The sequence below is a fragment of the Streptomyces sp. NPDC037126 genome (assembly GCF_055605965.1).
Window position 1 is genome coordinate 339105 of the sequence record NZ_JBVJTD010000003.1, and the last position, 57671, is coordinate 396775.

Genomic DNA, 57671 nt, shown 5'->3' on the forward strand with positions numbered 1-57671 from the left:
CCGCGATGGCGTTCCACGCGTCCAGCACGGGCAGCTTCGCCAGCAGCCGCATGGTGCGGCGGTAGGCGCCGACCGCGTCCCGCGCCGCCGACCGGCAGGTGTCCTCGTCGGCGCCGGCCTCGCGTCCGGCGAGCACGAGCGAGGTCGCGAGCCGCTTGACGTCCCACTCCCAGGGGCCGTGCACGGTCTCGTCGAAGTCGTTCAGATCGATGACGAGTCCGCCGCGCGCGTCGCCGTACAGCCCGAAGTTGGCGGCGTGCGCGTCCCCGCATATCTGGGTGCGGATCCTCGTCATGGGGGTGCGGGCCAGGTCGTGCGCCATGAGTCCGGCCGAGCCGCGCAGGAAGGCGAAGGGCGAGGCCGCCATCCGGCCGACCCGGATCGCGGTCAGTTCGGGGATCCGGCCCGCGTTGGACTCGGTGACCGCGCTCACCGCGTCGGGGCGGGCGGCGTCCAGGTCGAGGGTGCTGTGCACCCGGCGCGGCACGCTCGCCCGCAGCGCCTTGCCCTCCTCCTTGGGCGAGCCCTGCCGGGGCCACTCGGCGAATCCGCGCACCCGCGGCAGCCTGCGGTGTCCCGGCTCCGCCGCGTCAGCCACCCGCACACCCGTTCCGGTCATCGCGACCACCTCCCCCGCCACCCCGGGCGCGGCCCCGGACGGGCGCCGGCACGGGCTTCGACACGAACATCAACTCGTGGAGACCGTACAACCGGTGGCCGGAACGCGTCAGACCCCGTGGACTACTCGGCGGTTGTGGACAACTCCGGTGCCTGAGCCCCCGGGTCCGTACCGGGTGCCGCACCCTCGCGCCCACGTACCTCCCGCACCGTCAGCGGGGCGAGGGAGACGATGAGTTGGGCCGTGCCCGACACCAGCAGGGCGGTGTGCAGGCCGATCGCGCCGGCCACCGGGCCGGCCAGGGCGAGGCCGAGGGGCTGGGCGGCGTAGGAGCCGAACCACTCGTAGGCGCTGACCCGGGAGAGCACGGCGGCGGGCACGCCGGCCTGCAGGGCGGTCTCCCAGAGCGGGTTGAAGAGCATCAGCCCGGCGCCGCCGAGGAACATCGCGAGCAGCGCCGACGGCAGGGAGGCTCCCCGGGACAGCGCGAGCGGCGGTGCGGCGAACAGGGTCACCGTCAGCAGTGCCGCCCGCAGCGGGCGGCGCGGACGGACCAGGAGCGCGGCCGCGCCTCCGCACACGGCACCGGCGCCGAACCCCGCCAGGAGCAGTCCCCAGGCGCCGCGTCCGTCCGGTTCGTGTTCGGCGGCCAGGGGGCCTAGCACGGTGACGAAGCCGTAGAGCATGTTGGTCAGCGAGGCCATCACGATCACCGACCACACCCAGGTGCGGGAGCGGAACTCCCGCCAGCCTTCGCGCAGTTCGGTCAGGACGCCGCCGGGCCGGGCCGCCGGGCGGCCGGGCGTCCGCAGCCGGGCCAGGCAGAGGGCGCTGATGCCGAAGGTGGCGGCGTCGGCGGCCAGTGCCCAGCCGGTGCCCGTGGTGACGAGGAGCAGGGCCGCGGCGAGCGGTCCGGTGATCATCGCGGTGGACTGGCCGATGCCGCGCAGGGCGTTGGCGGCCTGGCGCTGCCCGGCCGGCACGGTCTCCTGGACCAGGCCGGTGACGGCCGGTGTGAACAGGGCGCTCGCGGTGCCGTGCACGGCCTGGAGCACGACGAGATGCCAGACGGCCGCGTGTCCGCCGAGCACGTCGGCGGCGGCCGTGCCCTGGCTGAGCAGCCGTGCCAGATCGGCGCCGAGCATCACCCGGTGCCGGGGCAGCCGGTCGGCCAGCACACCGCCGAGGAGCATCAGCAGTACGAGGGGCACGGTCCGCGCGGCGAGCACGAGGCCGAGGTCGGTCGGCGATCCGGAGATGTCCAGGACGGCGAAGGCCAGCGCGGGGGCGACCAGGTAGTCGCCGAAGGTGGAGGTGAACTGGGCGCCGAGAAACAGCCGGTAGGCCGGTACGCGCAGCACGGCGAACCGGCCGGGGGGCGCCTTGTGGGGGCGGGTCGTCCGCGCCTCGCGGGTCATCGGTGGGGACCTCCCGTCGACACCGTAGACACGGTGGACACGGTCGACACCGTCCGCACCGCCGTCACCGCCGACGACACCGGCGCCTCCGCCCTCCGCTCCGCCGTCTCCGCCATCCACGCCAATGTGCCCGCTGTCTCCGCCCTCCGCTCCGCCGTCTCCGCCATCCACGCCAATGCGTCCGCCGGCTCCGCCATCGACTCCGGCGCCTGCGCCGTCTCCGCCATCGACATCGGTGCCTGCGCCGTCTCCGTCTTCTCCGCCATCGGCGCCAAGGCCTCCGCCGTGCGCTCCGGTGCCTCCTCCTTCGGTGTCCCCGGCTCGCGGTCCTGGTCGTTGATCACCTGCCAGGTGCCGAGGGCGCGTGCTTCGGAGCCGCCGTGGACGGTGAGGGTCGTGATGCCCTGGGTCACGGGGCAGATGTGGGGCGGGCGCAGGGGTGTGCCGGGCGGTGCGGTGGTGGCGAGCCGGGCGCAGTCGGCCGGGGTCTGCCAGGGGTAGGGGTGCTGCTCCAGCAGCGCGTCCAGCCGGCGGCGGTCCTCCGTGCCGTGGGCCGCGACCGTGAGTGCCACGTCCTCGGGGGCGCAGGCGCCGACGGCGGCCAGGCCCGTGTCGTACAGGGCGTAGGCACCGGAGCAGAGTTCCGTGACGCCCGGCACCGACAGGGCACCGGCAGCGGTGGGGGTGCCGCCCACCGTGACCGCGGGGCAGGGCAGGTCCGCGGCGCGCAGCAGCCCGGCGGCCCGTACGACGTGGGCGGCGGTCGCCCGCCCGGTGCCGTACGCGTCCCGCGCCGCCCGTGGGGTGACGAGGGCCTGGTAGGCGGTGACGCCGTCGAGGCGCAGGGAGGGGCACGAGACCACGGTGCGGGCGAGGGCGACGACCCGGCCGTCCGGTGTCGCGGTGACGTCGAGGCCGGTGCCCAGCTGGACGCGGACGCCGACCGTGGTGCCCGCGCGGCGGGCCGCGGCGGCCAGGCCGTACACGGCGTCCTCGGTGGCCACGTGCACCGACAGGCGGCAGTGGCGGGCGAGTTCGGCGGCCGCCCGCAGGCGCCAGGGCTCGGTCCAGGGGTGGGCGACGACCACGTCCCGGATGCCTGCGGCGACGTAGGCGCGGGCCTGCGCGAGCTGGGTCACCGCGATGCCCGCGGCACCGGCCCGCAGCTGGCGCAGTGCCAGCTCGGTGGTGCGGTGCCCCTTCACATGGGCCCGCACCCGCACGCCGTGTGCGGCGGCGGCGCGGTGCAGCCGGGCGATGTTGCGGTCGGCGCGGTCCAGGTCGAGGTGCGCGCGGATGCCGGCGGTCCGGCCGTCGCCGGTGTTCACGCGGCCAGTCCGTCCCAGTCGTCGCCGGGGAAGGAGAACCCCGCGTCGCCTCCGTCGAGCATGGCCCGCTGGCGTTCGGTCTCGGCGGCGGACGGCACTCCGGCGCCGTTGACGCCGAGCAGGATCTCCTCGCGCCAGTCGATGCCGAGCCGTTCCTCGACGGCCGCGTCCCGGGTGGCGGCGGTGAAGAAGACGCCGAGGCCGAGGGCGGTGCCCACGAGGTAGGCGGTCTGGCTGAAGTGGCCCAGCTCCATGTAGAGGGTGCGGTAGGTGCGGGGCGTGCGGTACTTCCAGGCGACCCGGTCCAGCACGGACGTGTAGAAGAGGAGTACGCCCGCGCCGCCCGCGTAGCTCTGGTCGCCGCACCAGCCGACGGCGTCGCCGGGACCGGCCGGGGCGTCGCCGAGGCGCTCCAGGGCGTGGTCGGTGGGGTGGTAGTGGTAGACGCCGGAGGGCACGCCGTCGACGCGGAGCACGACCGGGTACACCTCGATCGAGTGCCGGGCGCCGCCGGACGGGCTGGTCCTGAGCATCGCGGGCCGCAGCCCGGGGGTGCTGACCCGGTGCTGGGGCGCGGCCACCCAGTGCAGCAGGGCGGACAGCTGCGCCGCGGTCATGGACCGGTGGGCGTCGAAGGCACGGGTGGTACGGCGGCCGCGCAGGACGGTGCCCAGGTCGGCGTGGCCCTGTGACCGCGGGGACACGTGGTCCCCGGCGCCCAGGCGGAGCCGGTCCACCGGGGGCAGCAAGTGGCGTTCGGCGTCCGGGTACTGCTTCGTCTCCGGTGGCTCGGGACGGTCCGGCAGGTGCCCGACGAGCCAGGCGGTGTCCTCGGCCGCGGTGCGGAACGGCTCGTCGTCGGCCGTCCGGGTGGCCAGGTGGTAGTAGGTCGCCGCCGTGCCCCACTCGGACCAGGCGCCCAGGGAGCGGGCGAGCCCGTCCTCGGGGGAGCCCTCCGCGATCAGGACGTGGGCCTGGAGCAGACGGTGGACCAGCCGCGGGTCCGGCGGGGTGCCGGACCCGGCGGCGTCGCCCGCCTCCGCCCAGTCCGCGAAGTACGGCAGCACGCGCTGGGCGGCCGGGCTCAGGGCCAGCTGCCGGCGGTGCACCGGGTCGTCGCAGACCAGCTGGCCGTTCCGCCAGGCGAAGACGACCAGCGGCGAAACACGCAGGCGCATGGTGTGGACCTCTTCTTCGGTGGGCCGGCCGCGTGCGGTCAGCGCACGGCCGTCGGGATGAGGCAGGTCTGCGGACGGCTGTACTCGTCCTCGACCAGCTCCTCGAACGCCTGGGTGGTGTCCGTCTCCTGCGGTTCGGTCATCGCCTCGTCCTCTCGATCGGTGTACGGGAAGGGATGGGACGGCGGCCGCCGGCCGGGAGCCTGGTGGGGTGCCGCCGGTCGGAACGGTAGGGGCGGGCCACGCCGTCGCCCCAGGCAGCGCGGCGGCAGCACAGGGGCCCGGCGCTTCCCCTCCCCGACCGGGTCCTGCCGGTCGCCCCGCGTGGACTGTTCCTGCCGCTCGCCCCACGCGGCAGCCACCCCGCAGCCGTCCGACAGCCACCCGACAACCCACCTGCCCGCACCGGCAGTTCCGCTGTCGTACCTCCCGCCCAGTTGCCGTCGCTCTGCCTGGAGACGGGGCCGGGGGCGGCCGGAGCATCGAGGCAGCGGCGAGAGATGTCCGCCGGTACAAGCGCCCTTGGAGAGTCCGACCATGACGCAGTCACTGCTGGAAGCCGCTCTGCCGCTGACACCACTGCAGGAGGGGATGCTCTTCCACGCCCTGTACGACGACGACGCCGTCGACGCCTACTCGATCCAGGTCTCCTTCGACCTGGCCGGGCCGCTGTCGGCGGAGGTGCTGCGGGAGTGCGTGGCGCAGCTGGTGCGCCGGCACGAGGTGCTGCGCGCCGGGTTCCAGGTGCGCAGGTCCGGGCAGCCCGTGCAGCTGATCCGGCGGACCGTGGACGTGCCCTGGGCCGAGCTGGACCTGCGGGGTCTGCCGCGCGCCGAGCAGCGGGACCGGCTGAACCGGTACCGCGCCGAGGACCGGGCCCGCGGCTTCGACCTGGGCCGCCCGCCGCTGCTGCGGCTGACCCTGGCGCGCCTCGCGGACGACCGGCACGTACTGGTGCTGACGTACCACCACATCCTGCTGGACGCCTGGTCGTTCCAGCTGGTCATGCGGGACCTGGAGCTGCTGTACACCCGCCGCGCGGACGCCTCCGGGCTGCCGGGGACGGTCCCGTTCCGGCGCTACCTGGGCTGGCTGGGCCGGCAGGACCGGGAGGCCGCCGAGGAGGCCTGGGCCCGCGCCCTGGACGGGCTGCCGGGCCCGACGCTGGTGGCCGGCGGCCGGACCGCGAGCGGCCCCCGGGCGCTGCCCCGGCTGCACGTCAGCGACGTGCCCGAGGAAGTGACCGCCGCCGTCACGGCGACCGCGCGCGCCGCGGGGCTCACCCTGAACACCGTGGTGCAGGGCGCCTGGGCGCTGCTGCTGAGCGGTCTGACCGGCCGCCCGGACGTGGTGTTCGGGCAGACCGTCTCGGGCCGCCCGCCGGAGCTGGACGGGGTCGAGGAGATCGTCGGCCCGCTGATCAACGCCGCTCCGGTCCGGGTGCGGATGCGCCCCGTCGAGCCGCTGGCGGCGCTGCTGGAGCGCGTCCAGCGGGAGCAGGCCGAGCTGGAGCCGTACCACTTCCTGGGCCTGGCCGGCATCCACCGCCGGGTCGGCATGAGCGAGCTGTACGACAGCACGGTCGCCTTCGTCAGCGCCCCGGTCACGGGGGCCGCCGAGGCGGCGGTGCCCGCGGACGGCCTGCGGATCGCCCCGCTCGCGGACGACGACGAGGGCGCCGACGCCACCGGAGCCACGCACTACCCGCTGAACCTCACCGTCGCCCCGGGGCACGGCCGGCTGCGGCTGGCGCTCAGCTACCGCGGCGACCTGTTCGAGGAGCGGACCGTCGAACGGCTCGCGGCCCGGCTGCAGTCGCTGCTGAGGACCTTCGCCACCGCCCCGGACACCCCGGTCGGCCGGATCCCGCTGCTGACGCCCGAGGAGCGCCGCCAGGTGCTGCACGAGTGGAACGCCACCGGGCGGGAGGTGCCGGACACCACGCTGCCCGACCTCTTCGAGGCGCAGGCGGCCCGCACGCCGGACGCGGTCGCGCTGGTGGCGGACGGGCGCGGGATCGGCTACGCCGAGTTCGCCGCGCGGGTCGGTCGGCTCGCCCGGGTGCTGCGCGCCCGGGGCGTGCGCGACGGCGACTTCGTGGCCGTGGCCCTGCCCCGGTCGGCGGATCTCGTCGTGGCCCTGCACGCGGTGCTCGCGGCGGGCGCCGCCTACGTCCCCGTGGACATCGACCACCCGGCCGAGCGGATCGGCTGGATGCTGGAGGACTCGGCGCCCGCCCTGCTGCTGACCACCGCGGCGGCCACCGGCCGGCTGCCGCGGAACCCGGTGCCCCGGCTGCTCCTGGACAAGCTGTCGTACGACGGGGCGGCGGGCCCGGTCGATGAGGAGGAGACGGAGGACGACGGTCCCTGGTGCGGCAGGCTGCCGGAAGGGGTGCCCGCGCGCCGGATCCACCCCGGCAGCCCGGCCTACGTCATCTTCACCTCCGGCTCCACCGGCCGCCCCAAGGGCGTGGTCGTGCCGCACTCCGCCATCGTCAACCGGTTGCTGTGGATGCAGGACCAGTACCCGATCGGCCCCGGCGACCGCGTCCTGCAGAAGACGCCCGCCGGATTCGACGTCTCCGTCTGGGAGTTCTTCTGGGCGCCGCAGACCGGCGCCACCCTCGTCGTCGCCGCCCCGGGCGTCCACAAGGACGCCGCCGGCCTCGCCCGGCTGATCCGGCGGGAGTCCGTCACCGTCTGCCACTTCGTGCCGTCGATGCTCCAGGTCTTCCTGCAGGAGCCCGGCGCCGCCGAGTGCGGCGGCCTGCGCCACGTCTTCACCAGCGGGGAGGCGCTGTCCCCCGAGACCTGCGCGCGCTTCCACGAGCGGCTGGACGCGCGGCTGCACAACCTCTACGGCCCCACCGAGGCCGCCGTGGACGTCACCTACCGGCCCTGCCCGCCCGGCGGCGCACCGACCGTGCCCATCGGGCGCCCGGTGTGGAACACCCGCGTCTACGTCCTGGACGAGGCGCTGCGCCCGGTGGCGCCGGGCGTGCCGGGCGAGCTGTACCTCGCCGGGCGGCAGCTGGCCTCCGGATACGCCCACCGGGCCGTGCTGACCGCCGAGCGGTTCGTCGCCTGCCCGTTCGGCGCCCCCGGCGAGCGGATGTACCGCACCGGCGACGTGGTGCGCTGGACGGAGGACGGCGAGCTGGAGTTCCTGGGCCGCGCCGACCACCAGGTCAAGCTGCGCGGGCAGCGGATCGAGCCGGGCGAGATCGAGTCCGTGCTGCTGCGCCACCCGGCGGTCGACCAGTGCGCGGTCGTGGTCCGCGAGGAGGCGCCCGGCGGGCAGCGGCTGGTGGCGTACGCGGTGCCCGGCGGTACGGCGCCCACGGGGGACGAGCTGCTCGCGCACGCGGCGACGGCCCTGCCCGAGTACATGGTGCCGGCGGCCGTCGTACTCCTGGACGCGCTGCCGCTCACCCCGAACGGCAAGCTGGACCGCCGCGCGCTGCCCGCGCCGGCCGCGCACCGGGCCCCGGGCGGACGCGCGCCCCGGGGGCCCGTGGAGGAGCGCCTGGCCGAGCTGTTCGCGCAGGTGCTGGGCGTGGCCGAGGTGACCGCCGACGACGGCTTCTTCGCGCTGGGCGGCGACTCGATCATGTCGATCCAGCTGGTCGCCCGGGCCCGCGCGGCCGGCCTGGAGTTCACCCCCAAGGACGTGTTCTCCCGGCGCACGGTCGCCGCGCTGGCCCGCGCCGCCCGCCCGGTGGCCACGGCGCGGGCGGTGCCCGACGAGCCCGTGGACGAGGGCGCCGGACCGGTGCCGGTCACGCCGATGGTGTGCTGGCTGCGCGAACTGGGCGACGACGAGGGCGACTTCCACCAGGCGAGCGTGCTGCGGGTACCCCCCGCGCCGGGTCCGGAGACCGTCGTCGCGGCCGTGCAGGCGCTGTTCGACCGGCACGAGGCGTTCCGGCTGCGCCGCACCGTGCACGGCGCCGGCCGGTGGTCGCTCGACGTGGCGGCCCCCGGCGCCGTACGCGCCTGGGACTGTGTGCGGACCGTGTCCGCCGCCGGGCTCGACGAGGCCGGGCTGCGCGCCGCCGTGGCCGCGGCTGCCGACCGGGCGCGCCGCGAACTGGCGCCGCAGGAGCGGCAGATGGCGCGCTTCGTCTGGTTCGACCGGGGCCCGGGACGCTCCGGGCGGCTGCTGGCCGTCGTCCACCACCTGTCCGTGGACGAGGTGTCCTGGCGGATCCTCGTGCCCGATCTGCGCACCGCCTGGGAGGCGGCGGCCCGCGGCGCGCGGCCCCGCCTCGACCCGGTGCCCGTCCCGCTGCGCGGCTGGGCCCGGCGGCTCGCCGCCCAGGCCACCGCGCCCGCACGGCTCGCCGAACTCCCGTACTGGACCAAGCTGCTGGCTCCCGCCGGACCGCCGCTGGCCGGGCGCGCCCCCGACCCCGCCCGCGATGTGTTCGGCACGGCCCGGACCCTCACCCTGGAGCTGCCCGCCGAGCACACCGGGCCCCTGCTCACCACCGTGCCGGCCGGCTACCGGGCGGGCGTCGAGGACGTCCTGCTCACCGCCCTGGCCATGGCCCTGACCGAGCGGCGGGGCCACGGCGGCGGGGTGCTCGTCGACGTGGAGCACCACGGCCGGACCGGCGACGCCGACCTGTCACGCACGGTCGGCTGGCTCACCACCCTGCACCCGGTGCGCCTCAGCCCCGGCAAGGACGCGCACCTCTCCCCCGGGGCTGGCCGGGACCGAACAGGCCGTACGCGCCGGTGACCTGGCCGCCCGCCGGGCCGGGGAACTGGCCGGCTGGCCCACCGTGGCCGAGCTGCCCAGCGACCTGGAACGGCCGGCGGTCCGGACGTTCGCCGGCACCCGCCTGCCGTTCGCCCTGACCGACGCGGCCCGGAACGGCTGCACCGCGCTCGCCGCGTCCCTCGGCGTCAGCCGCAACGCCGTCCTGCTCGCCGCGTGGGTGCTGACCGTCGCCCGGCGCACCGCGCGCGACCGGCTGATCGTGGGCATCCCGACGGTGGGCAGGTCGACGAGCGCCGCGATGCGGGTCGTGGGCGGCGCCACCGGACTCGGCCCGGTGGCCTGCGAGATACCCGCCGAGGGCACCGTCTCCGACTTCGTCCGGCGCACCGCCCGTTCCCTGCGCGAGTCGCTGCGCCACGGCAAGGTCCCCTTCGAGGACCTCGTCACGGCGCTCTGCGCCGGCGGCGACCTCTCCCGCAACCCGCTCGCGCAGATCGCCTTCGGCGCGCACAGCGAACTGGTCCCCGGCTCCCTGCCCGCGACCGGCGCCACCTTCGACATCCGCATCGGCCACACCGGCGGCACCGCCTACGACGCCATGCTGCACATCCTGCGCTGGGACCCCGAACCGGGCCTCGCCCTGGAGTACGCCACCTCGGTGCTCACCCCGGCCGACGCGATGGCCCTGGCCGCCGCCTTCGACCGGGCGCTGGCCGAGATGGCCGCCGGCCCCGACGGCCCGCTCACCGGCGTCACCACCGTCACCCCGGCCCAGCGGCGGCTGCTCGACTCCCGCGCGGACGGACCGGCGGGCGACTTCGGCCACGGCGGCCTGTGGCAGCTGATCGAGGCGGCCGCGGAGCGCGCCCCGGACACGGCCGCCCTCAGGGACGGCGACGGCCGCACCCTGACCTACCGTCAGCTCCTCGCGGCCACCGGGGCCCAGTCGGCCGCGCTGGCCGCCGCCGGGGTCGGCGAGGGCGACCGGGTGGCCATCGCCGTCCCCCGCTCCGCGCAGGAGATCGTCTCCCTCCTCGCCGCGCTGCGGCTCGGCGCCGCCTACGTCGGCATCGGCGCCGACGCCCCGCCCGCGGTCACCGCGCAGATCATGGACCGCGCGGGCGTACGCGTGGTGCTGGCCCTCGCCGGCCGGCTGCCCGACCCGGCCGCCACCGGGGACCGCACGGTCCTAGCGGCCGTCGATCCGTACGACCCCGGGACCGGCCCGGTGCCCCCGGCCGCACCCGCCGACCCGGACCGCGTCGCCTATCTCGCCTTCACCTCCGGGACGACCGGCGTCCCCAAGGGGGCCATGATCCCCTGCCGGGCCGTCGTACGGCTGGCCCACCGGCCCGCTTTCCTGCTGCCCGGCGCCGCCGACCGCTTCCTGCGCCTGGCCCCCCTCGCCTTCGACGCCTCCACACTGGAGATCTTCGCGCCGCTGCTGGCAGGCGGCACGCTGGAGGTCTTCCCCGGCCGGCACGTGGTCGCGAGCGCCCTGGCCCGGTTCGTCCGGGACCGGGAGATCACCGGGCTGTGGCTGTCGGCCGGGCTGTTCCGGCTGGTCGCCGACTTCCGGCCGGACGCCTTCCGGCGCGTGGTCCAGCTGATCACCGGCGGGGACGTGGTGCCCCCGGCGCAGGTCGCCACGGTGCTGCGGGCCTGCCCCGGGCTGCGCGTCAGCAACGGCTACGGACCCACCGAGAACACTACGTTCACCACCGTCCACCACGTCGACGACCCGGCCGAGGTGCCCACGGGCGCCCTGCCCATCGGCCGGCCGATCACGGGCACCGGCGTCCTGGTCCTGGACCCGGCGGGCCACCCGGTACCGCCCGGCGGGATCGGCGAACTGTTCACCTACGGCACCGGACTCGCCCTCGGCTACGCGGGCCTGCCCGAGGAGACCGACCGGGCCTTCGGCACCTTCGGCCGGCCCGGCGGCCCGCGCCTGTACCGCACCGGCGACCTGGTCCGCTGGGACGCCGACGGCAACCTCCGCTTCCTCGGCCGGCGCGACCGCCAGGTGAAGGTCCGCGGCTTCCGCGTCGAGCCGGACCAGGTGGCCGAGGTGCTGCGCCGCCACCCCGGCGTACGGGACGCGGCCGTACCGGTGGTCCCCCTCGGCAACGGCGACCATCAGCTGCTGGCCGCGGTCGTACCCGCGGAGGGCACCGAACTCCCGGACGGCCTCGAGGACTTCGCCGCCCGGAACCTGCCGGGGCACGCGCAGCCCGGCCTGTGGGCCGCGGTGACGGAGTTCCCGGTGACGCCCAACGGCAAGCTCGACGCGGCCCGGCTGGTCGCCGCGGCGGCCCCGGCCCACGGCACGGCACCGGCACACCCGCCCGTCCCGCCCCCGCCCCCGGCGGCGACAGCGACAGCGACAGCGACAGCGGCGGGCGACGGTCTGGAGTCCACCATCGCCGCCGCCTGGGAACAGGTCCTCGGCCACCACGACTTCACCGGCGGCGACTGGTTCTTCGACGTCGGAGGCGACTCGCTGCTGCTCATCCGGGTGCACACGATCCTCGAACGCGCCCTCCCCGAATGGGGAGTGACCATCGGCGACCTCTACACCTGCTCCGCCATCGACGACCTGGCCGCCAAGCTGCGCGCCGAGGCCGGCCGGCGCCTCGCCGGCTGACGGCCCGGCGCACCCGCAGACCGCAGAACCTCCCACCCATCAGATGAGGAGAACCACACCATGGCACAGCACGATTTCTCACTGACCCCCGAGGAGCTGGCCAAGTTCGAGCGGGACGGTTACATCGGTCCGTTCGACCTGTACGACGAGGACGAGATGGCGCAGGACCTGCGCGCCCTGCGTCCCAAGCTGCTCAACTTCAGGAAGTCCATCTACAGCGGTGAGAAGGCCGCCTCGGCCATCTCCAACTACGACCGCCACTTCGACATCGACTTCCTGGCCCAGCACATCACCCGGCCCGAGATCGTCGACCGCGTCTCCTCCGTCCTCGGCGAGGACACCCTGTGCTGGCGCTCGGAGTTCCTGCCCAAGTACCCGGGTGACGAGGGCACGGACTGGCACCAGGCCGAGGACTTCTCCAGCCTCACCGACGCCAACCTGCCGCAGATCCAGTGGCCGGCCGACTCCTCGCAGCGCGGCACCGTCACGGTGTGGACCGCCTTCAGCGAGGCCAGCATCGAGACCGGCTGCCTCCAGTTCATCCCCGGCACGCACCGGACCATGTACTACGACGAGTCCAAGGGCCTGAACTACGACTCGGACATCGTCAACAACCTGGAGAAGAACGGCACCCGCCGCGGCTTCTTCGGCTACGACTACCGCCAGCTGCAGAAGGACGCCGACTGGGCGCCGGACGAGTCCAGGGCCGTCTCCGCGGTGATGAAGCCCGGCCAGTTCATCATCTTCTGGTCCACGCTGATGCACGCCTCGCACCCCAACACCAGTGCCGACCAGGCCCGCATCGGCTACTCGGTGCGCTACCTGCCGACCAGCGCGCGCGTCTACCCCGGTCTGACCGAGCTCAAGGAGTTCGGCTCCACGATCAGCCTGGAGCGCTACGGCACGGTCCTCACCTCCGGCCAGGACGACTACGGCCACAACCGGTACCTGCAGGAGAACGTCAACGGCTACCGCTTCCCCGTCCGCAACGCACGAAAGGTTTCGGCATGACCATCCAGGAGACCACCGCCGTCCGCCCCACCACCCAGGAGGAGATCGAGAACTGGGTCGTGGAGAGCTGCCGGAGCCTCGGCCTGCCGGCCCAGGACACGACCTCCGACTTCTTCGCCATCGGCGGCACCTCGCTGGCCGCCGCCCGGCTGATCGCCGCCGCCGAGGAGCTGTTCGGCGAGGACGCGCTCCCGCCGGACGACCTGTACGAGAACAGCGGGCTGAGCGCGATCGCCGCGGCCATCCGCCGCTGCGCCACCGCCGGCGGTGCCGGGACGGCCGCCTGAGCGCCGCCCGCCCCGGGGGCGGCCGGCTCCCCGCCCGGCGCCGGAACCGGCCGCCCCCGCCGCGTCACCCACCCGCACCACCCCCACCCCGTTCCCAGAGAGGTCACCTCCCGTGAGCAGCACATCGCAGTGGCTCTTCCCCCTGCGCAAGGCGGCCGGCGAGCCCACCTCGCGGCTGCTGGTGTTCCCGTACGCCGCGGCCGGGGCCAGTTCCCTGCGCCCGCTGCTGACCGGACTGCCCGCCACCGTGGAACTCCTCGGCGTCGCCCTGCCGGGCCGGGAGCGCCGGTTCGCGGAACCGCCCCTCACCGACGGCGCGCAGTTCCTCGGCGAACTGGCCGCCGAACTCGCCGGCCGGACCGCGCTGCCCACCGCGCTCCTCGGGCACAGCATGGGCGCGAGCCTGGCGCTGGCCCTGGCCCTGACCGCGCCCGGCAGCTGCCAAGGCGTGGTGATCAGCGGCCGGGAACCGTCCGGCGTCGCCCTCGCGAAGATGCTGGACCTGAGCGACGAGGAGATCACCGGCTTCTTCGGCGCGGTCGGCCACACCTCCCCCCAGCTGCTCACCGACGCCTACTGGCGCGAGCGGCTGATCGCCCTCTTCCGCAGCGACATCCAGCTGGACCTGCGCACCAGCGCGGAGACCGAGACAAGGACCCTCGACCAGCGGCTCCTCATGCTCGGCGGCGCCGAGGACCCCTATGTCGCGGCGGCCGACCTGCCCGGCTGGTCGGCCCGCACCAGCGGTCCCTGCGAGGTCTCGGTCCACCCGGGCGACCACTTCTTCATCCTGTCCCCCGCCAACCGCGCCGCCGTCCTGGCCGCCCTGACCGGCTTCCTCGACCGGCTCCCGCGCCCGCGGCCCGTCCACGCGTCCCCCGCGTGACGGACCACTTCCCCGTCCGATCGATCCGCAGTGAGGAATCCCATGGGCTCGGTCACCCAGGCCGTCGACGCGGTCCCGCCGCTGCCGGCCGGCGCACTGCTGCTGTTCCTGCTCCAGACAGGCACGCTCCTCGGACTGGCCATGGTGCTGGGCCGGCTGGCCCGGCGGCTGGGCATGCCGGCCATCGTGGGCGAACTCGCCGCGGGCGTGCTGCTCGGGCCGTCCTTCCTGGCCCATGTCGCACCCGGCGTCTTCGCCCGGCTGCTGCCGAGGGACCCGGCGCAGATGCATCTGCTGGACGCCGTGGGCCAGCTCGGCGTCCTGCTCCTGGTGGGCTTCACCGGCATGCACATCGACCTGAAACTGGCCCGGCGCCAAGGCCGCACGGCGGCCGGCGTGAGCGCCGTGGCCCTGCTGCTGCCGCTGGCGCTCGGCGTCTGGCTGGGCTTCGCGCTGCCCCACCGGCTCGCCTCGCCGACCGCGGACACCCCGGTGTTCGCCGCGTTCATCGGCGTCGCCATGTGCGTCAGCTCCATTCCGATCATCGGCCGGGTGCTGGTCGACATGCAGCTGATCCACCGCACCGTCGGCCAGCTGATCCTGGTCGTCGCCACCGTCGACGACGCCGTGGGCTGGCTGCTGGTCTCCGTGGTGACGGCCCTGGCCACCACCGGTGTCGGCCCCCGTGAGATCGCCACCCCGCTGTGGCACATGGCGGTGCTGCTCGCCGTCACGCTCACCGCCGGCCGCTGGATCGTGCGCCGGACGATGCGCTGGGCGAGCCGGGCCGACTCCCGCGGGGCCACCGTCACCGCGACCGTGCTGCTGCTCGTCCTGTCCGGTGCGGGCGCCCAGGCCCTCGGCTTCGAGGCCCTGCTCGGCTCCTTCCTCTGCGGCATCCTCGTCGGCGGCTGCCGCACCCCGGACCAGGACCACCGCCTGGAGCCCCTCAACACCACCGTGCTGTCGTTCCTCTCCCCCCTCTTCTTCGCGCTCGCCGGGCTGCGGATCGACCTGACCTCGCTGGCCGACGGCACGACCGCGCTGTGGGCGCTGGCCGCCCTGGCCGTCGCCGTGCTCGGCAAGTTCGCGGGGGCCTTCGCCGCGGGCGCCACCGCCCGGCTCGGCCGCTGGGAGACGCTCGCGCTCGGCGCGGGCATCAACGCCCGCGGTGTCATCCAGGTGGTGATCGCGGTCGTCGGCATCCGCCTCGGCCTGCTCAGCACCGCGATGTACAGCGTCATCGTGCTGATCGCCATCCTCACGCCGATGATGGCCCCGCCGGTCCTGCGCCTCGCGATGTCCCGCGTCGCCCAGACCGACGAGGAACGCCTCCGCGCCGAACAGACCGCCCCCGCACCCCGCCCCAGCACCCCCAAGGAACAACTCCTCGCCTGAGGCGGGGGCCCGGCACCGTCAACTGCCCGGGTAACAGAGCGGCATCACTTGCGCGGAAGTGCTCGACCACGCCCGTGAGATAGCTCACCGGCGGAGCCGGCGGCGTCCGCCCCGGGGACTGTGCGATCCCTCACAAGCGCGGGTACGACGAAAGACGGGCCCCTGCGGTGACTTCCGTCACCTGCAGAGACCCGTCTCTCCGGTGTGCGCGAGGGGGGAGTTGAACCCCCACGCCCTTTCGGGCACTGGAACCTGAATCCAGCGCGTCTGCCTATTCCGCCACCCGCGCATTGGGTGTGTCTTCCGTTTCCGTCCCTTTCGGGCTGGCCCCTTCCGACATCCAGAACATTAGCACGCCGTACGGGGTGGGTTCACATCCCTTCCCGGGCCCCGGCCGCACCCCGTGACCGCCCCCACAGCGCCCGCGCATCCGCCCGCGTATCAAGGAGTCCCTGTTCACGTATCAACCTCGTACCGGTCCGCGTCATCTCTCCAAGAGGCGGGCAGGGTCCACAGCCGGGTGCGGGACACTGGTCCTCGCCCCCCTCTACGATCCATGGCGGGAAGAGTTCCCCGACGAAGGCCTCGAAGGAGTTCGAAGGGGACCGCCTGGGGGAACCGGCTGATTGCCGGGCGCGTAGATACGATCAGTACGCAGTACCAGCACGACCGGGCAAGACAGCGCACAGAGCAGGGCAACGAAACGGCAGGGACGGAGGAGGTGCCCCATGGGAGTCCTGAAGAAGTTCGAGCAGCGTCTCGAAGGCCTGGTGAACGGCACCTTCGCCAAGGTCTTCAAGTCCGAGGTCCAGCCCGTGGAGATCGCCGGCGCGCTCCAGCGCGAGTGCGACAACAACGCGACCATCTGGAACCGTGACCGGACCGTCGTACCCAACGACTTCATCGTGGAGCTGAGCGCGCCGGACCACGAGCGCCTCAGCCCCTACTCCGGGCAGCTGGGCGACGAGCTGGCCGGCATGGTGCGCGACTACGCCAAGCAGCAGCGCTACACCTTCATGGGCCCGATCAAGGTCAACCTGGAGAAGGCCGAGGACCTGGACACCGGCCTGTACCGGGTGCGCTCGCGCACCCTGGCCTCCTCCAGCAGCCAGCAGGCGCCCGCGGCACCGTCCGCCGGACGCGCGGCACAGGGCGCCCCGGCCGCCTACGCCCAGCCGGCCACGCCCGCCGGAGCGCCCCCGATGCCGTCCGCGCCGCCGCCCGGCGCCCGGCCCGGCGGCTACGGCTACCCCCAGCCCGCCACGCAGCGGCCCGCGGCCGCACCGATGAGCGGCGGGCGCACCCGCTACTGGATCGAGATCAACGGCAACCGCCACCAGATCTCCCGCCCGACGCTGGTGCTGGGTCGCAGCACCGAGGCCGACGTGCGGATCGACGACCCCGGCGTCTCCCGCCGGCACTGCGAGATCCGGACCGGAACGCCCTCGACGATCCAGGATCTCGGCTCCACCAACGGCATCGTGGTGGACGGGCAGCACACCACCCGCGCTACGCTCCGCGACGGCTCGCGGATCGTCGTGGGCAGCACCACCGTTATCTATAGGCAAGCCGAAGGGTGAAGCGGGGGCAATGTCAGAGCTGACCCTCACGGTCATGCGGCTGGGTTTCCTGGCCGTACTGTGGCTGTTCGTGATCGTGGCCGTGCAGGTCATCCGGAGCGACCTGTTCGGTACGCGCGTCACCCAGCGCGGATCGCGTAGGGAGGCCGGACGGCCGCAGACGCCACCGGCCCGGCAGCAGGCCGCGCCCCCGCCCCAGCGCGCACAGCAGGGGGGCGGCGGCCGGCGCGGCCGCAACGCCCCCAGCAAGCTGGTCGTGACCGAAGGCACACTGACCGGCACCACCGTCGCGCTCCAGGGCCAGACGATCACCCTGGGCCGGGCGCACGACTCCACGATCGTGCTGGACGACGACTACGCCTCCAGCCGCCATGCCAGGATCTATCCGGACCGCGACGGCCAGTGGATCGTCGAGGACCTGGGCTCCACGAACGGCACCTACCTGGACCGGTCCCGGCTGACGACCCCCACACCGATCCCGCTGGGCGCGCCGATCCGCATCGGCAAGACCGTCATCGAGCTGCGGAAGTAGTGCTACATCATGAGTGAGCGCGAGCGGAGCGAGCACGCAGCGGCAGGCCGCCACCCGGTCTCCGGCGCGCTCCCGACCGGAGGGTGGGCAGTGTGGCTCGACACGACCGGCTGTACCCGGAGCCGACGGGCGAGGTGCGCATGAGTCTGTCACTGCGCTTTGCCGCCGGATCGCACAAGGGCATGATCCGCGAGGGCAACGAGGACTCCGGTTACGCCGGTCCCCGCCTGCTCGCGATCGCCGACGGCATGGGCGGCCAGGCGGCCGGCGAGGTCGCCTCCTCCGAGGTGATCTCCACCCTGGTCACGCTCGACGACGACGTGCCCGGCTCCGACATCCTCACCTCCCTCGGCGCGGCCGTGCAGCGGGCCAACGACCAGCTGCGCTCCATGGTCGAGGAGGACCCCCAGCTCGAGGGCATGGGCACGACGCTCACCGCCCTGCTGTGGACCGGGCAGCGGCTCGGTCTCGTCCACGTCGGCGACTCCCGTGCCTACCTGCTGCGCGACGGGGTACTCACCCAGATCACCCAGGACCACACCTGGGTGCAGCGGCTGGTCGACGAGGGCCGGATCACCGAGGAAGAGGCCACCACCCACCCGCAGCGCTCCCTGCTGATGCGCGCCCTCGGCAGCGGCGACCACGTCGAGCCCGACCTGTCCATCCGCGAGGTCCGCGCCGGCGACCGCTACCTGATCTGCTCCGACGGCCTGTCCGGCGTGGTCTCCCACCAGACGATGGAGGAGACCCTCGCCAGCTACCAGGGCCCGCAGGAGACCGTGCAGGAGCTGATCCAGCTCGCGCTGCGCGGCGGCGGCCCGGACAACATCACCGTCATCATCGCCGACGTCCTCGACCTGGACACCGGGGACACCCTCGCGGGACAGTTCTCCGACCAGCCGGTCGTGGTCGGCGCGGTCGCCGAGAACCAGCACCACCTGCACGACAACGGCATCATGCAGACCCCGGCCGGCCGCGCCTCGCACCTCGGCCGGCAGGGCCGCGGGCACGGCGGCGGCGAGTTCGGCCCGCCCGGCTCCGGCGACACCACCGGCTACGTCCCGGCCGACAGCTTCGGCGAGTACGGCGACGACGACTTCACCAAGCCCCGCAAGCGCAGGTGGCTGAAGAGATCCCTCTACGGCGTCCTGGCCCTCGCCGTCATCGGCGGCGGACTGTACGGCGGCTACCGGTGGACGCAGACCCAGTACTACGTCGGCGCCAACGAGGAGCACGTCGCCCTGTACCGCGGCATCAGCCAGGACCTGGCATGGGTGTCGTTGTCGAAGGTGGAGACCGACCACCCCGAGATCGAACTCAAGTACCTGCCGCCCTACCAGCAGAAGCAGGTGAAGGCGACGATCGCCGAGGGCGGTCTGCAGGACGCCCGGTCCAAGGTCCAGGAGCTGGCCGTGCAGGCCTCGGCCTGCAAGAAGGAGTCCGAGCGCCAGGCCGCCGACAGCGCGCACAACTCCAAGGGCGGCAAGGCGGCGGGCGGCACCACCGGCACCCGCACCGCCTTCACCAAGACCTCCCCGACGCCCAACCCGTCTGCCTCCAAGACGTCCCCGACCTCCCCGGGGTCTTCCAAGTCCCCGTCCACGACCCCGTCCGCGAACCCCAGCCCCGGCCCCACCCTCTCGGAGGATGAGCAGAAGGTCGTCTCGCTGTGCGGTAAGCAGTAGGCAAGCCGTGAGAGGCCCTGTCACACGATGAGCAGTACGACTAACTCGCCGACGCATCACACGTCCACCATCGGCGCGATCGGCGCGCCGAGCCGCCGCAACACCGAGCTGGCCCTGCTGGTCTTCGCCGTGGTCATCCCGGTGTTCGCCTACGCCAACGTGGGCCTGGCCATCGACAACCAGGTGCCCGCCGGGCTGCTGAGCTACGGCCTGGGCCTCGGCCTGCTGGCCGGCGTCGCCCACCTGGTCGTGCGGAAGTTCGCCCCGTACGCCGACCCCCTGCTGCTGCCGCTGGCCACCCTGCTCAACGGGCTCGGCCTGGTGTGCATCTGGCGGCTGGACCAGTCCAAGCTGCTGCAGTCGATCGGCGTGGCCGGCGGCAAGGCCACCAACCAGCTGCTGTACACGGCGATGGGCATTGCGCTGTTCGTCGCGGTGCTGATCTTCCTCAAGGACCACAGAGCCCTGCAGCGCTACACCTACATCTCCATGGTGGCCGCGCTGGTCCTGCTGCTGCTTCCGCTGGTCCCGGGCCTGGGCGCCAACGTCTTCGGCGCCAAGATCTGGATCCACGTCGGCAGCTTCACCATCCAGCCGGGCGAGTTCGCCAAGATCGTGCTGGCCGTCTTCTTCGCCGGCTACCTGATGGTCAAGCGGGACGCGCTCGCGCTCGCCAGCCGCCGGGTCATGGGCCTCTACCTGCCCCGCGGCCGCGACCTGGGCCCGATCCTCGTCGTCTGGGCGATGTCGATCCTGATCCTGGTCTTCGAGACCGACCTCGGTACGTCGCTGCTGTTCTTCGGCATGTTCGTGATCATGCTGTACGTCGCCACCGAGCGGACCAGCTGGATCGTCTTCGGTCTGCTGATGTCCGCGGCCGGCGCCGTCGGCGTGGCGAGCTTCGAGCCGCACATCCAGACCCGTGTGCAGGCCTGGCTCGACCCGATGCGCGAGTTCAAGCTCAGCCGCATGGTGACCCACGACGGCATCGCCCACTCCGACCAGCTCCAGCAGGCCCTGTGGGCGTTCGGCTCCGGCGGCACCCTGGGCACCGGCTGGGGCCAGGGTCACTCCGAACTGATCCGCTTCGCCGCGAACTCCGACTTCATCCTCGCCACCTTCGGCGAGGAGCTGGGCCTGGCCGGCATCATGGCGATCCTGATGGTCTACGGCCTGATCGCGGAGCGCGGTGTGCGCACCGCGCTCGCCGCCCGCGACCCGTTCGGCAAGCTGCTCGCCGTGGGCCTGTCCGGCGCCTTCGCGCTCCAGGTGTTCGTCGTGGCCGGCGGTGTGATGGGCCTCATCCCGCTGACCGGTATGACCATGCCGTTCCTCGCGTACGGTGGTTCGTCCGTCATCGCCAACTGGGCGCTCATCGGCATCCTGATCCGTATCAGCGACACCGCCCGCCGCCCGGCTCCCGCGCCCGCCGCCAACCCCGACGCCGAGATGACCCAGGTGGTCCGCCCGTCATGAACAAGCCCCTGCGCCGGATCGCGATCTTCTGTGGCCTCCTCGTCCTGGCCCTGCTCATCCGCGACAACTACCTGCAGTACATGAAGGCCGACGCGCTGCGCACGGACCCGAACAACCGCCGGGTCGCCATCGAGCGGTACGCCTCCCCGCGCGGCGACATCATCGTCGACGGCAACCCGATAACCGGGTCGGTCGAGGCCAAGAGCGGCGACTTCAAGTACAAGCGCACCTACAAGAACGGGGCCATGTGGGCCCCCGTCACCGGCTACTCCTCGCAGGCCTTCGGCAGCACCCAGCTGGAGAAGCTCGACGACGGCATCCTCACCGGCAACGACGACCGGCTCTTCTTCCGCAACACCCTGGACATGCTCACGGGCAAGCCGAAGCAGGGCGGCAACGTCGTCACCACGCTGAACGCGGCCGCGCAGAAGGCGGCGTTCAGCGGTCTGCAGCGGCAGGGCGGCAAGGGCGCGGTCGTCGCCCTGGAGCCGTCCACCGGCAAGATCCTCGCCCTGGCCTCGTACCCGTCGTACGACCCGTCGTCCTTCGCGGGCAACTCCACGGACAAGGACTCCAAGGCCTGGACCAACCTGCAGAAGAAGAACGACCCGGCCGACCCGATGCTGAACCGGGCGCTGCGCGAGACCTACCCGCCGGGCTCCACCTTCAAGGTGGTCACCGCGGCGGCCGCACTGGAGAACGGCAAGTACACCTCGGCCGACACGCCGACCGACTCGCCGCTGCCCTACGTCATGCCCGGCACCAGGACCGAGCTGAAGAACGAGGGCAACATCCCCTGCAAGAACGCGACCATGCGGGTCGCGCTCCAGTACTCCTGCAACACCGTCTTCGGCAAGATCGGCGCCGACCTCGGCAACGACAAGATGCTGGCCGAGGCCAAGAAGTTCGGCTTCGACTCGGAGCAGTTCACCCCGGTCCGCTCCAACGCCTCGGTCTTCTCCGACAACATGAACCAGTCGCAGACCGCGCTGTCCTCCATCGGCCAGTACAACACCGCGGCCACCCCGCTGCAGATGGCCATGGTCGCCTCCGCGGTCGCCGACGACGGCAAGCTGATGAAGCCGTACATGGTCGACTCGCTGCAGTCCTCCAACCTCGACCCGGTCGTGAAGACCAAGCCCGAGGAGATGAGCCGGCCGCTGTCGCCGCAGAACGCGCAGGTACTGCAGTCGATGATGGAGACCGTCGTCAAGCAGGGCACGGGCACGCACGCCCAGATCAGCGGCGCGACCGTCGGCGGCAAGACCGGTACCGCCCAGCACGGTGTGGCGAACAGCGCGAACCCGTACGCGTGGTTCATCTCATACGCGAAGCTCCCCGACGGCAGCTCGCCGGTCGCGGTGGCCGTGGTCATCGAGGACGAGAGCGCCAACCGCGACGACATCTCCGGCGGCGGCCTGGCCGCTCCGATCGCGAAGAGCGTCATGGAGGCGGTCATCCAGTCCAAGAAGTGAGACCCCCATCACATCGCCTTCACATCGATGCACGTTGCGATACCGGTCCTGTATCGGGTTCCGGGCTTGGCCAGGTCATACAAAGCGAGCCGGGTACCGTAGGCCCGGACGGCAGCCTCGGTCGCGCATCGACGTGACGGCCGGGACCGACGGAGAGGGCTGGTAGGTAGCTATGGAAGAGCCGCGTCGCCTCGGCGGCCGGTACGAGCTGGGCCAGGTGCTCGGTCGTGGTGGCATGGCGGAGGTCTACCTCGCGCATGACACCCGCCTCGGCCGCACCGTGGCGGTGAAGACGCTGCGCGCGGACCTCGCGCGCGACCCGTCCTTCCAGGCCCGGTTCCGCCGGGAGGCCCAGTCGGCCGCCTCGCTCAACCATCCCGCGATCGTCGCGGTCTACGACACGGGCGAGGACTACATCGACGGGGTCTCCATCCCGTACATCGTGATGGAGTACGTCGACGGTTCCACCCTGCGTGAGCTGCTGCACAGCGGCCGCAAGCTCCTGCCGGAGCGCGCGATGGAGATGACCGTCGGCATCCTCCAGGGCCTGGAGTACGCCCACCGCAACGGCATCGTCCACCGCGACATCAAGCCGGCCAACGTCATGCTGACCCGCAACGGCCAGGTCAAGGTGATGGACTTCGGCATCGCCCGCGCCATGGGCGACTCCGGGATGACCATGACCCAGACCGCGGCGGTCATCGGCACGGCCCAGTACCTCTCTCCCGAGCAGGCCAAGGGCGAGCAGGTCGACGCCCGCTCGGACCTCTACTCCACGGGCTGCCTCCTCTACGAGCTGCTGACCGTCCGCCCGCCCTTCGTCGGTGACTCCCCGGTGGCCGTGGCCTACCAGCACGTCCGCGAGGAGCCCCAGCCGCCGTCCGTCTTCGACCCCGAGATCACCCCCGAGATGGACGCGATCGTCCTGAAGGCGCTGGTCAAGGACCCGAACTACCGCTACCAGTCGGCCGACGAGATGCGTGCCGACATCGAGGCGTGCCTGGACGGCCAGCCGGTCGCGGCCACCGCGGCCATGGGTTCCGTCGGCTACGGCGGCTACCCGGACGACCAGGCGACCACCGCCCTGCGCCAGGACGCGGGCGCCGGGGCGACCACGATGCTCCCGCCCATGAGCCCGGACGACGGCGGCTACGGCTACGACGACCGCCCCGACCGCAGGCGCCAGCAGCCGAAGAAGTCCAACACCTCCACGATCCTGCTGGTGGTCGCGGGCATCCTCGTGCTGGTGGGCGCGATCCTGATCGGCAAGTGGGCGTTCACCGGCCACAACGCGGGCGACAAGGTGCCGGTGCCGAACTTCGTCGGCCAGACGCTGGCGGGTGCCCGGAGCGAGGCCGACAACGTCGACCTGAAGGTGGCGGTCACCGCCCACAAGCCCTGTGAGGCCCAGCCCAAGGGCAGCGTCTGCGAGCAGGACCCGACCCCGGGGAAGAACGTCGCCAAGGGCGCCACGATCAACCTGACGGTCTCCACGGGTGCCCCCAAGGTGACCGTGCCGGACGTCCGCGGCATCCAGTTCGACCAGGCGGAGAGCCAGCTCACGGACAAGGGCTTCAAGGTCGAGCGCAAGGACGTGGTGTCCACCCAGACCGCGGGTGTCGTCACCGACCAGACCCCGGAGGGCGGCACGAGCCGGCAGAAGGGGACCACGATCACCCTCACCGTCGCCAAGGCCGCGGAGAAGGTCACCGTCCCCAACGACGTCATCGGCAAGTCCTGCGACGACGCCAAGGCCGAACTGACCCAGCTGGGCCTGACGCCGACCTGCAACGACACGCCGACCAACAACCCGGACGACGACGGCAAGGTCCTCTCGACCAACCCGCCGGCGGGCCAGCAGGTCGCGAAGAACACGCCCGTCGCGGTCAACGTCGGCAAGGTCCAGAACAGCCAGGTCCAGGTGCCGGCCATCCAGGGCCACAAGCTCAAGGACGTCAAGCAGATGCTGGCGCAGGCGAACCTGCAGGTCGGCAACATCCAGGGCTCGCAGGACGACAACGCGGTCGTCATCTCGTCCAACCCGCCCCCCGGCAGCACCGTCAACGCGGGCCAGACGATCGACCTGGTCACGTTCGGCGGCGGCAACGACAACGGGAACAACGGCGGACCCAGCAGCTTCCTCGGCGGACCCAACGGCTGACGCCCCGCGCACACATGAGCGGGCCCCTGCCGGAATCTCCCGGCAGGGGCCCGCTCATGTCCTCGGCCTCGTGCCCTCAGCCCAGTTCCGCCGGAGGGGTTCGGTTGCTGTCGACCTTCTCCACCCGGACCAGTTCGCCCCAGACGATGTAGCGGTAGAGGGAGGTGTAGACGGGGGTGCAGGTCGTCAGGGTGATGTAGTGGCCGGGCTTCTTCACGCCCGACTCCTTGGGGACCGAGGTGAGCACCTTGACGTTGAACTTCGAGGTCTCGGGGAGGATCGAGAAGACCTTGTAGACGTACCAGGCGTCCCGGGTCTCGAAGACGATCGGGTCACCCTTCTTGATCTTGTCGATGTTGTGGAACTTCGCGCCGTGGCCGTCGCGGTGGGCGGCGAGGGCGAAGTTGCCGTCCTTGCCGGTCATGGGAAGCGTGGCCTTGACCGGGTCGGTGTAGTAGCCGGCCACACCGTTGTTGAGGACGTCCGTGCCCGTGCCCTTCTCGACCAGCACGGTGCCGTTCTTCATCGACGGCACGTGCAGGAAGCCGATGCCGTCCTTCGTGTCCAGCGCGCCGGGACCGGAGTCCGTGGCCTGCGCCCAGTGCCGGCGGACCTTGTCGGCCTCGTCGTCCGCCTTGCGGTCCGCTATCACGTTCGTCCACCACAGGGAGTAGACGACGAAGAGGCCCAGCAACACACCCGCGGTGATGAGGAGTTCGCCGAACACGCTCACCGCCGTCGCGATCCTGCCCGGACGCCGGCGGGTCCCGGCCGGCTCCGGCTCGGACGCGCCGGTGTGTTCTTCGGTCTCGTCGGCGGTCGCTGCCACGTTTTCTCTGCCCTTACTCGATGAGCGCGTCCGGCTTGCCCTTGCTGCGCGGGCGTTCCTCCACCATCTTGCCCCAGACGATCAGCCGGTACTTGCTGGTGAACTCCGGTGTGCAGGTGGTCAGGGTGATGTACCGGCCGGGCCGGGTGAAACCCGAGCCCCTGGGGATGGGGTCCAGCACGCTGGTGTTGGACGGCGAGGTGACCGGCAGCATCGAGGTCACCTTGTACACGAAGTACGTGTCCTGCGTCTCGACCACGACGGCGTCGCCGGCCGTGAGCCTGTTGATGTACCGGAACGGCTCACCATGGGTGTTGCGGTGCGCCGCGAGACCGAAGTTGCCGGTCCTGGCGTCGGGCATCGCCGTCTTCAGCGCACCCTCGCCGTAGTGCCCGACCATGCCCTTGTCGAGCACCTTGGCGTTGCTGACGCCCTCCGCGATCGGCGCCACCACGTCGAGCTTGGGGATGTGCAGGATGGCGAAGCCCTGACCCGGCGCGAAGACACCCGGGTTGCGCTTGCCGTTCGCCCAGTCGTCCTGGAGCTGATGGGTCTCGCTGCCCGCCTGCGCGTGCGCGCGGACGTTGGTCCACCACAGCTGGTAGGTGACGAACAGCAGCATGAGCACACCGGTGGTGATGAACACCTCGCCGATGGCGCGGCTCGCCAGCACCGCCGGGCTCGGTCTCGCCAGCCGCGCCTGGCGCCGGGCCTCCACCCGGGACAGCGGCCGCTGCGGGTCGCGCCGCACCGGTGAGCCGGTCGTCTCCCGCCCCCCGCCATGACGCCCGCCGCGGCGCTTGGCCGCCTTTCTGCGGGCCGCCCGGCCGCCGGACGCGGGTCCGGTGGCTGCGGAGGCTGACGGGGCCCCAGAGGCCCGTGTGGCGCCGCTCTCCGGGCCCGCCGCCGGGTCGGGAATCCGCAGCGCCATCGTCTCGTCGTCGACGGGCGGCAGCGGCGCGGTCATGTCGGCCGCCCGCGAAGGCCCGCCACCGTCGTAGGGCGCACCGGCGTGGGACTCGTACGGGCTCTCGCCGCCGTACAAGTCCTCGCGCTCGGGGCGCAGGGCGGTCACGCCGTGGACCTGCCCACCACCGGGGCGAGCCCCGCCGACCTCGCCACGGCACCCTGGTCGCCGCACTCCACCAGCCAGTTGGCGAGCATCCGGTGCCCGTGCTCCGTCAGCACCGACTCCGGGTGGAACTGCACGCCCTCGACCGGGAGTTCGCGGTGCCGCAGGCCCATGATGATGCCGTCGTGCGTGCGGGCGGTCACCTCCAGCTCGGCCGGGACCGTCGCCGGCTCGGCGGCCAGGGAGTGGTAGCGGGTCGCCGTGAAGGGGGAGGGCAGACCGGCGAAGACGCCCCGGCCCTCGTGCTCGACGGGCGAGGTCTTGCCGTGCAGCAGCTCGGGCGCCCGGTCCACCACACCGCCGTACGCCACCTGCATGGACTGCATGCCCAGGCAGACGCCGAAGACCGGCACCCCGGTGGCCGCGCAGTGGCGGACCATGTCCACGCAGACGCCCGCCTCCTCCGGCGTCCCCGGCCCGGGCGAGAGCAGCACGCCGTCGAATCCGTCCTGGGCGTGCGCGGTCGACACCTCGTCGTTGCGCAGCACCTCGCACTCGGCACCCAGCTGGTACAGGTACTGGACGAGGTTGAAGACGAAGCTGTCGTAGTTGTCGACGACGAGAATCCGCGCACTCACTGGTTGTCCACCGTCACATCGTTGAAGGGCAGCAGCGGTTCGGCCCACGGGAAGACGTACTGGAAGAGGATGTAGATCACGGCCAGGACCAGGACGAGGGAGACCAGCGCCTTCATCCATACGTTTCCCGGCAGATGCCGCCAGATCCAGCCGTACATGCCGTCCCTTCCGTATCCCTACGGCACCAGACCCACGCCGTACGTCACCAGACTAACGGCGCAGAGCCCCCGGTTCGCCTGCCTCCACAGGCTGTGTGGAATCCAGATGCGCCCAGACGATCAGCCGGTGACTGTGCCCCCATTCCGGATCGCACGTGGTCAGCGTCAGATACCGGCCCGGGCGCGCGTACCCGGACTTACGTGGCACAGCGTCGATCACCTCAACGTCGGTCGGAACTGTTTTGTAAGGCCCTTTGTCGATCCGATACGTGAACCATGTCGTTCCGTCCGTGAGCACGACCGCGTCACCCGGCCGCAGCTTCGGGAAGTCCTTGAACGGGTCGCCGTACGTCCGCCGGTGCCCGGCCACCGCGAAATTGCCCTCCTGGCCGAGCTGCGCGGTGCCCGCGTAGTGGGCGAGGCCCTTCGCCAGCACGTCCCGGCCGGTGCCCTCCAGCACGGGCTTGTTCCACGTGAAACCGAGCCGCGGGATGTACATGATCGCGAAGGGGCCGCCGTAGTGGTACGGCGACGGCTTCGCGACGGTGGCCGAGGCACCGCGCGGGCCCGCCGCGGTCGGCACGCTTCCCGTGGACCACTGCCGGTGCAGCTGGTCGATCTGGTCGCTCATCGCGCCGTCGGCCCGTACACCCGTCCAGAACAGCAGGTAGCCGACGAAGAGCACGATCAGGCTGCCCACGGTGATGCACAGTTCGCTGACGGTCCTGACGATCAGGCGCACCGGCGGCTCCTGGACGGACGGCTACTGCACGGGCTTCGCGTAGTGCAGATCCACTGTGCCCGAGTAGCCGGGAAGAGTCACCGTCCCGTCGTCGGTGACTTTCCAGCCCAGGCCGTAGACGTTCACGTAGACCATGTAGGTCTGGATCGCCTTGCTCGCCGCGAGCGCCTGCTGGAGCCGGTCCGGGTCCCCGATCGCCGTGATCTTGTACGGCGGTGAGTAGACGCGGCCCTGGAGGATCAGGGTGTTGCCCACGCAGCGCACCGCGCTGGTGGAGATCAGCCGCTGGTCCATGACCTTGATCCCCTTGGCGCCGCCCTGCCACAGGGCGTTCACCACGGCCTGCAGGTCCTGCTGGTGGATGACCAGGTAGTCGGGCTGCGGCTCGGGGTAGCCGGGGAGCTTGGCGGTGGCGTTGGGCGGGGCGTCGTTCAGGGTGACCGTGACGGCCCTGCCGGTGAGGCGCTGGGTGCCCGCGCTGCTCTCCAGCCCGGTCAGCCGCCGGTCCTGGGCCTTGGTGCTGCCGTCGTCGCTCTCCGCCAGGGACTCGACGCCGTCGCGCAAGGAGGCGTTGGACTCGTCCAGGTCCTTGTTCTTGCGGCTGCGCTGCTGGATCAGGTCGGACAGCTTCAGCAGGGAGCCGTCCTGGCGGATGTCGGTGCCCTTCGCCGTGTCGAAGCTGGTGAAGAAGATGAGCCCCGCGAGGGCGAAGACGGCGGCGGTGAGGATCCGCACCGGCCGGAAGCGCAGCCTACGGCCGGGGCCGGAGCCCGTTGCTCCCGTCCCGGGGGAGTCGGCAGAATTGCTCAACGTACCCTTATCTCCTTCGGCGCCACGGAAGCACTACGCTAACGGACGCCCGGGGGAGCACACAGAGACGTCATGCCGGCCCCTTGTACGCTGCCCGAGCCCGACCCAGTTACCTGCGCGGCCACGCAGCGCATCGACAGGAGAGACCCTCGTGCCGAAGTCACGTATCCGCAAGAAGGCCGACTTCACGCCGCCCCCGGCGAAGCAGGCACAGGCGATCAAGCTGAACAGCCGTTCCTGGGTGGCGCCCGTCATGCTGGCCATGTTCGTCATCGGCCTGGCCTGGATCGTCGTCTTTTATGTGACCGACGGCTCGCTGCCCATCGACGCGCTCGACAACTGGAACATCGTGGTCGGTTTCGGCTTCATCGCCGCCGGGTTCGGTGTCTCCACGCAGTGGAAGTAAGGCGTCCGGCCGTAGCTCTGCCCACGGCTCTCCGCTGAGTTATCCACAGGCTTGAGGTCTTTCCACACCTCCCTGGGGAAAACACTACGATCTGTGGATAACTCATCGAGTGTTGACGCCGGTGTGACTGCCCTACCGGACCTCACACACCCGTTCGCCCCCTGCCCGACCTGCGAAAACACATCCGAGCGGCGGGGGGCACACGTGAGGCTGCACAGTGTGCACAAGATCCGCCACCCGCTGTGGAAAACGGAGCGGAATCAGGTGAGCTGAGTGGTCCTGACCAGGACGAGAACGGCCACCGCCACCAGCACGACCGCACAGGTGCCGTACTGGACGAGGGCCCGCCTGCGGCGCGGGGCGTGCACCATGGCGTACCCCGTGACGACACCCGCGACCAGGCCGCCGATGTGGGCCTCCCAGGCGATGTTGAAGCCCGGCGCGAAGGTGATGATCAGGTTCACCACCAGCAGCGCGATGAGCGGGCGCAGGTCGTAGTTGAGCCGGCGCATGAGCACCCCGGTCGCGCCGAAGAGGCCGAAGATCGCTCCGGAGGCGCCGAGCGAGGGCAGGTTCGGCTCGGCGATCAAGTAGGTCAGCGCGCTGCCCGCAAGCCCCGAGACGAAGTACAGGGTGAGATAGCGGGCCCGGCCGAGCGCCGCTTCCAGGGGGCCGCCGATCCACCACAGGCTGAGCATGTTGAACAGGATGTGGGTGTAGTTGGCGGGGGCGTGCAGGAACATCGCCGTGAAGAGGCGGTAGTACTGGCCCGCCGCCACACCCTGCACCCCGTGCAGCAGTGGGGTGTAGGCCTGTCCGATCAGCTCGAAGCGGTCGGTGAAGCGGTCGCCGACGGAGAGCTGGAGCAGGAAGACGGCGAGGTTGACGCCGATGAGCACCTTGGTGAGCAGCCGGGGGTCGGCCGTCATGGTGCCGCCGGCGACCGTGCGCGGCCGGGTCGCCCGGGGAGCGGGTCCGGAGCCGGAGCCGGAGGCGCCCCGGACGCAGTCGGGGCACTGGAAGCCGACGGAGGCGCTGACCATGCACTCGGGGCAGATGGGGCGTTCGCAGCGGGTGCAGCGCACGCCGGTCTCGCGGTCCGGGTGCCGGTAGCACACGGGCAGGCTCCGGGCGTCCTGCGCGCTGCTTGCGGCCTGCTCCATCAGATCCCCTTGGTCGTCGTGGCACTCCCCCGGCAAATACCCCGCCCCGCTCATCCTTACGGACCAGCGGGGCGTTTGGTTCCCGACGGGACGTTCCGGCGGAGCCGGTCTCCCGCGGACGGCCCATCGGGCGGCGGTCTCAGCCCTGGCGGGTCTCGACGACGACCGACTCGATGACGACGTCCTTGGCCGGGCGGTCGTTGCGGCCGGTGGCCACGCCCGCGATGGCGTCGACGACCTTCTGGCTGGCCGGGTCGGTGACCTCGCCGAAGATGGTGTGCTTGCGGGTCAGCCAGGTCGTGGGGGAGACGGTGATGAAGAACTGCGAGCCGTTGGTGCCCGGGCCGGCGTTGGCCATGGCCAGCAGGTAGGGCTTGCTGAAGGACAGGTCCGGGTGGAACTCGTCCTCGAACTTGTAGCCCGGGCCGCCGATGCCGGTGCCCAGCGGGTCGCCGCCCTGGATCATGAAGCCGCTGATGACGCGGTGGAAGACCGTGCCGTCGTAGAGCCGGTTGGTGCTCTTCTCACCCGTGCCGGGGTGCGTCCACTCGCGCTCGCCCTGAGCCAGCTCGACGAAGTTCTTGACCGTGACAGGCGCGTGGTTCGGGAACAGCTGAACCTCGATGTCGCCGTGGTTGGTCTTCAGGGTGGCGTAAAGCTGCTCAGCCACGATGTGCCTTCCGTTGTCTTCCTGTGATTCTCCGATCCTCGCACGGACGGCCCCCCGCGGAGCCCGTCGGCATGAGTTCCGCCTGGAGGGCAGCGCGGGGCGGCGATTCGTGGCAGTGTCGTCGACAAGCTCCTGTTGCCCGGAATCGAGCGGGAAGAGCGATCGGCACCCATATGCCCGCCCTCGCATGCCGAGCAGGCCGTCGGCAGGCATGATCCGTAAAAGGGTGGAAAGTCGAATTACCGTACGCCACCGAGGAGGAGGAACCCGTGACCCGCATCGACAGCGTGCGCGCCGCGACCGGCTCGGCGAAGGACAGCGTGCTGCACGCCGCGGAAGTGGTGGCGCCCTACGCCGACACGGCCAAGGAGCGTGCCGCGTACTACGCGCAAGAGGCACGCGTACGGCTGGCGCCCGTCGTGTCGCAGGCCGCTGAGCAGGCCCGTGTGCAGTACGACGCCCGGCTCGCCCCGCGCCTGGAACAGGCCCGCACCCATGTGCCGCCGATGGTGGACGAGGCCGCCGTCCGCACGCGCAAGGCTGCCCGGCAGGCGGCCGAGTATTCGCGTCCGAGGATCGAGCAGGCGGTGGCCGCGGCCGCCCCGGTGGCGGACGAGGCCACCGCGCGGGGCGCCGCCGCCCTGGCCGCGCTGCGCGGCAATGTCTCGGCGAAGGACATTCAGAAGCTGGCCCGGAGGAATCAGCGCAGGTGCCGCGCCGGCCGGGCCGCGAAGTTGCTCGCGTTCGCGACCTTGCTGGCGGGCGGTGCCTTCGCGGCCTGGAAGTGGTGGGACAAGCAGGCCAACCCCGACTGGCTGGTCGAGCCGCCGGCCGCGACGGAGGTTCCCGAGACGGGCCGGCTGGGTTCGGTGGACGGCAGTGGCACCTCGGTGCTGGACCCGGAGGTCCAGGCGAAGCAGGCCGAGGAGGACTCCGTCGACCGGGACGAGGAGGAGTGAGGCGGTCCTGTTCCGCACAGGCGCCGAACGGGCCGTGGACCGGGTGGGTGGGTATCCCCCGGCCCGCGGCCCGTTTCACGTGAAACCTCGTCCGGAGCACCGGCGGGCCTCCCGGGAACTCAGCTCACCGCCTTCCTCACGAGCGCGGCGATCCTCGCCTCCTCGGTGGCCGTCAGCTCCTTGAGGGCGTAGGAGGCGGGCCACATGCCGCCCTCGTCGAGGTTCGCCCGGTCGCTGAAGCCGAGCGTCGCGTAGCGCGAGCCGAACTTCTGCGCGCTCTGGAAGAAGCAGACGATCTTTCCGTCCTCGGCGTAGGCCGGCATGCCGTACCAGAGCTTGGGGGCGAGGTCCGGCGCGCTCGCCCTGATCACGGCGTGCAGCCGTTCGGCCATGGCCCGGTCCAGGTCCCGCATCCCGGCGATCTTCTCCAGCACGGCGGCCTCGTCCTGCGCCGCCTTGCCGGCGCGCTCCTCGGCCGTGAACCCCCCGTCCTGCGGGCCGGCGGCCAGGCCGGTCCCGGCGGTCCCGTGCGCGTCCTTCACCGTGGGTCTCCTCCCGGTTTCTGCGGATGTCGTCGGTTGCGGCGCCGGTCAGCCCCAGGCGCCGGCGATCTGCCGGGTCGTGGCGTTGAGACGGTTGAACAGGTTGGTGACGCCGATCATCAGGACGATCGCGGCCAGCTCCTTCTCGTCGAAGTAGGTGGCGGCGGTGTCCCAGACCTCGTCGGTCACGGGGTCGGGACGGTCGGCCAGCCGTGTCGCGGCCTCGGCCAGTGCGAGGGCCGCCCGCTCCTCGTCGGTGAAGTACGGGGTCTCCCTCCAGGCGGCGACGGTGGCCAGCCGCTCGTCGTTCACGCCCGCCTTGCGGGCCGTCTTGGCCCCGGCGTCGACGCAGGCGCTGCAGCCGTTGATCTGGCTGACCCGCAGATGCACCAGCTCCAGCGTCTGCTCGTCCACCCCGGCGGAGTGCACGGCCTTGAAGAGCTGCTGGACGGGCTGCATCGCGTCGGACAGGACGACGGCGGGGTTCTGCATACGTGACTGCATGTCGGTCGGCTCCTCTTGTGGGTCGGTGCCCCGTTTCCCCCGGGGCGTGACTCCATGACAGCCCGGCACGCCCGTGGCGGCCACGGCGATGGGACACCGTGGGACACCTGAACATGCCTTGACCAGTGGTGAGTTGGGTCGGAAGACTTCTGCCGGAGCGGGACGGGGAAGGCGGGGGAACGGTGGACGGACAGACAGGAACGGCGAAGAACGCGCCGCAGGACGAGCTGGCCGCCCGGCTGCGGCTGCTGCAGGAGCTGTCCGGGCTCGGTGTACGGGCCCTGGCGCGGGACGCCGGCCTCAGCTCCTCGTCGCTCTCGCGCTACCTCAACGGGCAGACCGTGCCGCCCTGGCCCGCGGTGATCGCCCTCTGCCGCCTCGTCAAGCGCGACCCGCGCCCCCTGCGGCCCCTGTGGGAACGGGCCTCGGACCCGTTGCCCGCGCCCCCGAAGAGCAGCCGTCAGGGACGGCCGCTGCCCCGCAACGACCTGCCGCGGGACGTGCCCGACTTCACCGGGCGCGAGGAGCGGCTCGCCGCCGTGTTCGCCGCGCTCGACAGCCACCGGGCGGTCTCGGTCGACGGCATGGCGGGCGTCGGCAAGACCTGTCTGGCGGTGCACGCGGCGCACCGGCTCGCCCCCGGCTTCCCGGACGGCCGGCTCTATGTGGACCTGCACGGGTTCACGGAGGGCCGGCCACCGCTCGACCCGGACTCCGCGCTGCGGATGCTGCTCGCCGCGCTCGACGTCCCCTCCGAACGGGTCCCGCAGGAGGGCCTGGAGCAGCTGGCCGCCTGCTGGCGGTCGGAGCTGGCCCACCGGCGGGTGGTCGTGGTCCTCGACAACGCCGCCGACGCCGAGCAGGTGCGCCCGCTGCTGCCCGGCGCCGGCCCCTCCGTCGCCCTGGTCACCAGTCGCACCCGGCTGCTCGGCCTGGACGAGGTGCCCCCGGTCTCGCTCGACGTGCTGAGCGAGGAGGAGAGCGCCGAGCTGCTGGCCCGTGCCAGCGGCGACCCGGGCGGCCCCGGCGGCAGGCTGGCCCGCGATCCGGGGTCGGCCGCCGAGGTGCTGCGGCTGTGCGGTCGTCTGCCGCTGGCCCTGCGGCTGGCCGGGGCGCGGCTGCGGCACCGGCCGGGCTGGACGGTGGGCATCCTGGCCGAGCGGATGGCACAGGGCACGAACGAGTTCGACGCCGCGTTCGGAGCGGCGTTCGCGATGTCGGTCCGGCAGCTGAACCGGTCCCAGGCCCGCCTGTTCCGGATGCTCGGCCTGCTGCCCGGGGCGACCTTCGACGAGTACGTGGTGGCGGCGCTGGCCGAGGTGCCGCTGGACAGCGCCCGGGCGATGCTGGAGGACCTCCTCGACGCCCACCTCGTGCAGCAGCCGACGGCGGACCGCTACCGGCTGCACGACCTGGTGCACCAGCACGCCCGGCGGGCGGGGGCCGAGCAGGACCCGGCGGCGGAGCGGGAGCGGGCCCTGGGCCGCGTGCTCGACTACTACGTGCACGCCGCGGCCGCCGCCGACGCCGCGATGCCGTTCCTGTCGCCCGGCCGTCCCGCCTCCGCGGGCCCCGCCCCGGCCGCGCTGCCGCCCTTCCCGGACAAGAACGCGGCCTTCGCCTGGTTCGTCGCGGAGTACGCGAACCTGATGGCGGCCTTCGAGACGGCGGCCGCCCTGGGCGCCGATGCGCACGTGTGCGAGCTGCCGCGGTTCCTGCGGGCCTACTTCGCGCGGCGGTGCGGTACGACCCACCTCAACTTCCTCTTCGAGCGGTCGCTGGCCGCCGCCGAGCGCCTGGGCGATCCCGTGCAGCTGGCCGAGGCGCACAGCGACCTGGGCTTCGCGCGCTACAACGCGGGCCGGACGGCGGAGGCCGCCGCCGCGTACGAGGCGGCCGGGGCCCGGCTGTCCCGGGCAAAGGACACGCGGGCGGAGGCCGAGCTGGCCCTGCGCCGCGGCTATCTGAGCTGGGACGCGGGGCACTCCGAGGAACCCCTCGCACTCTTCCGGCTGGCCGGGAAGCTGTACGAGCGGGCCGGCTGCCCCGCGGGCACGGCCCACGCGACCGCGTCGGAGGCCTGGACGATGCTCCAGCTGGGACACCGGCAGGAGGCGGCGCGGCGGGCCCGGGAGGTGCTGGACCTTCCGCACACCGACCCGGCGTGGCCGCCCGGTCTGACGGCCCGGATCACGCTCGGCCTGGCCCTCGCCCGGGAGGAGTCCGACGAGGCGGCCGGGCAGCTGCGCCGGGCCCTGGAGCTGGCCCGCGACGACGGGCACCTGAACAACCAGGCGTGGTGCCTGAACTGCCTGGGCGTCGCGCTGCGGCAGATGGGCCGTTACGAGGAGGCGCTGGAGAGCCATCGGGAGGCGTTCGCGCTTCTCGACGAGCTGTTCGAGGAGCACTGGAAGATCCATTTCCTCAACGGCTATGCCGGGACCTGCCTGCTCGCGGGCCTGCCGGAAGATGCCCTGCGGCTGCACCGGGAGGCGCTGGAGCTGGCCCCGAGGCTGGGCAACCGGCACCAGGAGGCGCTGGCCCACGAGGGAATCGCGACCGTGCTGGACGGGACGGACCCGGCCGGGGCCGCCCGGCACCGCGCGGCGGCCCGCGCCGTCCTGCCCGAACCCGGGCCCGTGGCCCCCTGACCGGTGGCGCGGGAGGGCCGTAGCGCGAAAAAGACCCCTCCCACCGCGTTTCCGCAGGTCGGAGGGGTCTGTTCTGTGGAGCCTAGGGGAGTCGAACCCCTGACATCCGCCATGCAAAGACGGCGCTCTACCAACTGAGCTAAGGCCCCAAAGGGGAACGTCCGGCCGGAGGAACCACGTCCCGGCGGGCGCCGCAGACCAGAGTACCGGGTCACCCCCCGTATCCCGCAAAAAGATTGGGGGTCCCCGCGGATGACCACTCTCCGTAAGATGCTCGACGTGGTTCGCTACAGCGAACCGCGGTATTTCAGGGGAAGCGATGGGGAGACGCAATGGACGCCGCACAGCAGGAAGCCACCGCGAGAGCGCGGGAGCTGCAGCGGAACTGGTACGGGGAGCCGTTGGGGGCGCTCTTCCGTAAGCTCATCGACGATCTCGGGCTCAACCAGGCCCGTCTCGCGGCGGTCCTGGGGCTGTCCGCTCCGATGCTCTCGCAGCTGATGAGCGGCCAGCGGGCGAAGATCGGCAATCCCGCGGTGGTCCAGCGGGTGCAGCTGCTGCAGGAGCTGGCGGCCCTGGTCGCGGACGGCAGCGTCAGCGCCGCCGAGGCGACCGAGCGCATGGACGAGATCAAGAAGTCGCAGGGGGGCTCCGTGCTCAGCAACACCACGCACACGACGAACAGTTCGGGCGCGCCCACGGTCAAGCGGGTGGTCCGCGAGATCCAGTCCCTGCTGCGCTCGGTGGCCGCGGCGGGCGACATCATCGAGGCCGCGGACAGCCTCGCCCCGTCCCACCCCGAACTGGCCGAGTTCCTCCGGGTCTACGGCGCCGGCCGCACCTCCGACGCGGTGGCGCACTACCAGTCCCACCAGAGCTGACCCGCCCGCACGACCCGGCCCAGGGGGGTGGGTGGGGTCGTGCCGCCCCTCGCGGGGAAGCACCAGGGGACAAGGTGGGTACGGAGGGACCGGCGGGGCACGGGGGGTCGTGAAGTGGTCGCGCCGCCCGGGGCCCAGGGGAGGAGCTGCGGCAGCCATGGGTGAGGTGTTCGCCGGCCGGTACGAGCTGGCCGACCCGATCGGACGCGGTGGCGTGGGCGCCGTATGGCGCGCGTGGGACCACCGGCGGCGGCGCTACGTGGCCGCCAAGGTGCTCCAGCAGAGCGACGCCCACTCCCTGCTGCGCTTCGTACGGGAGCAGGCCCTGCGGATCGACCACCCTCATGTCCTCGCCCCGGCCAGCTGGGCCGCCGACGACGACAAGGTGCTGTTCACCATGGACCTGGTGGGCGGCGGCTCCCTCGTCCACCTCGTCGGCGACTACGGCCCCCTGCCACCGGTGTTCGTGTGCACCCTGCTCGACCAGCTCCTGTCCGGTCTCGCCGCCGTGCACGCCGAAGGCGTCGTCCACCGGGACATCAAGCCCGCCAACGTGCTGCTGGAGGCGACCGGTACGGGCCGGCCGCGGCTCAGGCTCTCCGACTTCGGCATCGCCATGCGCTTCGGCGAACCGCGCCTGACGGAGACCAACCTCGTGGTGGGGACGCCCGGTTACCTCGCCCCCGAGCAACTGCTCGGCTCCGAACCGGACTTCCCCGCGGACCTGTTCGCCGTGGGCCTGGTCGCCCTGTATCTCCTGGAGGGCGCCAAACCCGACGCCAAGGCGCTCGTGCAGTACTTCGTGGAGCACGGGACGCCGGGCGCGCCCAAGGGCGTACCGGAACCGCTCTGGCAGGTGGTGGCCGGTCTGCTCCAGCCCGACCCGGCGGCCCGGTTCCGCACCGCCACGGGGGCGCGGAAGGCGCTCGCCTCGGCCGTGGAACTGCTGCCGGAACCCGGCCTCGACGACGAGCCGATCGAGATCTTCGACCAACTCGGCCCGCTGCCGCCGGGGTTCGCTCTCGAAGGTCCCCTGCGGGGCCCGCTGAGGACCGCCCTGAGGGCGGACCCGCGAGCGGCGGGCACGCCGGGCCCGGGGACGGAGGCACGAGAGGACACCGGTTCGGCTTCACCGGAGCCGGAGCAGGACCGGGACCGGGACCGGGACCAGCACCCCGGTACGGGTGGACGGGACACGACCGGTTCCGCGCCGAGCCCGGCCGCGGACCCGAGGAGGAGCCGTTCGGGCGCACAGGGCGGCGCACCCACCGGCGATCCGCGCCGGGACGGCGACTCCCTCTCGGACACCGGAAGCTTCCGCCTCCCGCCTCCCCAGGCGGCCGAAGCCACTCCGCCGGCGTTCACCCGCACCCCGCGGCCGGCGGCGCCTCCCCCCTACGCCCCGCAGCCCGTCGCCTGGCACACCCCACCGCCCGCACCCTGGGCCGCGTCTCCGCTCCCCGGGGCGGGACAGCCCGGGGACAGCACCACCGCCGCGTACACCACCCGGGCCCCGCAGGCCCCTCCCGCCGTCCCCAGGGCTCCGCGCGCGCACGGCCGCCGGGCCCGCCGCCCGGAGCGCCGGCCCGGCCCTCCGGCCAAGGCCGCGATCCCGATCCTGCTGCTGGCGCTGGCCTGCTACGCGCTGGGTTTCTGGGCGCTGACCCGGGTCTGAGCACGCCGGGCCGCCAGCGTCCATCCGCCCAGCACCAGCAGCAGCGCGGTTCCGAGGCCGATCCCGCCGGCCGCGAGCAGCTTCATCGCGAGGCCGCCCCCGTCCCCGGGGTCCCCGGTCAGCGCCGCCGCCCGGTCCTGGGCCGTGACCGTGAAGACCCCGTCCGGCACGGAACGCCCCGCGTACCCCGGAGCGGCGTGCGCCCGTCCGTCCACCCGGACCCGCAGCGTCACGCCGAAGGGTCCCGGCCCGAAGGTGGCGGCCATCTGCTCGCTGAGGTGCAGGACCAGGTAGTAGTCGCCGGCGAACCGCATGGCGGTCACCCCGGAGGGCACGGCGTAGCGGTTGGTGTACTCCACCGGCGGCAGCGGGGCCAGTGCGACGGGCCTGCGGACGCCGGTGTAGCCGAGCGAGGCGTCGTCGACATGGCCGCGGACGGGGTTGTACAGGGCGAGGTTCAGGGCGCCGCCGACGTACCCGTGCCCCGGGGAGGCGTCCGGCTCGGCGGAGGCCTGCACCCGGCGGCCCCAGTCGAGCGGCACCTTGTAGAACAGGGTCTGGCCGGGCGCGAGTTCGGTCCGCCAGACCCCCTGGCCCAGCGGGCGGGCCGTGGCGAAGCCGGGGCCGCCGGACCGGCCCCGGGGCTCGCCGGCGAGCGGCTCGGGAGTGGCGGAGTCCCAGGCCCCGGGGGTGCTGCCGGCGGTCTGTGCCAGGCGGGGCTCGGTGACCGGCGCGATCTCCAGGTCCCAGCGCGGTGACCCCGTCGCGGCGGGGTCACCGGAGTCGAGGCGTTCGACGAGCACGGTGTACGTCCCCGCGCCCTGGCACAGGGCCTTGCCCGCGTCGCGCTCCCCGAGGGCGGTGACCGGGCGCGGACTGAGCCCGGCGCCGAAGCGGGCGGAGTCGTAGGTGCAGGCCGTGCCGTGGGCGTCCCGCACCGACACCCGGATGCCGTCGGTGGCCGAGACGGTGGCGTTCGCGGGCGGTACGGCGGTGACGGGGACGTACGCCGTGGCCGTGGCGTCGGTGAGGTCGAGGCGGTAGTAGAGCCTGCCGTTCCTCGGCAGGGAGCTGCGGTACGTCCGGCCGGGATCGAGCCGCGGGGCGTCCGCGGCGCCGGCCGTGCCCTCGACCGTACGGGAGCCAGGGGTGAAGTCGTACGTCTCCGGCCCGGCACCGGCGGCGGCCGCGGTGCCGGCCGGGAGCGCGCCCGCGGCGCCGAGTGCCAGTACGAGGGCGACGGCACCCACGGCACCCCGCCCCCGCGCGGCGGCCGGGCCGCGGACGGCCCCGGGACCGGACCACGCTGTACGACCACGCCCAGCCGTACGCCCACGCCGCCGCACGTGCCACCCCCTGTCGCTCCGCGGTCCCCGCCCTGTGCGGCGGCCGCACCGGACCGTGGCCCATACTGCCCCGGGCGCCGCTCGGCCATCCGGGCAATGCGTGCGGCCGTCCGAAACACCCGGCATCGCGTCCGCCGGTCCGGCAACGCCTACAACGGCCGGCGGGACCCCGCAACCGGAAGCAACACAAAACCCCGACCGCAAGGGCGGCCGGGGTCTGTTCAGATTCTGGTTTCGGTACTCACGAACCCGTGGGCACGGAGTCGGTGGCCTCCGTCCACAGGTCCTGCTCGGCGCGATCCGCCTGAATCTGGCGGTACACGAGGAGCCCGCCGATGGCGGCCAGTGCGACCAGGAGCAGCTTCTTCACCGCGCGACCTCGTCTTTCCTTGACGTAGGGGACCTCTGGCGCCCGACTATACACACCGACCGATATCGATCGGTGACCTGATCGAGGCCCCAACTCCCGCCCCCGGACACGCGATGAGCCAGGTGGGAAGCCCTTCCGATCGGAGGGTGATCACACCTCCACAGAGGGTCACTTTGCTCCCCCTTCGCTCGCCCTCACCAGGTTTTGGGGGTTTTCCGACCCTCTTACCGCCATCCGGGTGGTGTTCATCTGAACATCGCCGCGCCACGGGCGTCGGTCCACCACTTCGGGACGCACATACACATCATGAGGAAAGTACGCAAATCGCCCGACCCGAAAGTGAGGGGCCATGACCCAGAACAAGGTCATGAAGCTGTGGACCGCCATCGTCACCGCATTCCTTGCACTGTGCACCGCGCTCGGACTCGCCACCGCCGCCAACGCCGCCACCGAGACGGCCGCCCCGCGGACCGAGAGCCCCCGTACCGACACCGCGCAGCGCACGGTCCCGACGATCCCAGCACCCCGCCACTGGACCTGGTCCCATGCCAGGGCCCTGCCCCCCACGATGAAGCAGCGGATCCGGGCCGAGGCCCACGGGAAGTCCCCCAGCTGCCGGCACCGGCCCCTCACCGAGACGTACGAGACAGAGCCCGAGAGCACGGACGACATGACCTCCGCAGCGCTCGACTGCTGACTCTTCCCGCTCAGTACCGCAACGTCTCGACACCAGGCGACTTGCGTACGCACCAGAGTCGAAACGGAAAGACCCCCGGCCGGGATCGGCCGGGGGTCTCGCGCTTTCCGGGCCTGAGAGCATGACGGCAGCCCCTCCGGAAAGGTGGTGAGTGCTGCCGTGAACCGGCGCGTCACCGTTGTCACCGCTGTCCACGCCCCGTCGGCCCGGTTCCTGCCGGACGCGTGGGCGTCCCTGCGCGAGCAGGAGCTGCCCGGCGGCTGGGAGTGGGAATGGGTCGTCCAGGAGGACGGCGCCACGGACGAGGTCCGCCCCCGTGTCCCCGAGGACGAACGGGTGATCTTCCGCCAGGGCAGACGGGGCGGTCCCGGGACCGCCCGGACGATGGCGCTGGCGCACGCCCGGGGCGCGTACGTGAAGGTCCTGGACGCCGACGACCGGCTCACGCCCGGCACACTGGCCCGCGACCTGGCCGTACTGGAAGCCGACCGCGCCCTCGGCTGGACCACCTCCCGCGCCCTGGACCTGCTGCCCGACGGCTCCACGGTCGGCTTTCCCGGTGACCCGGACGAGGGCCCGGTCGAACGCGGCGCCGTGCTCGACTCCTGGAAGCGCAACGACTTCCGGCTCCCGGTCCATCCGGCGACCCTCTGCGTCCGCCGGGACCTGCTGGACGCCCTCGGCGGCTGGATGGCCCTGCCCGCCTCCGAGGACACGGGCCTGCTGCTGGCACTGAACGCGGTGAGCCGCGGCTGGTTCACCGCGGAGACCGGCCTGCTGTACCGCAAGTGGGAGGGCCAGGTCACGGGCCAGGCGTCGCACGTCGACCCCGCCGAACGCGAGGCCCGCCTGTCGGTCGCGGAGGCCAGGGCGCGCGCGCTCGCGGACCTGGGATGGACCTATCCGGCCGCGGCCCCCGCCCCGCGGGCTACTCCGTGACCACGATCGCCTGCGAAGGGCACTTCTCGGCCGCCTCCCGGACCCCCGGGGCGTCGGCGGACTCCTCCCGGCCGGGCCGTACGACGCCGTAGCCGTCCTCGAACGCGAACACGGCCGGCACCCGGTACGCGCACTCGGCAGAGCCGTAGCACAGGGCGCGGTCGACGGTGACCTTCATACGTCCTCCAGCCGCAGGCGATGACTTCGACCTTCCAGGACGTCACTGCCCGGCGGACCGGGCGCCGAACCGGCGGTACCCGGCCGGGCCCCGCCGGCCGCGCTACCGGCCCCCGCCCGCGACGGAGAGCCAGTGGGCCACCCGGCGGGCCGTGGGCTCGTCGAGCCGGTCGGCCAGCACCCGGAGCGCCTCGCCGTCCTCGGGGCCGAGGTCGTAGAGGCCCGCCTTGTCCAGTCCGGCCACGAGCACCTGGTGGCGGCGGCCCGTCATCCGTTCCGCGAGCTTCCCCGGCTCACCGGTGTCCCGCGCGGGCCGCTCCGGCGCGGGGGGCGCGGCCGCCCTGGCGACCGGGGTGTCGAAGAGGTGCCAGGCGCCGTCCCGGGGTCCCCACAGGGCGACCGCCGGCTCCTCCCCGCGGGCCCGTACGGTCCGGGTCATGTCCCCGACGGCGTACAGCACCGGGCCCCGGTGCGGGGACTCGGCTCCCACCGTCCAGGAGTCCGACGCGGGCTGGTGGAACATCGCGACCCAGCGCGGAGCGCCGGGCGGCCGCGGGCACCGGGAAGGCTTCTGCATGGCACTCACCCCTTCGGAACTGCCGACACCGCGACCGTAACTGACGGGCCGTCAGATGAACAGGCCGCATTCCGCCGCGCGCGCATGCGCGGCCTCCTCTGCCCGCCGCCCGGTTCCCCGCGCCTGCTTCTGGTCTGTTCGAGGCCGGCGTGGCACCCTGCCCGCGCCCGGACCCGGGCGGGCCGGACGTCCGGGCGGCGGGCAGAGGAGGCCGAGGATGAGCGAACAGCGGGAGACGGCGGCCGCGTCCGAGGGGCGGCGGGAGACGGCGGCCGAGGGCACCGGGGAGCGGGAGGCGCTGCGCGGGCGGCACGGGCGCCGGGCGCGCAGCGCCTACGAGCGGGCCGTCGCCGCGTGCCGCTACGCCGGTGTCGGCGAGGACGCGGCCGAGATCGTGCCGAAGGACCCGGTCGGCAGGGCCGCGAGTGCGCTGCGACTGTCGGCCGGGTCCCTCGCCGCCCTGGCCGGGAGTGCCCCGGACCCCGCGGCGGACGCCCGCTGCGCCCGCAACACCGCGGCCACCGCAGCCCTGGCGGCCCAGCTGGCCGCGGCACGGCACGCCGGAGAGGCCGGCGCGGCGGCCCTGCGCGCGGCCCTGGCGGCCTCCCGGGCGGCGGCCGCCGCGGCCGGGGGCAGCGCGCGGGGGCGGGACGCGTCCCTGAACGACGCCGCCGAACGGGCCGAGCGCGGGGCGGTCGCCGCGGCCCGCGCGGCGGGCTGGCTGGACGTGGACGCGGTGGCCCCTGGATCCCGGTGAGTGTCCGCTGCCCGTCCGGCACCGGTCCCTCCCCTCGTGGGGACCGGTGCCGGACGGTGCAGGGGTGTCGGCCCGTGCCTCGTCGGCGTACCGGCGCGGGCCGAAGCGGGGAGCGGAGAGGGGGGCGCGGACTCACCTGACGGCGTGGTCGCCGTTCGCCGCATCCGACACATTCGACAGAGGTTGACCGAAACCGTTCGACGCCATGGGGTGTCTCTCCGAGCGCTGGGCCTTTGGCCTGTCCGGACGGTGTGTGACGCTTCCGCCACCGGGGTTGCGATCCTGCCACCTGTCGCCCCCGCCGAGGAGATTCCGGTCTCCGGTCCAGGCCTTATCCGCAGGTCAGGCGTATAAGGTGAGTTTTCCGGTCCGGACGTCCAGATGCGGGGGGAAGTAAAGGGGTGGGACCTTGGGTTCCGACTCAGGGACACGCACAGCTTTCGCCGAGCGCCTCGCGCTGCTCTACAAGGAAGCCGGGAACCCGCCCCTCAAGAGCGTCGCGGAGGCCGTCGTACGCCTCCAGCGGGTGGACGAGCGCGGCCGGCCGGTACGGGTGTCGGCGCAGCGGATCAGCGACTGGCGCCGGGCCAAGAACGTGCCCGCCCAGTTCACCGCGCTCGCGGCGGTCCTGCAGATCCTGATCCCCGAGGCGCGGCGCGCACGGCCCGCGCCCGTCTCCACGGGCCTGTACGACCTCGCCCACTGGCAGCGGCTGTGGGAGCGTGCGCTGGCCGACCCGGTCGGCGACCGGCCCCCGCCGCCCGCCGAGGAGGACCGGCGGCCACCGGCCCAGGCCCCGCCCGTCGCCGGCGGTGTGTGCCCCTACCGGGGGCTGGCGCCGTACCGGCAGGAGGACGCGCGCTGGTTCTTCGGCCGGGAGCGGAGCACGAGTGCGCTGATCGGCCAGCTCCGCGCCGCGGAGCGCACCGGCGGCCTGGTGATGCTGGTCGGCGCCTCCGGAGCGGGCAAGTCGTCCCTCCTGAACGCCGGCCTGGTCCCCGCGGTCTGCGGCGGCGCCCTGCTCGAGGACCGGCCGGGCGCGACGGCCGACGGGCTGCCCCCGGCCGGCAGGACCGAGGGGACGCCGCTGCCGCACGCGGCCGACGGCACGCACCTGTCCCCGAAGACCGTCGGGATCTCGCCGCCCGCCGTCCCGGCGGCCCACCGGCCCGACGGAAAGCACCCGGCCCCGAGGGCCGACCGACCGGGCCCGCCGTCCAGGACCGACCGGCCGGGCCCGCCCCCGAAGACCGTCGCGGTCCCCCGGTCCCAGAAGGACGAACCCTGTCCCACGCCCGTCCTCCAGTTCGTCCCCGGCGCCGATCCGCTGGCCGAACTGGTCCGCCGCGTCCCCGACCTCGCCGCCGTCGCGGCCGACGCGCGCGAGGCCGAGCAGGAGGCGGCGCGGAACCCGGCCGCCCCCGGCGGCGACGCCCCGCACATCGCCCGGGCCGCGCGGGAGGCCGTCACGGCGTGGGCCCGCCGCGAGGCGCCCACGCGCCCCCGGCCGGTCCTGATCGTGGACCAGTTCGAGGAGGCGTTCACCCTCTGCGCCGACGAGGTGGACCGGCGCACCTTCATCCAGCTCCTGCACGCCTGCTGCACCCCGCCCGCCGGCCCGGCCGGGCCCGCCCCCGTCCTGGTCGTCCTCGGCGTCCGCGCCGACTTCTACGAGCAGTGCCTGCGCTACCCCGAGCTGGCCGACGCGCTCCAGCACCGGCACATGGTGCTCGGCCCGCTGACCAGCGGCGAGCTGCGCGAGGCGGTGACCGGCCCCGCCAGGGCGGTGGGGCTGGAGCTGGAGCCCGGGCTCGGCGAGCTGATCGTGCGCGAGGTGAGTGCCGACGGCCCGCGCGGGGCGCACGACGCGGGCGTGCTCCCTCTCCTCTCGCACGCCCTGCTCGCCACCTGGCAGCGCCGGAAAGCCGGCCGGCTGACGCTGGCCGGCTACCGCGCGGCGGGCGGGATCCAGGGCGCGGTCGCGGCGACCGCCGAGCGCGCCTGGTCCGGCCTGGACCCCGCCGCCCGTACCGCGGCCCGGCTGCTCCTGCTGCGGCTGGTGCGGCTCGGCGAGGACACGGTGGCCACCCGCCGGCGGGGCACCCGGCGGCAGCTGGCGCAGGAGTCGGCGGACCCCGGCAAGACGGAGGAGTCCCTCGAGGCGCTGGTACGGGCCCGGCTGGTGACGCTGGACGCGGACACCGTGGAGATCACCCACGAGGCGCTGCTGCACGCCTGGCCCCGGCTGCGGCACTGGATCGACGACAACCGCAACGACCACCTGCTGCGCCAGCGCCTGGAGGAGGACGGCCGGGCCTGGGAGGACTCGGAGCGGGACAGCTCGCTGCTGTACCGGGGTTCCCGGCTGGAGCAGGCCCGCAGCTGGGCGCGGTCGGCGGGGGACACCTTCCTGACCCGCAGCGCGGTGGAGTTCCTGGCGGCCTCGGTCCGGCTGCGCAAGCGCACGGTGTGGATCAGCCGGGCGGCGGTGGCCGCCCTGGTCGTGCTCGCCCTTCTCGCGGGCGGCTCGGCGGTGATCGCCTGGCAGCAGCGGGACGACGCCGTGTTCGAACAGGTGCTCGCCGAGGCGGACCGGGTGCAGCGCACGGACCCCTCGCTGGCCGCCCAGCTCGACCTGGTGGCCCACCATCTGCGCCCCGACGACGAGGGCACCTACAGCCGCCTGATCTCGATAGTGAACGCGCCGCTGGCCACCCCGCTGTCCGGTCACACGGGCGCCGTCTACCTCACCTCGTTCAGCCCCGACGGCCGCACCCTGGCCACGGCCAGCTACGACCGGACCGTCCGGCTGTGGAACGTCGGCGACCCGACCCGGCCCCGCCCCCTCGGCGGCCCCCTCACCGGTCACACCAGCTGGGTGAGCAGCGCGGTCTTCAGCCCGGACGGCCGCACCCTCGCCAGCGCGGGCGACGACGGCACGATCCGGCTGTGGGACGTGCGCGACCCCGCGCACCCCTCCCCGCTCGGCGCGCCCCTGACCGGGCACACCGGCACCATCTACCTGGTCGCCTTCAGCCCCGACGGGCGCACCCTGGCCTCCGCCGGCGAGGACAGCACGGTACGGCTCTGGGACGTGGCCGACCCGCACCGGCCCAGGCCGCTGGCCACACTGCGCGGGCACACCGCGGCGGTGCGCAGCGTGGCCTTCAGCCCCGACGGCCGCACCCTCGCGGCGGGCGGCGACGACGACACGATCCGGCTGTGGCACGTGGCCGACCCGCGCCGTCCCGAACCGGTCGGGACCGTGCTGCGGGGCCACACGGACATCGTGCACTCGGTGGCCTTCAGCCCCGACGGGCGCACCCTGGCCAGCGGCAGCGCGGACGACACCATCCGGCTGTGGGACGTGCGCGACCCGGCGCACCCCGGCGCGCTCGGCGCCCCCCTGACCGGGCACACCGGCCCGATCTGGTCCGTGGCGTTCAGCCCGGACGGCGGCCGGCTCGCCGCCGCGAGCGCGGACAGCACGGCGAGCCTGTGGAACGTCAGCGATCCCGCGTCCCCCTCGCAGGTCGGCGAGCCGCTCGCGGGCAGCAGCGGGGAGATGTACGCCCTCGGCTTCAGCCCCGACGGGCGGACCCTCGCCACCGGCAGCGGCGACAGCAAGGTGCGCCTGTGGTCGGTCCCCACCTCGGACATGATCGGCCGCGACGGCGCCTTCCGCCCGGACGGGCGGATCCTGGCCACGGCCGCGCGTGACGGCAGGCTGCGGCTGTGGAACGTGGCGCGCCCCGGCCGGCCCGTGCCGCTGGGCGTGCCGTTCATGCGGGCCGACGACGGCCAGCGGTCGATGGTGTTCTCGCCCGACGGCCGCACCCTGGCCGTCCTGACGGGCAACCGCACGGTGTACCTGTGGAACGTCGCCGACCCCGCCCGTCCCGTACGGGAGGGGACGCCCCTCCCCCTGCGGACCCGCTTCATGGGCCCCAACGCGCTGGCCTACAGCCCGGACGGGCGCATTCTGGCCACCGCCGACGACGACCGCACCATCCGGCTGTGGAACGTCTCCGACCCCGCCCACCCGGCCCCGCTCGGCGCCCCGCTCACCGGCCACCGCGGCTATATCAACGCCCTCGCCTTCAGCCCGGACGGCCACACCCTGGCCAGCGGCAGCGCGGACAGCACCGTCCGGCTGTGGAACCTGGCCGACCCCGCCCGTCCGGCCCCGCTCGGCGCACCCCTCGCCGAGCACTCCGGGCCGGTCAACGCCCTCGCCTACAGCCCCGACGGCCACACCCTGGCCAGCGGCAGCGACGACGACACGGTCCGCCTGTGGAACGTCACCGACCCCGCCGCGGCGAACGCCCTGGGCGCCCCGCTCACCGGCCACACCGAGGCCGTCACCTCACTGACGTTCGGCGCGGGCGGTCGCACCCTGGCCAGCGGCGGCAACGACAACACGGTCCGCCTGTGGAACGTCTCGCGGCCCGACGCGGCGACCCCGATCGGCCAGTCGATGAGCCCCAACGCCAAGACGGGCAACTTCCTTTCCTTCAGCCCCGGCAGCCGGGTCCTCGGCGTCTCCAGCGGCACCGACACGGTCCGCCTGTGGAGCCTGGACGCGGACGCGGCAATCAGCCACATCTGCTCGGACACCCGGGGCGTGCTCACCCCCCAGAAGTGGCACGAGTACCTCCCGCGCCTCTCCTACGACCCGCCGTGCGGCCGATGATCGGCCAACCTGCCTGAATCCCGGCCGACTTGGCCCCACACAACCGACAACCTTGTTACCCTTGGCCATAGCCCGATCGCTGGTGCATCCCCCGTCGCCAGCGGTCGGGCCTTTTCCGTGCCCGGTACACCGGTGTACGACGGCCCGTCACCTGCCCTTTCTCCCCCCGCCGCTCCGCCCACGGGCCACCAGGCACGCGGGTACGGCCACGGCGGCGCCCGTGTACAGCAGCGCCGGACAGCCGAGGGCGTCCACGACCGGCCCGCCGACGGCGCCGGCCAGGGACAGGCCCACGAACAGCGCGCCGTTGTTCCAGGACAGCATGGCGGTCGCCCGCTCCGGGAACGAGTCGACCAGGTGGCGCTGGTGGGCGGGGAAGAAGGCGTAGGCCGCCAGCGCGAACAGCCCGAGGCCGGTGGCCAGCGCCCAGGTGACGGGGAAGACCAGCGCCACGGCCGCCTCCAGGGCCGCGGTCAGCGCCAGTGCCGTCCTGGTGACCCGGACCGCCCCGGCACGGTCGGCGATCCTGCCGCCCACCTGCCCGCCGACGACCGCGCCGACGCCGTAGACGACCAGCAGCCAGGTCACGGCACCCGCCCGGCCGTCGGAGTGCAGCGCGACGGCGAGGAAGGTGTAGAGGCTGTACACCGAGAAGGCCCACAGAGCGGTGACCGCGACGGCACCCACCGCGACCCCACCACCGGGCCGCGCCGTCGCGCCCGGCGACACGTCGGCCGGCGCCGCATCGGCCGGTGCCGCGTCAGCCGGTGATACGGCGTCCTGCGGTGTGACGGCCCATGACACGGAGGGTGAAGGCAGGGGCCGGGCGCGCCAGACGGTCGCGTGGGGGAAGGCCAGCGCCAGCGTCCCCACGGCCAGGATGAGGAAGGCCGCCTGCCAGCCCAGGTGCCTGCCCAGCAGCGCTCCCGCCGGGGCGCCCGCAAAAGGGTTCCGAGATCGGTCAGGGAGGGCGATGCGTCAGGGGTGTGGAGCACCCCGTTCCCGTGCTCGGCGGCGTGGTCCAGGAGGAACTGGTGACCCCGCGCCGGATCGCTGCCTGCCAGCGGGAAGTCCGCCAGGAAGTGTCTGTTGACGTGAGGGCGAGAGTGAACGGGAAGCGGTCGGCCTGTTCACCGAACTTCTGGAAGATCCACTCATCGGCTGAGGCCGGCCGTAGATGCCGAAGACCCCCAACCATGATCGGTTGGGGGTCTTCGTGCTGGTGGGGCTAACAGGATTTGAACCTGTGGCCTCATCCTTATCAGGGATGCGCTCTAACCAACTGAGCTATAGCCCCGCCGCGCTCTGCGGTGTGTGTCCCGCGCGCTGACTCCTGAAGATTAGCGCACGACCACGTCAGTCCCAAAATCGGTTGTCGGGGGACCATCAGGTCAGGGCGCCGCAGGCGTCACTCGTCCTCGGCGAGGGTCAGTTCGACGCCGCCCACGAAGCCCGCGGAGAGGTTGTAGATGAACGCGCCGAGCGTCGCGAGGGCCGTGGCGAGGACCACGTCGATGGCCGCGATGATCGTCGTGAACGTCAGCACGTGGGGGAGCGACAGGAACGCCTGGAGGTCGAAGCCGTTCGACTCGTTCGCGCCGGTCGCCTCGGAGATCGTGCCGCCGACCGTCGAGAACACGCCCATCGCGTCCATGACCATCCACAGCACCGCCGAGGCGACGATCGTGCAGATGCCGAGCGCGATGGAGAGCAGGAAGCTGACCTTCATCACCGACCACGGGTCGGCCTTGGCCACCCGCAGCCGGGCCTTGCGGGTCCGGGGCGCCGTTCGCACACCCGTGCGGGGCCGGCGTACGGCACCGGTGGGCGTCTGCGCCGGATAGGCCTGCGGCGGGTGGTACGGCCCGCCCTGCTGCTCCGGGCGCCGCTCACCGGGGAGCGGAGACGACGACTGCGCCTCGCCGGCCGCGGCCGGGCCTCGGGTGTCCGCCACAGTTCCCCCCTGGGATCCAGACGTGCCGGAGGGGTCCGACGTGGACGCCTTCACCGGCTTCAGGTTGGTCGTGTGCGGGTCGGTCGTACTGCCCGCACCCGACCCGTCCGCGGCGGAGCCACGGCCGCCGCCGTCCGATTCCGTACCCGTGGAGGTACCGGCCGATCCGGCGCCCGTGGCTCCGCTCACGATGACTCACTCCTCGTGCTACTCGGCCGAGGGCGCCTCACCCTCGTCCGTGCCGGTGGTCGCGGCACCCTCGGCGGTCTCGTCGACGGGCTCGTCGCCGTCGACCTCCTCCGCCTCGCGCCCCGCCTCGGCGTTACGTGCGATGCCGACCACGGCATCGCGCTTGCCCAGGTTGATCAGTTGGACGCCCATGGTGTCACGGCCCGTCTCCCTGACCTCGTTGACTCGCGTACGAATCACACCGCCGGACAGAGTGATGGCGAGGATCTCGTCGTTCTCCTCGACCACCAGCGCGCCGACGAGCGAGCCACGGTCCTCCACGATCTTGGCGGCCTTGATACCGAGGCCGCCGCGACCCTGGACGCGGTACTCGTCGACGGCGGTCCGCTTCGCGTACCCACCGTCCGTCGCAGTGAACACGAACGTACCGGGTCGAACAACATTCATCGAGAGAAGCTCGTCGCCCTCGCGGAAACTCATCCCCTTGACGCCGGAGGTGGCGCGGCCCATCGGGCGAAGGGAGTCGTCCGTGGCGGTGAACCGGATCGACTGTGCCTTCTTGCTGATCAGAAGCAGATCGTCGTCCGCCGAGACCAGTTCGGCACCGATCAGCTCGTCGTCCGAGCCGTCCTCCCGCTCGCGCAGATTGATCGCGATCACACCGCCGGAGCGAGGCGAATCGTAATCCTTCAGAGGCGTCTTCTTGACCAGACCCGACTTGGTGCCCAGCACCAGGTAGGGCGCCGCCTCGTAGTCGCGGATCGCGAGGATCTCGGCGATCGCCTCGTCCGGCTGGAAGGCGAGCAGGTTCGCCACGTGCTGGCCCCGCGCCTCCCGGCCGGCCTCGGGCAGTTCGTACGCCTTTGCCCGGTACACCCGGCCCTTGTTGGTGAAGAACAGCAGCCAGTGGTGCGTGGTGGAGACGAAGAAGTGGTCGACGATGTCGTCTTCCTTCAGCTTCGTGCCGCGCACGCCCTTGCCGCCGCGCTTCTGCGCCCGGTAGTCGTCCGTCTTCGTCCGCTTGACGTAGCCGCCGCGCGAGACGGTGACGACGATGTCCTCCTCGGCGATCAGGTCCTCGATGGACATGTCGCCCTCGTACGGGATCAGCTTGGTCTTGCGGTCGTCGCCGTACTTCTCGACGATCGCCGCCAGCTCCTCGCTGACGATCCCGCGCTGGCGGACCGGCGAGGCGAGGATCTGGTTGTACTCGTTGATCTTCGACTGGAGTTCGTCGTGCTCCTGGACGATCTTCTGCCGCTCCAGGGCCGCGAGGCGCCGCAGCTGCATCTCGAGGATCGCGTTGGCCTGGATCTCGTCGATCTCCAGGAGGCCCATCAGGCCGGTGCGCGCGACCTCGACCGTCTCGCTGCGCCGGATCAGCGCGATGACCTCGTCGATCGCGTCCAGGGCCTTCAGCAGGCCGCGCAGGATGTGCGCGCGCTCCTCGGCCTTGCGCAGCCGGAAGCGGGTCCGGCGCACGATGACCTCGATCTGGTGCGTCACCCAGTGGCGGATGAACGCGTCCAGGGACAGCGTGCGCGGCACGCCGTCGACCAGCGCCAGCATGTTGGCGCCGAAGTTCGTCTGCAGGTCGGTGTGCTTGTAGAGGTTGTTCAGCACCACCTTGGCGACCGCGTCCCGCTTGAGGACGATCACCAGGCGCTGGCCGGTGCGCGACGAGGTCTCGTCACGGACGTCCGCGATGCCGCCGATCTTGCCGTCCTTCACCAGGTCGGCGATCTTCTGCGCCAGGTTGTCGGGGTTCACCTGGTACGGCAGCTCGGTCACCACCAGGCACTGGCGGCCCTGGATCTCCTCGACCTCGACCACCGCGCGCATCGTGATGGAGCCGCGGCCGGTGCGGTACGCCTCCTCGATGCCCTTGCGGCCCACCACGAGGGCGCCGGTCGGGAAGTCCGGGCCCTTGATGCGCTCCATGAGCGCGTCGAGCAGCTCCTCGTGCGAGACCTCGGGGTTCTCCAGGTACCACTGGGCGCCGGCCGCGACCTCGCGCAGGTTGTGCGGCGGGATGTTGGTCGCCATGCCGACCGCGATACCGGCCGAGCCGTTGATCAGCAGGTTCGGGAAGCGGGCCGGCAGGACCGTCGGCTCCTGGGAGCGGCCGTCGTAGTTGTCCGTGAAGTCGACGGTCTCCTCGTCGATGTCGCGGACCATCTCCATCGACAGCGGCGCCATCTTGCACTCGGTGTACCGCATGGCGGCCGCCGGGTCGTTGCCCGGGGAGCCGAAGTTGCCGTTGGAGTCCACCAGCGGCATCCGCATCGACCACGGCTGCGCGAGGCGCACCAGGGCGTCGTAGATCGAGGAGTCGCCGTGCGGGTGGTAGTTGCCCATGACGTCGCCGACGACGCGGGCGCACTTGTAGAAGCCGCGCTCGGGGCGGTAGCCGCCGTCGTACATCGCGTACAGCACACGGCGGTGGACGGGCTTGAGGCCGTCCCGGACGTCGGGCAGCGCACGGGACACGATGACGGACATCGCGTAGTCCAGGTACGAGCGCTGCATCTCCGTCTCGAGCCCGACGGGCTCGACGCGCATCGCGAGCTCGCCGCCCTCGGTCTCAGGGTTCTGCGGAGTGTTCTCGTCGGCCATTGCTGGTGAAGATCCTTCCTGGTGCGGTCAGCTGAGACCGACTCAGATGTCGAGGAAGCGGACGTCCTTGGCGTTGCGCTGGATGAACGCGCGGCGGGCCTCGACGTCCTCACCCATGAGGACCGAGAACAGGTCGTCGGCCTGGGCGGCGTCGTCGAGCGTGACCTGGCCGAGGACCCGGTGCTCCTGGTCCATGGTGGTCACCCGCAGCTCCTCGGCGTTCATCTCGCCGAGGCCCTTGAAGCGCTGGATGGAGTCCTCGCGGACGCGCTTGCCGCGCTGGCGCCCCATCTCGATCAGCGCGTCGCGCTCGCGGTCCGAGTACGCGTACTCGATGTCGTCCCGGCCCCACTTGATCTTGTACAGCGGCGGACGCGACAGGTACACGTGCCCGGCCTCGACCAGCGGCCGCATGAAGCGGAACAGGAAGGTCAGCAGCAGGGTGCTGATGTGCTGACCGTCGACGTCGGCGTCCGCCATCAGGATGATCTTGTGATACCGGAGCTTCTCGATGTCGAAGTCCTCGTGCACACCGGTGCCGAAGGCGGAGATCAGCGCCTGGATCTCCTGGTTCTGCAGGATCTTGTCGATCCGGGCCTTCTCCACGTTGAGGATCTTGCCGCGGATCGGGAGGATCGCCTGGTACTGCGGGTTGCGGCCGGACTTGGCCGAACCGCCGGCGGAGTCACCCTCGACGATGAAGATCTCGCACTTGGTGGGGTCGTTCGACTGGCAGTCGGACAGCTTGCCCGGCAGCGACGCCGACTCCAGCAGGCCCTTGCGCCGGGTCAGGTCACGGGCCTTGCGGGCCGCCACGCGCGCGGTGGCCGCCTGGATGCCCTTGCGGATGATGTCCGCCGCCTCGACCGGGTTGCGGTCCAGCCAGTCGTTGAGGTGCTCGTAGACCGCCCGCTGCACGAAGGTCTTGGCCTCCGTGTTGCCCAGCTTGGTCTTGGTCTGGCCCTCGAACTGCGGCTCGCTCAGCTTGACCGAGATGATCGCGGTCAGACCCTCACGGATGTCGTCACCGGTGAGGTTGTCGTCCTTCTCGCGCAGCAGCTTCTTGTCGCGGGCGTACTTGTTGATCAGCGAGGTCAGCGCGGCGCGGAAGCCCTCCTCGTGGGTACCGCCCTCGTGCGTGTGGATGATGTTCGCGAAGGAGTACACGCCCTCGCTGTAGCCGCTGTTCCACTGCATCGCGACCTCGAGGGACAGGCTCTTGTCCTTGTCCTCCGCCTCCAGGTCGATGATCGTGGGGTGGACCGTCTCCCCCTTGCGGGAGTTGAGGTACTTCACGAAGTCGACGATGCCGCCCTCGTAGTAGTACGAGACGGCCTTGACCTCGGCCTTCTCGTCCGCGCCCGCCTCGTCCGCGCCACTGGTGGCCTTCGCCGACTCGCGCTCGTCGGTGAGCCTGATCGTCAGGCCCTTGTTGAGGAACGCCATCTCCTGGAAACGCCGGGACAGCGTCTCGAAGGAGTACTCGGTGGTCTCGAAGATGTCCGGGTCGGCCCAGAACGTGACCGAGGTGCCGGTCTCGTCCGTGGCCTCGTGCTGGGCCAGGGGGGCCGTCGGGACGCCGAGCTTGTACTCCTGCGTCCAGCGGTGGCCGTCGGTCCTGATCTCGACGGACACCTTGCTCGACAGGGCGTTCACGACGGAGACGCCGACGCCGTGCAGACCACCGGAGACCGCGTAGCCGCCGCCGCCGAACTTGCCGCCCGCGTGCAGCACGGTCAGCACGACCTCGACGGCCGGCTTGCCCTCGGAGGCCACGATGCCCACCGGGATGCCGCGGCCGTTGTCGACGACCCGGACGCCGCCGTCGGGGAGGATCGTCACGTCGATGGTGTCCGCGTAGCCGGCCAGCGCCTCGTCGACCGAGTTGTCGACGACCTCGTACACCAGGTGGTGCAGACCGCGCTCGCCCGTGGAGCCGATGTACATGCCGGGCCGCTTGCGGACCGCGTCCAGCCCTTCGAGCACGGTGATGGCGCTGGCGTCGTAGGAGGCAGAGGCAGCCACGGTCTCTGCGGCCTCGCCGTTCACGCCGGCGTCGGTGGACGGGATGTTCTCGTTGGGGTTGCCGGAATCGGCCACGAAGCGCCCTTTCTGGCACAGCACGAGCCGGGCTCGTCGGCGTTTGCCGGAGCGGCTGCGGCATGTAGCGGTGGTAAGCCTTGAATCAGCGTTGCTCAGCTTTTCCCGGGCGGTCCCCACGTTGGGGCGGGATTGTCTCCCAGTCTACCGGTAGCGCTGACATCGATGGGGGTTTGCCGGTACCTGAGTCCCCATGTGCCGCCCTGAACCGGTCTCGGCCGGGTCCCGATATGCGGATGGGGGCTCCAAGCGGCTCACAGCGGCACTCAGCGCTTCGGGCCGTCAACCCTTGGCTACTCCAGGGTCAGAACACGGGACACACGCGTGCACAGGAGTACGCCGGGCCCCGGAGACCGCCCTCGTGACGTGATGTACGTCACCCGTAGGTATCGCCGGGGCCGGTGCTCCCGGGAGCCCGCAGCGGGCCGTACCTGCGCGCCTGACCGCCGGGGCCCTGCACCTTGATCAGCCGGACCGAGCCGTGGCCGAGGTCCTCGTTGAGCCGGGCGACCAGCGCGGGGGCCAGCAGGCGCAGCTGGGTCGCCCAGGCCGTCGAGTCGCAGCCGACGGTCAGCACCCGCTCGTCCTCGTCGTACCGCTGCGGCACGCAGTGCTTGGCCAGGTCCTCGCCGACGATCTGCGGCCAGCGGCCCATCACCCCGCCCACCGCGGCCGGGGTCTCCCAGCCGCGCTCGGTGATCAGGCGGTTGATCGCCGCGCCCAGCGCCATCGGATCACGGCCGTCGGCGCGCGCCCCGGAGCGCAGGCCACCGCCCCGCCGCGCCTGCTTCTTCTGCCGCGCCGCCTCCCCGCGCGCGCGGGCCTGCTCCTTCGCCGCGCGCAGCGCCACGCGCGCGAGGTCGACTCCGGAGGGCTCCTGCGGGCTCTTGCCCGGGGTGGGTTCGTCGGTGCTCATACGCGCTCCACCGTCCCGCCGGACACGGCGTACCGCGCCCCGGCCAGTACGTGCGGTACGTCGTCGTCCACGGCGGCGGTGACCAGCACCTGCTCGCCGGGTGCGACCAGCTCGGCCAGCCGCTCGCGGCGGCGGGCGTCCAGCTCGGCGAAGACGTCGTCCAGGACCAGCACCGGCTCGTTGCCCTCGGCGCGCAGCAGGTCGTAGGAGGCCAGGCGCAGCGCGAGCGCGTAGGACCAGGACTCGCCGTGCGAGGCGTACCCCTTGGCGGGCAGCTGCCCGAGCTTGAGGACCAGGTCGTCGCGGTGCGGGCCCACGAGGGTGACGCCCCGCTCGATCTCCTGCTTGCGTGCCTCGGCGAGCGCCTCCGTCAGCTGGGCGTAGAGGTCCTCGCGGGTGTGGGCCTCGCCGGGCGCGGACGGCTTGTAGTCCAGCGCCACCGGACCGCCGCCCGGGGCCAGCTGCTCGTACGCCTTGTCGGCCAGCGGCCGCAGCGCCGCGATCAGGTCCAGGCGCTGGGCCAGCAGCTCGGCACCGGCGCGCGCCAGGTGCTGGTCCCACACGTCGAGCGTGGACAGGTCCATCGACCGCCCGCCGTGCCGCCGCGCCAGCGCCGCGGTCTTCAGCAGGGTGTTGCGCTGCTTGAGCACCCGCTCGTAGTCCGACCGCACACCGGCCATGCGCGGAGAGCGCGCGGTGATCAGCTCGTCCAGGAACCCGCGCCGCTCACCGGGGTCGCCCTTCACCAGCGCGAGGTCCTCGGGCGCGAACAGCACGGTCCGTACGATCCCCAGCACGTCCCGGGGTCTGACCTGCGAGGACCGGTTGATCCGGGCCCGGTTGGCCCGGCCGGGGTTCAGCTCCAGCTCGACCAGCTGCTGCCGCTCGCCCTGCCGGACCTGCGCCCGGACGACCGCCCGCTCGGCCCCCATGCGGACCAGGGGGGCGTCCGAGGCGACCCGGTGGCTGCCGAGGGTCGCGAGATACCCGACCGCCTCGACGAGATTGGTCTTCCCCTGCCCGTTGGGGCCGACGAAGGCGGTGACGCCCGGGTCGAGCGGGACCTCGGCCCGGGCGTACGAGCGGAAGTCGGCCAGCGAAAGATGCGTGACGTGCATGGTCGTTCGCCGACCTCCCCCAGGGGTTGTGGACCGCCGGGGCGATCCTGTGGACAAGTTCCGGGCTCCGCCCGGCCGGCTAAGCCTTCTTCTCGACGGCGTGACCGCCGAACTGGTTGCGCAGCGCGGCGATCATCTTCATCTGCGGCGAGTCCTCCTGGCGGGAGGCGAACCGCGCGAACAGCGACGCGGTGATCGCCGGCAGCGGCACCGCGTTGTCGATCGCGGCTTCCACAGTCCAGCGTCCCTCACCGGAGTCCTGTGCATAACCGCGCAGGCCCGCCAGGTGCTCGTCGTCGTCGAGGGCGTTGACCGCCAGGTCGAGCAGCCAGGAGCGGATGACGGTGCCTTCCTGCCAGGAGCGGAAGACCTCGCGGACGTTCTCCACGGAGTCGACCTTCTCCAGCAGCTCCCAGCCCTCGGCGTAGGCCTGCATCATCGCGTACTCGATGCCGTTGTGGACCATCTTCGCGAAGTGGCCCGCGCCGACCTTGCCGGCGTGCACCGCGCCGAAGTCGCCCTCCGGCTTGAGCGCGTCGAAGACCGGCTGCACCCGGGCGACGTTCCCGGCGTCGCCGCCGTACATCAGCGCGTACCCGTTCTCCAGGCCCCAGACGCCGCCGGAGACACCGCAGTCGACGAAACCTATGCCCTTGGCCGCCAGCTCCTCGGCGTGCTTCTCGTCGTCCGTCCAGCGGGAGTTGCCGCCGTCCACGACCACGTCGCCCGGCTCCAGCAGTTCGCCCAGCTCGTCGATGGTCGACTGGGTGGGCGCACCGGCCGGGACCATCACCCAGACCACGCGCGGGGCGCTGAGCTTGCCCACAAGCTCTTCCAGGCTGTGGACGTCCGCGAGGTCCGGGTTGCGGTCGTATCCGACGACGGTGTGGCCCGCGCGGCGGATCCGCTCGCGCATGTTGCCGCCCATCTTGCCGAGGCCGACGAGACCGAGCTCCATCAGTGATGTTCCTTAAAGGTCGCTGTGTGGCGTGAGAGGCACCTGGGTGCCCAGGCGAGCCTAGACCCGCCCCCGCACGCACAGTTGTGGGCATACGCGCTCATGCGTAACCCCTGCGACCTGGGCTTTCTCCCTCCGCCAGGGCGGAGGGCGAA

The 57671-nt window shown here is 72.6% G+C and carries 46 protein-coding genes and 3 tRNA genes (1 of these 49 only partly in view); 21 read left to right on the forward strand and 28 right to left on the reverse strand.

The features are described 5' to 3' along the window. The 4 genes from ACZ7FF_RS10190 to ACZ7FF_RS10205 form a co-directional block, all read right to left on the reverse strand. Nucleotides 1–619, reverse strand: partial view of a DUF2252 domain-containing protein gene (locus ACZ7FF_RS10190; RefSeq protein ID WP_470811032.1) — the start only. Its footprint begins 812 nt before the window's first position; only the first 619 of its 1431 coding nucleotides appear in the window; it begins with the start codon at nucleotides 617–619; the stop codon falls past the left edge of the window. 122 nt (nucleotides 620–741) lie between these two features. Then, nucleotides 742–2037: an MFS transporter gene (locus ACZ7FF_RS10195; protein ID WP_470811034.1), complete on the reverse strand. Its 1296-nt coding sequence runs from the start codon at nucleotides 2035–2037 to the stop codon at nucleotides 742–744. Beyond that, the gene (locus tag ACZ7FF_RS10200; RefSeq protein WP_470811035.1) at nucleotides 2034–3365 is read right to left on the reverse strand and encodes an alanine racemase; all 1332 of its coding nucleotides are present in this window, start codon (nucleotides 3363–3365) and stop codon (nucleotides 2034–2036) included. Before ACZ7FF_RS10200 ends, ACZ7FF_RS10195 begins: the two co-directional genes overlap by 4 nt. Beyond that, nucleotides 3362–4543, reverse strand: a complete 1182-nt coding sequence (locus ACZ7FF_RS10205) for a SagB/ThcOx family dehydrogenase (RefSeq protein WP_470811037.1) — start codon at nucleotides 4541–4543, stop codon at nucleotides 3362–3364. Before ACZ7FF_RS10205 ends, ACZ7FF_RS10200 begins: the two co-directional genes overlap by 4 nt. 537 nt (nucleotides 4544–5080) lie before the next feature. On the opposite strand from ACZ7FF_RS10205, the gene ACZ7FF_RS10210 reads away from it, so the two are divergent. The 6 genes from ACZ7FF_RS10210 to ACZ7FF_RS10235 all read left to right on the forward strand — a co-directional run bounded on the left by ACZ7FF_RS10210 (nucleotide 5081) and on the right by ACZ7FF_RS10235 (nucleotide 15500). After that, nucleotides 5081–9289, forward strand: a complete 4209-nt coding sequence (locus ACZ7FF_RS10210; protein WP_470811039.1) for an amino acid adenylation domain-containing protein — start codon at nucleotides 5081–5083, stop codon at nucleotides 9287–9289. 43 nt (nucleotides 9290–9332) lie between these two features. Further along, a complete protein-coding gene (locus ACZ7FF_RS10215) occupies nucleotides 9333–11918 on the forward strand; it encodes a non-ribosomal peptide synthetase (RefSeq protein WP_470811041.1) in 2586 nt (861 codons plus the stop codon). A gap of 60 nt (nucleotides 11919–11978) precedes the next feature. After that, nucleotides 11979–12929, forward strand: coding sequence for a chlorinating enzyme (locus ACZ7FF_RS10220; RefSeq protein ID WP_470811043.1), 951 nt, complete (start codon nucleotides 11979–11981; stop codon nucleotides 12927–12929). Next, nucleotides 12926–13216: a phosphopantetheine-binding protein gene (locus ACZ7FF_RS10225; protein ID WP_470811045.1), complete on the forward strand. Its 291-nt coding sequence runs from the start codon at nucleotides 12926–12928 to the stop codon at nucleotides 13214–13216. Before ACZ7FF_RS10220 ends, ACZ7FF_RS10225 begins: the two co-directional genes overlap by 4 nt. A 112-nt stretch (nucleotides 13217–13328) precedes the next feature. Then, complete coding sequence (locus ACZ7FF_RS10230) at nucleotides 13329–14102, forward strand: thioesterase II family protein (protein ID WP_470811047.1); 774 nt, start codon at nucleotides 13329–13331, stop codon at nucleotides 14100–14102. Between the two features lie 42 nt (nucleotides 14103–14144). Further along, entirely contained in the window at nucleotides 14145–15500 is a 1356-nt protein-coding gene (locus tag ACZ7FF_RS10235) for a cation:proton antiporter (RefSeq protein ID WP_470811049.1), read from the forward strand. A 205-nt stretch (nucleotides 15501–15705) separates the two neighbouring features. Here the strand turns inward: ACZ7FF_RS10235 and ACZ7FF_RS10240 are convergent. Next, nucleotides 15706–15789: transfer RNA gene (locus ACZ7FF_RS10240), tRNA-Leu, on the reverse strand. Between the two features lie 439 nt (nucleotides 15790–16228). Between ACZ7FF_RS10240 and ACZ7FF_RS10245 the strand changes: the two genes are divergently transcribed. The 6 genes from ACZ7FF_RS10245 to pknB all read left to right on the forward strand — a co-directional run bounded on the left by ACZ7FF_RS10245 (nucleotide 16229) and on the right by pknB (nucleotide 24409). Beyond that, nucleotides 16229–17080: an FhaA domain-containing protein gene (locus ACZ7FF_RS10245; RefSeq protein WP_470811051.1), complete on the forward strand. Its 852-nt coding sequence runs from the start codon at nucleotides 16229–16231 to the stop codon at nucleotides 17078–17080. 10 nt (nucleotides 17081–17090) lie between these two features. Next, nucleotides 17091–17612 carry an FHA domain-containing protein FhaB/FipA gene (locus tag ACZ7FF_RS10250; protein WP_470811052.1) on the forward strand — a complete coding sequence of 174 codons (522 nt, stop codon included), beginning with the start codon at nucleotides 17091–17093 and terminating at the stop codon, nucleotides 17610–17612. A gap of 140 nt (nucleotides 17613–17752) precedes the next feature. Next, the gene (locus ACZ7FF_RS10255; protein WP_470811454.1) at nucleotides 17753–19297 is read left to right on the forward strand and encodes a Stp1/IreP family PP2C-type Ser/Thr phosphatase; all 1545 of its coding nucleotides are present in this window, start codon (nucleotides 17753–17755) and stop codon (nucleotides 19295–19297) included. A gap of 27 nt (nucleotides 19298–19324) precedes the next feature. Continuing rightward, on the forward strand, nucleotides 19325–20773 hold the full coding sequence (locus ACZ7FF_RS10260; RefSeq protein ID WP_470811054.1) for an FtsW/RodA/SpoVE family cell cycle protein: 1449 nt from the start codon (nucleotides 19325–19327) through the stop codon (nucleotides 20771–20773). After that, nucleotides 20770–22248, forward strand: a complete 1479-nt coding sequence (locus tag ACZ7FF_RS10265; protein ID WP_470811056.1) for a peptidoglycan D,D-transpeptidase FtsI family protein — start codon at nucleotides 20770–20772, stop codon at nucleotides 22246–22248. Before ACZ7FF_RS10260 ends, ACZ7FF_RS10265 begins: the two co-directional genes overlap by 4 nt. 172 nt (nucleotides 22249–22420) lie before the next feature. After that, entirely contained in the window at nucleotides 22421–24409 is a 1989-nt protein-coding gene (gene pknB / locus ACZ7FF_RS10270; RefSeq protein ID WP_470811058.1) for a Stk1 family PASTA domain-containing Ser/Thr kinase, read from the forward strand. A 76-nt stretch (nucleotides 24410–24485) separates the two neighbouring features. Here pknB and ACZ7FF_RS10275 read toward each other — a convergent pair whose 3' ends face one another. The 6 genes from ACZ7FF_RS10275 to ACZ7FF_RS10300 are packed head-to-tail and all read right to left on the reverse strand — an operon-like array spanning nucleotide 24486 to nucleotide 28658. Continuing rightward, the gene (locus tag ACZ7FF_RS10275; RefSeq protein WP_470811060.1) at nucleotides 24486–25238 is read right to left on the reverse strand and encodes a class E sortase; all 753 of its coding nucleotides are present in this window, start codon (nucleotides 25236–25238) and stop codon (nucleotides 24486–24488) included. A gap of 13 nt (nucleotides 25239–25251) precedes the next feature. Then, on the reverse strand, nucleotides 25252–26313 hold the full coding sequence (locus tag ACZ7FF_RS10280) for a class E sortase (RefSeq protein WP_470811062.1): 1062 nt from the start codon (nucleotides 26311–26313) through the stop codon (nucleotides 25252–25254). After that, nucleotides 26310–26948 carry an aminodeoxychorismate/anthranilate synthase component II gene (locus ACZ7FF_RS10285; protein WP_470811064.1) on the reverse strand — a complete coding sequence of 213 codons (639 nt, stop codon included), beginning with the start codon at nucleotides 26946–26948 and terminating at the stop codon, nucleotides 26310–26312. Before ACZ7FF_RS10285 ends, ACZ7FF_RS10280 begins: the two co-directional genes overlap by 4 nt. Next, on the reverse strand, nucleotides 26945–27106 hold the full coding sequence (locus ACZ7FF_RS10290) for a hypothetical protein (RefSeq protein WP_470811066.1): 162 nt from the start codon (nucleotides 27104–27106) through the stop codon (nucleotides 26945–26947). The genes ACZ7FF_RS10285 and ACZ7FF_RS10290 overlap by 4 nt, the downstream gene beginning before the upstream one ends. Before the next feature lie 52 nt (nucleotides 27107–27158). Next, nucleotides 27159–27848 (reverse strand): class E sortase, encoded by a 690-nt coding sequence (locus tag ACZ7FF_RS10295; RefSeq protein WP_470811068.1) that lies wholly within the window; start codon nucleotides 27846–27848, stop codon nucleotides 27159–27161. Between the two features lie 21 nt (nucleotides 27849–27869). Next, nucleotides 27870–28658 carry a DUF881 domain-containing protein gene (locus tag ACZ7FF_RS10300; protein ID WP_470811070.1) on the reverse strand — a complete coding sequence of 263 codons (789 nt, stop codon included), beginning with the start codon at nucleotides 28656–28658 and terminating at the stop codon, nucleotides 27870–27872. A 151-nt stretch (nucleotides 28659–28809) separates the two neighbouring features. Between ACZ7FF_RS10300 and crgA the strand changes: the two genes are divergently transcribed. After that, nucleotides 28810–29064: a cell division protein CrgA gene (crgA, locus tag ACZ7FF_RS10305; RefSeq protein ID WP_470811072.1), complete on the forward strand. Its 255-nt coding sequence runs from the start codon at nucleotides 28810–28812 to the stop codon at nucleotides 29062–29064. Nucleotides 29065–29324: 260 nt separating this feature from the next. Here the strand turns inward: crgA and ACZ7FF_RS10310 are convergent, their stop codons facing one another. After that, the gene (locus ACZ7FF_RS10310; RefSeq protein ID WP_470811074.1) at nucleotides 29325–30227 is read right to left on the reverse strand and encodes a rhomboid family intramembrane serine protease; all 903 of its coding nucleotides are present in this window, start codon (nucleotides 30225–30227) and stop codon (nucleotides 29325–29327) included. Between the two features lie 139 nt (nucleotides 30228–30366). After that, nucleotides 30367–30897 carry a peptidylprolyl isomerase gene (locus ACZ7FF_RS10315; RefSeq protein WP_470811076.1) on the reverse strand — a complete coding sequence of 177 codons (531 nt, stop codon included), beginning with the start codon at nucleotides 30895–30897 and terminating at the stop codon, nucleotides 30367–30369. A 269-nt stretch (nucleotides 30898–31166) separates the two neighbouring features. On the opposite strand from ACZ7FF_RS10315, the gene ACZ7FF_RS10320 reads away from it, so the two are divergent. Then, nucleotides 31167–31856: a DUF5324 family protein gene (locus ACZ7FF_RS10320; RefSeq protein ID WP_470811078.1), complete on the forward strand. Its 690-nt coding sequence runs from the start codon at nucleotides 31167–31169 to the stop codon at nucleotides 31854–31856. A gap of 119 nt (nucleotides 31857–31975) precedes the next feature. Here ACZ7FF_RS10320 and ACZ7FF_RS10325 read toward each other — a convergent pair whose 3' ends face one another. Together ACZ7FF_RS10325 and ACZ7FF_RS10330 are read right to left on the reverse strand one after the other, a co-directional pair. Continuing rightward, entirely contained in the window at nucleotides 31976–32365 is a 390-nt protein-coding gene (locus ACZ7FF_RS10325; RefSeq protein ID WP_470811455.1) for an iron chaperone, read from the reverse strand. An 81-nt stretch (nucleotides 32366–32446) separates the two neighbouring features. Then, a complete protein-coding gene (locus ACZ7FF_RS10330) occupies nucleotides 32447–32902 on the reverse strand; it encodes a carboxymuconolactone decarboxylase family protein (protein ID WP_470811080.1) in 456 nt (151 codons plus the stop codon). Nucleotides 32903–33084: 182 nt separating this feature from the next. Here ACZ7FF_RS10330 and ACZ7FF_RS10335 point away from each other — a divergent pair, with 182 nt between their 5' ends. Then, complete coding sequence (locus tag ACZ7FF_RS10335; protein WP_470811082.1) at nucleotides 33085–35553, forward strand: ATP-binding protein; 2469 nt, start codon at nucleotides 33085–33087, stop codon at nucleotides 35551–35553. A gap of 76 nt (nucleotides 35554–35629) precedes the next feature. On the opposite strand, the gene ACZ7FF_RS10340 is transcribed toward ACZ7FF_RS10335, so the two are convergent. Then, a tRNA-Ala gene (locus ACZ7FF_RS10340) sits at nucleotides 35630–35702 on the reverse strand. A 183-nt stretch (nucleotides 35703–35885) separates the two neighbouring features. Here ACZ7FF_RS10340 and ACZ7FF_RS10345 point away from each other — a divergent pair. Both ACZ7FF_RS10345 and ACZ7FF_RS10350 read left to right on the forward strand, forming a co-directional pair. Beyond that, nucleotides 35886–36434, forward strand: coding sequence for a helix-turn-helix domain-containing protein (locus ACZ7FF_RS10345; RefSeq protein ID WP_470811084.1), 549 nt, complete (start codon nucleotides 35886–35888; stop codon nucleotides 36432–36434). Between the two features lie 157 nt (nucleotides 36435–36591). Further along, a complete protein-coding gene (locus ACZ7FF_RS10350) occupies nucleotides 36592–38109 on the forward strand; it encodes a serine/threonine-protein kinase (protein ID WP_470811086.1) in 1518 nt (505 codons plus the stop codon). Here the strand turns inward: ACZ7FF_RS10350 and ACZ7FF_RS10355 are convergent. Together ACZ7FF_RS10355 and ACZ7FF_RS10360 are read right to left on the reverse strand one after the other, a co-directional pair. Next, nucleotides 38073–39359, reverse strand: coding sequence for a hypothetical protein (locus tag ACZ7FF_RS10355; protein WP_470811088.1), 1287 nt, complete (start codon nucleotides 39357–39359; stop codon nucleotides 38073–38075). The genes ACZ7FF_RS10350 and ACZ7FF_RS10355 overlap by 37 nt on opposite strands. A 337-nt stretch (nucleotides 39360–39696) precedes the next feature. Further along, a complete protein-coding gene (locus tag ACZ7FF_RS10360; RefSeq protein ID WP_003999697.1) occupies nucleotides 39697–39825 on the reverse strand; it encodes a DLW-39 family protein in 129 nt (42 codons plus the stop codon). Nucleotides 39826–40174: 349 nt separating this feature from the next. Between ACZ7FF_RS10360 and ACZ7FF_RS10365 the strand changes: the two genes are divergently transcribed. Together ACZ7FF_RS10365 and ACZ7FF_RS10370 are read left to right on the forward strand one after the other, a co-directional pair. Continuing rightward, nucleotides 40175–40522, forward strand: a complete 348-nt coding sequence (locus tag ACZ7FF_RS10365; protein ID WP_470811090.1) for a DUF6344 domain-containing protein — start codon at nucleotides 40175–40177, stop codon at nucleotides 40520–40522. A 159-nt stretch (nucleotides 40523–40681) separates the two neighbouring features. After that, nucleotides 40682–41461, forward strand: coding sequence for a glycosyltransferase family 2 protein (locus ACZ7FF_RS10370; protein WP_470811092.1), 780 nt, complete (start codon nucleotides 40682–40684; stop codon nucleotides 41459–41461). Here the strand turns inward: ACZ7FF_RS10370 and ACZ7FF_RS10375 are convergent. Both ACZ7FF_RS10375 and ACZ7FF_RS10380 read right to left on the reverse strand, forming a co-directional pair. Next, the gene (locus ACZ7FF_RS10375) at nucleotides 41451–41639 is read right to left on the reverse strand and encodes a ferredoxin (RefSeq protein ID WP_470811094.1); all 189 of its coding nucleotides are present in this window, start codon (nucleotides 41637–41639) and stop codon (nucleotides 41451–41453) included. The two genes, ACZ7FF_RS10370 and ACZ7FF_RS10375, sit on opposite strands and share 11 nt — an antisense overlap. 102 nt (nucleotides 41640–41741) lie before the next feature. After that, nucleotides 41742–42215 carry a hypothetical protein gene (locus ACZ7FF_RS10380; protein ID WP_470811096.1) on the reverse strand — a complete coding sequence of 158 codons (474 nt, stop codon included), beginning with the start codon at nucleotides 42213–42215 and terminating at the stop codon, nucleotides 41742–41744. A 217-nt stretch (nucleotides 42216–42432) separates the two neighbouring features. Between ACZ7FF_RS10380 and ACZ7FF_RS10385 the strand changes: the two genes are divergently transcribed. Together ACZ7FF_RS10385 and ACZ7FF_RS10390 are read left to right on the forward strand one after the other, a co-directional pair. Beyond that, complete coding sequence (locus ACZ7FF_RS10385; RefSeq protein WP_470811098.1) at nucleotides 42433–42972, forward strand: hypothetical protein; 540 nt, start codon at nucleotides 42433–42435, stop codon at nucleotides 42970–42972. A gap of 409 nt (nucleotides 42973–43381) precedes the next feature. Continuing rightward, entirely contained in the window at nucleotides 43382–47665 is a 4284-nt protein-coding gene (locus ACZ7FF_RS10390) for an nSTAND1 domain-containing NTPase (RefSeq protein WP_470811100.1), read from the forward strand. 147 nt (nucleotides 47666–47812) lie between these two features. Here the strand turns inward: ACZ7FF_RS10390 and ACZ7FF_RS10395 are convergent, their stop codons facing one another. The 8 genes from ACZ7FF_RS10395 to gnd all read right to left on the reverse strand — a co-directional run bounded on the left by ACZ7FF_RS10395 (nucleotide 47813) and on the right by gnd (nucleotide 57516). Continuing rightward, nucleotides 47813–48352, reverse strand: coding sequence for an MFS transporter (locus ACZ7FF_RS10395; protein ID WP_470811101.1), 540 nt, complete (start codon nucleotides 48350–48352; stop codon nucleotides 47813–47815). A 533-nt stretch (nucleotides 48353–48885) separates the two neighbouring features. Further along, nucleotides 48886–48962 (reverse strand) — tRNA-Ile (locus tag ACZ7FF_RS10400). Nucleotides 48963–49073: 111 nt separating this feature from the next. Beyond that, nucleotides 49074–49808 carry a DUF3566 domain-containing protein gene (locus ACZ7FF_RS10405; protein ID WP_470811103.1) on the reverse strand — a complete coding sequence of 245 codons (735 nt, stop codon included), beginning with the start codon at nucleotides 49806–49808 and terminating at the stop codon, nucleotides 49074–49076. A gap of 18 nt (nucleotides 49809–49826) precedes the next feature. After that, entirely contained in the window at nucleotides 49827–52424 is a 2598-nt protein-coding gene (gene gyrA, locus ACZ7FF_RS10410; RefSeq protein ID WP_470811105.1) for a DNA gyrase subunit A, read from the reverse strand. A gap of 42 nt (nucleotides 52425–52466) precedes the next feature. Next, entirely contained in the window at nucleotides 52467–54548 is a 2082-nt protein-coding gene (gyrB, locus tag ACZ7FF_RS10415) for a DNA topoisomerase (ATP-hydrolyzing) subunit B (protein ID WP_470811107.1), read from the reverse strand. 352 nt (nucleotides 54549–54900) lie between these two features. Then, nucleotides 54901–55440 (reverse strand): DciA family protein, encoded by a 540-nt coding sequence (locus ACZ7FF_RS10420; protein ID WP_470811108.1) that lies wholly within the window; start codon nucleotides 55438–55440, stop codon nucleotides 54901–54903. Beyond that, nucleotides 55437–56558 (reverse strand): DNA replication/repair protein RecF, encoded by a 1122-nt coding sequence (gene recF / locus ACZ7FF_RS10425; protein ID WP_470811110.1) that lies wholly within the window; start codon nucleotides 56556–56558, stop codon nucleotides 55437–55439. Before recF ends, ACZ7FF_RS10420 begins: the two co-directional genes overlap by 4 nt. Nucleotides 56559–56637: 79 nt before the next feature. Then, a complete protein-coding gene (gene gnd / locus ACZ7FF_RS10430; RefSeq protein WP_470811111.1) occupies nucleotides 56638–57516 on the reverse strand; it encodes a phosphogluconate dehydrogenase (NAD(+)-dependent, decarboxylating) in 879 nt (292 codons plus the stop codon). Nucleotides 57517–57671 lie beyond the last annotated feature (155 nt).

Excerpts from the sequence above, each read along its gene's own strand:
- ACZ7FF_RS10195 (WP_470811034.1), bottom strand. The coding sequence starts at position 2,037 with ATGACCCGCGAGGCGCGGACGACCCGCCCCCACAAGGCGCCCCCCGGC.
- ACZ7FF_RS10205 (WP_470811037.1), bottom strand. The coding sequence starts at position 4,543 with ATGCGCCTGCGTGTTTCGCCGCTGGTCGTCTTCGCCTGGCGGAACGGC.
- ACZ7FF_RS10210 (WP_470811039.1), top strand. The coding sequence starts at position 5,081 with ATGACGCAGTCACTGCTGGAAGCCGCTCTGCCGCTGACACCACTGCAG.
- ACZ7FF_RS10220 (WP_470811043.1), top strand. The coding sequence starts at position 11,979 with ATGGCACAGCACGATTTCTCACTGACCCCCGAGGAGCTGGCCAAGTTC.
- ACZ7FF_RS10225 (WP_470811045.1), top strand. The coding sequence starts at position 12,926 with ATGACCATCCAGGAGACCACCGCCGTCCGCCCCACCACCCAGGAGGAG.
- ACZ7FF_RS10235 (WP_470811049.1), top strand. The coding sequence starts at position 14,145 with ATGGGCTCGGTCACCCAGGCCGTCGACGCGGTCCCGCCGCTGCCGGCC.
- ACZ7FF_RS10245 (WP_470811051.1), top strand. The coding sequence starts at position 16,229 with ATGGGAGTCCTGAAGAAGTTCGAGCAGCGTCTCGAAGGCCTGGTGAAC.
- ACZ7FF_RS10250 (WP_470811052.1), top strand. The coding sequence starts at position 17,091 with ATGTCAGAGCTGACCCTCACGGTCATGCGGCTGGGTTTCCTGGCCGTA.
- ACZ7FF_RS10255 (WP_470811454.1), top strand. The coding sequence starts at position 17,753 with ATGAGTCTGTCACTGCGCTTTGCCGCCGGATCGCACAAGGGCATGATC.
- ACZ7FF_RS10260 (WP_470811054.1), top strand. The coding sequence starts at position 19,325 with ATGAGCAGTACGACTAACTCGCCGACGCATCACACGTCCACCATCGGC.
- ACZ7FF_RS10265 (WP_470811056.1), top strand. The coding sequence starts at position 20,770 with ATGAACAAGCCCCTGCGCCGGATCGCGATCTTCTGTGGCCTCCTCGTC.
- pknB (WP_470811058.1), top strand. The coding sequence starts at position 22,421 with ATGGAAGAGCCGCGTCGCCTCGGCGGCCGGTACGAGCTGGGCCAGGTG.
- ACZ7FF_RS10290 (WP_470811066.1), bottom strand. The coding sequence starts at position 27,106 with ATGTACGGCTGGATCTGGCGGCATCTGCCGGGAAACGTATGGATGAAG.
- ACZ7FF_RS10310 (WP_470811074.1), bottom strand. The coding sequence starts at position 30,227 with ATGGAGCAGGCCGCAAGCAGCGCGCAGGACGCCCGGAGCCTGCCCGTG.
- ACZ7FF_RS10330 (WP_470811080.1), bottom strand. The coding sequence starts at position 32,902 with ATGCAGTCACGTATGCAGAACCCCGCCGTCGTCCTGTCCGACGCGATG.
- ACZ7FF_RS10345 (WP_470811084.1), top strand. The coding sequence starts at position 35,886 with ATGGACGCCGCACAGCAGGAAGCCACCGCGAGAGCGCGGGAGCTGCAG.
- ACZ7FF_RS10350 (WP_470811086.1), top strand. The coding sequence starts at position 36,592 with ATGGGTGAGGTGTTCGCCGGCCGGTACGAGCTGGCCGACCCGATCGGA.
- ACZ7FF_RS10365 (WP_470811090.1), top strand. The coding sequence starts at position 40,175 with ATGACCCAGAACAAGGTCATGAAGCTGTGGACCGCCATCGTCACCGCA.
- ACZ7FF_RS10375 (WP_470811094.1), bottom strand. The coding sequence starts at position 41,639 with ATGAAGGTCACCGTCGACCGCGCCCTGTGCTACGGCTCTGCCGAGTGC.
- ACZ7FF_RS10380 (WP_470811096.1), bottom strand. The coding sequence starts at position 42,215 with ATGCAGAAGCCTTCCCGGTGCCCGCGGCCGCCCGGCGCTCCGCGCTGG.
- ACZ7FF_RS10385 (WP_470811098.1), top strand. The coding sequence starts at position 42,433 with ATGAGCGAACAGCGGGAGACGGCGGCCGCGTCCGAGGGGCGGCGGGAG.
- gyrA (WP_470811105.1), bottom strand. The coding sequence starts at position 52,424 with ATGGCCGACGAGAACACTCCGCAGAACCCTGAGACCGAGGGCGGCGAG.
- ACZ7FF_RS10420 (WP_470811108.1), bottom strand. The coding sequence starts at position 55,440 with ATGAGCACCGACGAACCCACCCCGGGCAAGAGCCCGCAGGAGCCCTCC.
- recF (WP_470811110.1), bottom strand. The coding sequence starts at position 56,558 with ATGCACGTCACGCATCTTTCGCTGGCCGACTTCCGCTCGTACGCCCGG.
- gnd (WP_470811111.1), bottom strand. The coding sequence starts at position 57,516 with ATGGAGCTCGGTCTCGTCGGCCTCGGCAAGATGGGCGGCAACATGCGC.